This is a genomic window from Pseudomonas sp. GW821-FHT11D10 (assembly GCF_058808435.1).
On the sequence record NZ_JBXARR010000008.1, the window covers coordinates 57,672 to 115,342 of the forward strand.

Here is a 57,671-nt window from a genome sequence, read left to right on the forward strand (position 1 = left end):
GTCAGGCACAGGCGAGCCTGCGCAGCGATCAGGCCGAGCTCGGTTACACCCGGATCTTCGCACCGATGGCCGGCACCGTGGTCGCACTGGACGCGCGCGAAGGCCAGACACTCAACGCCCAACAACAGACGCCACTGATCCTGCGGATCGCCAAACTGTCGCCGATGACGGTCTGGGCTGAGGTTTCCGAGGCCGACATCGGCCACGTCAAACCGGGCATGAGCGCTTATTTCACCACCCTCAGCGGCGGCAACCGGCGCTGGAGCAGCACCGTGCGGCAGATCCTGCCGGTGCCGCCCAAACCGCTGGACCAGACCAGCCAGGGTGGCGGCAGCCCGACCAGCACCACCAAAAGCGGTGCCGGTCGCGTGGTGCTGTACACCGTGCTGCTGGATGTCGACAACGCCGACAACGCGCTGATGGCAGAGATGACCACGCAAGTGTTCTTCGTCTCCAACGAGGCAAAAAACGTCCTCACCGCCCCCATTGCCGCCCTGCATGGCAGCGCAAAACCCGATAGCCAGATCGCCCGGGTCGTGGCGCAGAACGGCGACATCGAGCAGCGCATCGTACGCACCGGCATCAGCGATCGCTTGAAAGTGCAGATCCTCGACGGTCTCAGCGAAGGCGATCACCTGTTGATCGGCCCGGCCGACGGCAACGGAGGCTGAATGCAAACGCCCCTGATCGACCTGCAGGACATCCGCAAATCCTACGGTGGTGGCGACGCGCCCGAAGTTCACGTGCTGCGCGGCATCGACCTGTCGATCCATGCCGGCGAGTTCGTGGCAATTGTCGGCGCGTCCGGCTCCGGCAAATCGACGCTGATGAACATCCTTGGCTGCCTCGACCGCCCCACGTCCGGCGAATACCGGTTTGCCGGGGAAAACGTCGCCGGCCTGGACACCGATGAGCTGGCCTGGCTGCGTCGCGAAGCCTTCGGTTTCGTGTTTCAGGGATACCACCTGATTCCGTCCGGCTCCGCCCAGGAAAACGTCGAGATGCCGGCCATTTATGCCGGCATTCCCGCCGCCGAACGCCATGCACGGGCCGCCGCCCTGCTCGAGCGCCTCGGTCTGGCCTCACGCACCGGCAACCGCCCCCACCAACTCTCCGGTGGCCAGCAACAACGGGTGTCGATTGCCCGCGCCTTGATGAACGGCGGCCATATCATTCTGGCGGACGAACCGACCGGGGCCCTCGACAGCCACAGTGGCAAGGAAGTGATGGCGCTGCTCGACGAGCTGGCGAGCCAGGGTCATGTGGTCATCCTCATCACCCACGACCGTGAAGTGGCGGCTCGGGCCAAGCGCATCATTGAAATCAGCGACGGCCTGATCATTCGCGACAGCGCCGCGCAAGACCCCACCGTGCAGGCCAGCGCCAACCCCGGAGCCTTGCAGGCCGTGGATCTGCGCAAGCGCTTGAGCGAGGGCAGCGAAGCGAGCGGTGCCTGGAAAGGCGAACTGGTCGATGCGGTGCAGGCGGCGTGGCGCGTCATGTGGATCAACCGCTTCCGTACCGCGTTGACGTTGCTGGGCATCATCATCGGCGTGGCGTCGGTGGTGGTCATGCTTGCGGTCGGTGAAGGCAGCAAGCGCCAGGTCATGGCACAGATGGGCGCGTTCGGCTCCAACATCATTTACCTCAGCGGCGCCGCGCCGAACCCACGCACGCCGCCGGGCATCGTCACCCTGGATGAAGTCGCCGCACTGGCCAGCCTGCCGCAGATCACTCGCATCATGCCGGTCAACGGTGCTGAAGCCGGGGTGCGCTTCGGCAACCTCGATCACATGAGTTACATCGGCGGCAACGACACCAATTTCCCGGACATCTTCAACTGGCCGGTGGTCGAGGGCAGCTATTTCACCGAGGCCGATGAGCGCAACGGTGCAGCCGTGGCGGTAATCGGCAAGAAGGTCCGCGACAAGTTGCTCAAGAACGTGAGCAATCCCATCGGCCAATACATCCTGATCGAAAACGTGCCGTTCCAGGTGGTGGGGGTACTCGCCGGCAAAGGCGCCAGTTCCGGCGATCAGGACAGCGACAATCGCATCGCCATCCCCTACTCCGCTGCGAGCGTGCGGCTGTTCGGCACGCACAACCCCGAGTACGTGGTGATCGCCGCCGCTGACGCGCGCAAGGTGCATGAGACCGAAATGGCCATCGAGCAGTTGATGTTGCAGTTGCACAACGGCAAGAAGGATTTCGAACTGACCAACAACGCCGCGATGATTCAGGCCGAAGCCCGCACGCAAAACACCCTGTCGCTGATGCTCGGTTCGATTGCCGCGATTTCGCTGCTGGTCGGCGGCATCGGCGTGATGAACATCATGCTCATGACCGTGCGTGAACGCACTCGCGAAATCGGTATCCGCATGGCCACCGGCGCCCGTCAGCGCGACATCCTGCGTCAGTTCCTGACCGAGGCGGTGATGCTGTCGGTGGTCGGCGGCATTGCCGGCATCGGCCTGGCACTGCTCGTTGGCGGCGTGTTGATACTCAGCGAAGTCGCTGTCGCATTTTCCCTGGTGGCAATCGCCGGCGCCTTCGCCTGCGCACTGATCACCGGGGTCGTTTTCGGCTTCATGCCCGCCCGCAAAGCTGCCCGGCTCGACCCGGTCACGGCCCTCACCAGTGAATGATCGATCTATGAAACCGCAACTGAGCCTGTTGACCCTTTGCCTGATGCTGAGCGCCTGCGGCAGCCCCGCCCCACGCCCGGAAAGCGGCGTGACCGCCCCCGCCGCGTGGCAGTCGCCGACCGGGCAATCGGTGGCGCAGACCAACCAGCAATGGTGGACACACTTCGCCAGCCCGCACCTGAACCAACTGATCGGACAGGCGCAAAACGGCAGTCATGATCTGGCCGCCGCCATTGCCCGCGTACGTCAGGCTCGCGCCAGCACAGTGATCGCAGGCGGTTCGCAATTACCGGAAATAACCGCAGGCCTGAATGCCAACCGCCAAAAACTGCTGCGCGGCAACGGCTACAGCCAACTGGATGCCGACAACAGCAACAAGGCCGTGGACTACTTCGACGCCAACCTCAGCGCCAGTTATGAGATCGACTTCTGGGGCGGTCAGGCCGCCACCCGCGAAAGTGCCCGCCAGGGCCTGCGCGCCAGTGAGTTCGATCAGGCCACCGTGGAGTTGACCCTGCTCAGCGACGTCGCCAACCGCTACACCCAGGCGCTGTCATTGCAGGAACAAAGCCGCATTGCCGCGCTGAACCTGGCCAACGCACAGAGTGTTCTGCAACTGGTGCAGACCCGTTTCAATGCCGGCTCCGCTACCGCGCTGGAACTGGCCCAGCAGAAAAGTCTGGTGGCGGCGCAACAGCGACAACTGCCCACGGTGCAGCAACAGGCCGAGGACGCGCGAATCGGACTTGCGGCGCTGCTCGGACGACCAGTGCAGGAATTGTCACCAAGCCTCGAATCGTTCGATCAACTGCAATGGCCACAAATCGCTGCCGGGCTGCCCAGCGACCTGCTGACCCGCCGCCCGGACATCGCCCGCGCCGAAGCGCAACTGGCAGCCGCCCGGGCAGACGTCACAGTCGCCCGCGCCGCCATGCTGCCCAAGGTCACCCTGAGTGCGCAGCTGGGCTCCGGCGCCAATCGCTTCGACGATGTGATGCGCAGCCCGTTCTACAACCTCACCGCCGGGCTGATTGCACCGATCTTCAATAACGGTCGCCTGTCTGCAGAACGCGACAAGGCGACCGCACGCCAGGAAGAACTGCTGGAAACCTATCGCGGCGCGATCATCAATGGCTTCGCCGACGTCGAAAAGGCCCTGAACAGCATTCAGGGTCTGGATCAGCAGCGGCAATGGCAGACCGAAGAACTGAATCAGGCACAGACCGCGTTCAACCTTTCCCAGAGCCGCTATCAGGCCGGCGCTGAAGATCTGCTGACCGTGCTGGAAACCCAGCGCACGCTGTACGCCGCGCAGGATCTCAACGTGCAACTGCGGCTGGCGCGGATGCAGGCGAGCATTGCGTTGTACAAAGCGTTGGGCGGGGGTTGGGAGACGCGCTGAAAAACAAAAGATCGCAAGCTGCGATCTTTTGCTTCAAACCTTGGCTTTCAAATGACGCGCATACCAGGGCCGTTGCGGCACGCGGCGGAACAGCGCGGCGAGTTTCTTCTCGTCGCCGATGAAGGTGATGCGCAGCGCCAGTTTCATGGTCTCGGGATCCATCTCCACTGACTTGCCCACCTGCAACCCCGGGGTGGTGCTGCAGCCGTGGGTGGTCGGCCCCAGCCACGGGTCCGCGACCTCGTTCCAGCGCCCCGGCGCAAACCACTGCACACCGTTGACCACTTGCCGCGTGACTTCGCCCGGATGGAAACGCTCATGAGCGCGGAACCAGTCCTCGATGCGGTCATCGATCCAGCCATGGAAATGCCAGAACACCGGATTGACGTGGGATGAAAACGGATCGCCGAGGAAGTCGTTTTCCGCCGCAAACCAGCGCGCGGCGAAATCCGCCGGATCCCGGGCAAACGGCACCGGCTGGCCGTTGGACGGATCACGCGGCACCGAGGCCCAGCGCATGTGCAACCAGTCGTGCAGCCCCAACTCCACTTCAGAACCGAACTGGCCCAGCGTGAGTTTGGCCAGATAAGCCGGATCGCGGTATTGCGATTCCCAGACCTGGAAATTGCTTTCATAAGTCTCGGCAGTTTTCAGGTCGCTGACCCACTGGCTGTACTCATTGTCGCCATCGGCCAGCCACGTCGGCGGCAGTGCCGTGCCGTCGTGGTTGTCGAAGTAACGGGCGAAGCCGATCCGGTCGCGGATCAGCTCGGGTTGCGGCAGCGGGAAATACTCCCACGACGGCAGGTCCTGCATCGAACGCGCCGTGCCCAGCATATGCCGGTGCATGAAGAGGAAGTCGACGCCCGAACCGTTGCGGTCCTTGCGATCGCCACGGGCATCGCGCTCCTTGTCGCGCGGGCCGGGTTGCCAGCCGAGACCGCGCAACGCGTTGCGCTTGTCTTCGGCAAGGGTGTGCCATTTGTCCCGCGTGGCGTGCCAGACCTGGTGAAACAACCGATGCTCGGGAGAGATCAGCCACGCCAGCAGCGTCGGGTTCAGCGGCGTGCGCTGCCGGGCTTCGGGGAACAGATGTTTGACAGCAATGAAGCGGTTGTCCTGCATCGGCAGCGCCAACGGCCGATCCAGACGCGACACCCGACCGCTGAGGCTGCCGCTGCCGGCGTTGCCGAAATCGGCCCAGACTTCGTCGAGGACCATTTGCAGTTCGTAGTCGATATGGCCGTTGGCACTGATCAGCCGCCAGCTTAGCTTTGCTGCGTCGCCACCGACCAGATCACCGATTATTCGGTAACGCGGTGTTTCGCCGGAACGCAGACGCTCGGGCGTATCCAGAAAACCGCAGACACCGCGCCCCTTCTGGCCGATGTCGAGAAACACTTGCAGACCGCTTGCCGGCAGCCCTTCGACACCCGCGTCACGGCCCTCGAAACGGATATCCCAAACCCCGCGCAGCTTGTTCGCCAGACGCTGACCGGCCGTGTCGGCCACGTCGAACGACGCCTCGCCGGGGGTGATCGTGGGGTCCGGTCTGGTCCATTCACGATGACCAAAATACGCCGCAGGCACCGCAGCGCCGGTCAGCGCCAGGCCTGCCATGAACCATCGTCGAGAAATCTTCATTGCCCTACCTGTGTCAGCCATGAAGCAGGCTTTATCCAAGCTAGAACGTACGCTGCCCCGACAAATTTAAGGGCGCCCTCGCCACAGGGCGATGCGACTAAATTTCGTTGCCAATCACTCGTTCTTTCCAGATAGCAATGGCCCCTGCGCCAGCACCTCGACGGCGAACCTGACTGAGATGGCAATGACAAAACCACGTTCGAAAAAGGCTCTTTTCATTGGCCTGCCACTGGCCCTGGCGATCAGTGCCGCAGCAGGCTTCGCAGCCTGGGATTACTGGCTCAACGACAACCCCGGCTATCCGGCCAAGGTGATGGACCAGGCCCGCGAGATGCACCAGCACATGCTCTCGTTCGACAGCCACATCACCGTCCTCCAGGACTTCGGCACCCACGGCAATGAAGCCGACAAGGACGGTTCCGGGCAATTCGACCTGATCAAGGCCAATCGCGGGCAACTGTCCGGTGCGGCGCTGACGATTTTCGGCTGGCCGGAGCTGTGGAACGGCGCCAATGCACCGCACAAGCCCACGGCGGGTTTCGTTGAAGAGGCGCGCAACCAGCAGGAAATCCGCTACAAGATCATCTCCGGCATGGTCCGCGACTTCCCCAATCAAGTCGGAATTGCCTACACGCCCGATGATTTCCGGCGTCTGCACGGCGAAGGCAAGTTCGCGATTTTCATCAGCATGCTCAACGCCTACCCATTGGGCCACGACCTGAACCTGCTGGACCTGTGGACGGCGCGCGGCATGCGCATGTTCGGTTTCAGCTACATCGGCAACAACGACTGGGCCGACTCGTCCCGGCCGCTGCCGTTCTTCAATGACTCGCCGGATGCGCTCGACGGCCTCTCCGACCTCGGCAAGCAAGCGGTCAAGCGCCTCAACGATCTGGGCGTGATCATCGACGTGTCGCAGATGTCGACCAAAGCCCTGGAGCAAGTCGCACAACTGAGCCGCACGCCGATGGTCGCCTCGCACTCGGCGCCACGGGCGATGGTCGACATCCCCCGCAACCTCAGCGACAAAGAACTGCAACTGATCAAGAACAGCGGCGGCGTGGTGCAGGTGGTGGGCTTCTCGCAGTACCTGCGCCCGCTGACCCAGACCACCCAGGACAAGCTCAACGAACTGCGCAAGAGCTTCGACCTGCCGCCACTGCCCAACCTCGCCGTGGCGCTGATGCCGGGCGACCCGATCATCGCCGCATGGCCCGAGGCCAAGTTCGGCCAGTACGCCAGCCGCCTCTACGCGATCCTCGACGAAGAACCCAAAGCCACGCTCAAGGATTACGGCGACGCCATCGATTACACCGTGCGCAAGATCGGCATCGACCACGTCGGCATCAGCTCCGACTTCAACGAAGGGGGCGGCGTCAAAGGCTGGGAGAACGTCGGCGACATCCCCAACGTCACCGCCGAACTGATTTCGCGCGGCTACTCCGAAGCCGACATCGCCAAGCTCTGGGGCGGCAACTTCCTGCGGGTCTGGGATCAGGTGCAGAAAGCCGCCCGACCTGCGCTGATTTCACAGCAGGACAAGATCAAGCCATGAGTGATCGTCGTACGTTTCTCAAGCAGGCGGGGATTCTCGCCGCCGGCCTGCCGCTGGCATCGGGCATCGCCCAAGGCGCCAGCACCGCCAGCACCGCGAACGTTGCGCCAGCAGCGCCGGCACAGGACAAGTGGGCGCAACTGCGTACGCTGTTCGAGCAGGATCCGGACTGCCTGCACTTCTCCAACTTCCTGATCACCTCGCACCCCAGACCGGTGCGTGACGCCATCGCCCTGCACCGCGCCGCCCTCGACAAAAACCCGGGGCTGGCAATGGACTGGGACCTGGGCATGATCGAGCAGCGCGAGGAGGAAGTCAGGGTCTGGGCCGGGCGCTATCTGCAAGCCGATGCCAGACAGATCGCCCTGACCGGCAGCACCACCGAAGGCCTGGCGATGATTTACGGCGGCGCCCATGTGCGTGCCGATCAGGAAATCCTCACCACTCAGCACGAACACTACGCCACCCACACCATCCTCGCGCTGCGCACACAGCGTGAAGGCACCAAGGTGCGCAAGATCCGTCTGTTCAAGGATCCGCACACGGCGACCAAGGCCGAAATCCTCGCGGCCATCGACAGCAACATCCGCCCCGAAACCCGTGTACTGGGCATGTGCTGGGTGCATTCGGGCAGCGGCGTGAAACTGCCGATCGCCGACATCGGCGCGTTGGTCGACAAGCACAACAAGGGCCGTTCGGACGATAACCGGATCATCTATCTGGTGGACGGCGTGCACGGCTTCGGCGTCGACGACCTGAGCTTCCCGGCGATGAACTGCGACTTCTTCATCGCCGGCACCCACAAATGGATGTTCGGCCCGCGTGGCACCGGCATCGTCTGCAGCCGTTTCGATCAGGTCAGGTACGTCACGCCGATCATTCCGACCTTCTCCGAAGCCACCGCGTTTTCCACCACCATGACCCCCGGTGGCTATCACGCCTTCGAGCATCGCTGGGCCTTGAACGAAGCGTTCAAATTGCACCTGCAACTGGGCAAGGCCGACGTCCAGGCGCGCATTCACGCCTTGAACAGCTATCTGAAAAAGCGCCTCCAGGAACACCCGCAGATCGAACTGGTCACGCCGCTCAGCCCCGAACTGTCAGCCGGTTTCACCTTCTTCCGGGTCAAGGGCAAGGACTGCGACAAGATCGCCGCCTACCTGATGCAGCACAAGGTGATCGCCGATGCCGTCGACCGCGACGTCGGCCCGGTCATTCGCAGCGCGCCGGGCCTGTTGAACAACGAACAAGAAATCGACCGTTTCATGACCGTGCTCGTCAGCCAGATCTGAGCACCGCGAACTCCTTTAAACCTGTTATCGAGAGAAATGATGAACAGTGAGCTACGTAGTTTTTCCATCAAATCGCTCCCCGCGCTGACCCTGGCCGCCCTGCTCGCCAGCCTGTTGCCGGGGCTGGCGCAGGCGGCTGAACCGCTGCAGCCGGGCAAGGTGTTCAAAGACTGCAAGGACTGCCCGGAAATGGTCGTGCTGCCCACCGGCACGTTCACCATGGGCACCCCGGAAGACGAAGTCGGCCGCGAACCGGACGAAGGCCCGATGCACCCGGTGACGTTCGCCAAACCGCTGGCCATCAGCCGTTTCCAGGTCCTTCGGGGCCAGTGGGACGCCTACCTCAAGGACACCGGTTATCAGATGCCCGACGGCGATGATCGCGAGGGCCGCGCGTGCAAGGCCGGGATTCCGGATTACGCGGGCAGCGACCCGCGCAAGCAGTACACCGACAAACATCCCGCCGTGTGCATGGACTTCGCCGAGGTCAACGCGTACGTGGCGTGGCTCTCGAAAAAGACCGGCAAGCAATACCGTCTGGTCAGTGAATCCCTGCGCGAATACGCGGCGCGTGCCGGCAGTACCGGGCCCTTCCCGTTCCCGTTCGATGAGGGCAAGGAATACAGCATCGCCAAACATGCCAACACCTATGGCGCCGCCGATGGCTACAACTTCACCGCGCCGGCCGGCAGCTTTCCGGCCAACGCCTTCGGGGTTTATGACATGCACGGCAACGTCTACGAATGGACGGCCGACTGCTACAACGAAAACTACGTCGGCGCCCCGAGTGACGGCAGTGCATGGCTGACCGGCGACTGCACCATCCAGCGCATCCGCGGCAATGACTGGGGCGAAGCGCCGGTGTTCTCGCGTTCCGGCAACCGCAACGCGGTCTACCCCAAAGTGCGTGGCGACTGGCTGGGCTTTCGTGTAGCCCGCGACCTCTGATCCACCCGGCGTCGGCTTTCGTGCCGACGCCCTCCCGGTTTTTCTCGAATCATCGCCCCAGCGGCCTTCAAAAGCGGAATCCCCCATGACCACTAAATCCCGTGGCGCCATCAGCGAAGTTCTCAGCCTGCTCAAGCCCTATTGGCTGGTGGTCATGATCTCGATCATGCTCGGCATGGTCGGCGGCCTCAGCGTCACGGCGTTGCTGGCGACCATCAATGACGCCCTGAACGCCAACGGCAGCCCGTCGCTGGGCGTGCTCGCCAGTTTTGCCGGGCTCTGTGCCCTGGCGCTGTTGAGCTCGATCCTGTCCGACATCGGCACCAACCATGTCGGCCAGCACATCATTGCCGGACTGCGAAAATCCCTTGGCGAAAAAGTCCTGCTGGCGCCGATCGAACAGATCGAACGCTTTCGCAGCCATCGCCTGATTCCGGTGCTGACCCATGACGTCGACACCGTCAGTGACTTTGCGTTTTCCTTCGCGCCGCTGGCCATCGCCTTCACCGTCACCCTCGGTTGCCTGGGTTACCTGGCCTACCTCTCGGTGCCGATGTTTGCGCTGCTGTTGGTGGCGATCGTCATCGGCACCGTCGTGCAGTACATCGCCCGGGCCAAAGGCATCAAGGGTTTCGAAGCCGCCCGTGAAGCCGAAGACGAACTGCAAAAGCACTACAGCGCCATCGCGGCCGGCGCCAAGGAACTGCGCATCCATCGCCCGCGCCGTCAGCGCATGTTCAGTCAGCGCATCGAAGGCACCGCCGATTACATCTGCAACACCCACATTCGTTCGATCAACACCTTCGTGGTCGCCAAAACGTTTGGCTCGATGCTGTTCTTCGTGGTGATCGGCCTGGCACTTGCCCTGCAATCCTTCTGGCTGGGCACCGACAAAGCGGTGCTCAGCGGTTTCGTGCTGGTGCTGCTGTACATGAAAGGCCCGCTGGAATACCTGGTGACCACCCTGCCGGTCGTCAGTCGCGCCAACATCGCCTTCAAGCGCATTGCCGATCTGGCGGAGCAGTTCTCCTCCCCGGAACCCCATCTGCTGTTGAGCGACACCGCCAGCGCCAAACCGGTAGTCGAGCATCTGGAACTGCGTGATGTCCACTACGCCTTTGCCGCTGTGGACGACAACAAACCGTTCACGCTCGGCCCGGTCAATCTGTCGATCCGTCAGGGCGAGATTGTGTTCATCGTCGGCGAGAACGGCGGCGGAAAAACCACCCTGATCAAATTGCTGTTGGGGCTGTATGCGCCAAAGGGCGGGGAAATCCTGCTCAACGGCGCACCCGTGGTGGCTGAGAACCGTGACGATTACCGTCAGTTGTTCACCACGATTTTTGCCGACTACTACCTGTTCGACGAACTGGTACAAGGCGATCAACAAGTGCCCGAGGACGCCAACCGCTACCTCGAACGCCTGGAGATTTCGCACAAGGTCAGCATTCGCGATGGCGCGTTCAGCACCACCGACCTGTCCACCGGCCAGCGCAAGCGTCTGGCCCTGCTCAATGCCTGGCTGGAGGAACGTCCGGTGCTGGTGTTCGACGAATGGGCGGCCGATCAGGACCCGGTGTTCCGGCGGATTTTCTACACCGAGCTGCTGCCGGAACTCAAATACCTGGGCAAGACCATCATTGTGATCTCCCACGACGACCGTTATTTCGACGTCGCCGACCAACTGGTACGCATGCAAGGCGGCCAGGTCATCAGCGAAAAAGCCCCGGCAGCCGTCTGCTGAAACGGCCCGCCCCTGTCGAGTGTTAAGAGAAAGCCATGAACGAACTTCTTGATGATGACCTGCTGGCGCTGCTGTTGGCCGATGCCGACGCCGTCGAGCCAGACCCGGTCGCCACCCGCCGCGTGCGCCTGGATCGGGCGCCGCTGTCGTACGCCCAGCAACGTCTGTGGCTGGTGCAGCAACAGGCACCGGCGAATGCTGCCTACAACTTGCCGCGCGCCCTGCGCCTGGACGGCGACCTCGATCCGCAAGCGCTGGAAACCGCGCTCAACGCGGTGATCGACCGCCACGACATCCTGCGTACTGCCTTTCACGAAATCGACGGTGTGCCGACCCAGGTGGTCGAGCGCCAGACACGCCTGAACCTCAAGCGCCAGGACCTGTCCTCACTGGATGAGGACTCCCGTCGCCTGCACCTGGAACAACGCCTGCAAACCCAGGCCCTGCAACCGTTCGACCTGAGCCGCGCACCGCTGATCCGCACCACCCTGGTCAAGACCGCCGAGCGTGAACACGTGTTGTTGCTGAACATGCACCACATCGTGTCTGACGCCTGGTCCAACGCGATCCTCATGCAGGATCTGGCGCGCGCCTATGCGCAGGCCAACGCCGGCCTCGCCCCGGAGCTGAGCGAGTTGCCGATCCAGTACAGCGACTACGCGCAGTGGCAACGCAGCGAGTACCTCGACGGTGTGGCCTGCAAGCGCGCCGACCATTACTGGCGTCAGTATCTGGGCCGTGAACTGCCAGTGCTCGAATTGCCGATCGATCATGCCCGCGCCGAAGGCCAGCAACACCTGGCCGGGCGTCATTCCCTGAGCCTTGAGCCCACAGCGCTGCAAGCCCTCAACCGTTTCTGCCAGAACGAAGGCCTGACCCCGTTCGTGCTGGCGATGGGCGCGTGGCAATTGCTGCTGGCCCGTTACAGTCAGCAACGCGAATTCACCGTCGGCGTGCCTAACGCCAGCCGCAACCGCAGTGACAGCCAGGAACTGGTGGGCTTTTTTGTCAGCAGTCAGGTGTACAAGGCGACGCTCGACGGCCAGCAACCGGTGCGGGACTTCCTGCACGCCTTGCGCGCGCATTCGCTGGCGACACTGGAACACGCCGATTACCCGCTGGAGTTGCTGTTCGATCAACTGCAACGCGGCAGTGCGACCTCGCTCAATCCGCTGTTCCAGGTGCTGTTCAACTGGCGCACAGGCGGCGGCGAACCGGCGTCCGTGGAATGGGGCGGGCTGAACCTGCAATTTCTCGATGCCGGCGAAAGCCAGGCCAAGTTCGACCTGTCGCTGGACGTCGACTTCAGCCCGCAGAGCCTGCAAGCCACCTTCGAATACAGCCGCGACCTCTACACCTCCGACACCATCGAGCGCATGGCCCGGCACTGGCAACAACTGCTGCTGCAACTGATCGCCCGCCCCGATTTGCGCCTGGACGAGTTGCAGTTGCTTGATGCCGAAGAGCATCGGCAGACCCTCGCCGAATGGAACCCGCAGCAGACCCGAATCACCCCGTCGCTGTGCCTGCACCAGTTGATCGAAGCGCAGGTCGCCCGCAAGGGCACCGCCATCGCCCTGACCTTCGGCGCACAACAGGTCAGTTACGCCGAGCTCAACCGTCAGGCCAACCGTCTGGCCCACCGTTTGATCGCCAACGGTGTCGGCCCGGACGTGCTGGTGGGCATCGCCGCCGAGCGCTCGCCGCAGATGCTGATCGGCCTGCTGGCGATTCTCAAGGCCGGCGGCGCCTATGTGCCACTGGATCCGGCCTACCCGGCTGATCGCCTGGCCTACATGATCGAAGACAGCCGCATCGACTGGGTACTGACCCAGTCCCATCTGCGTGAGCAATTGCCTTTGCCGGCCCATGTGCGCTGCGTGCTGCTCGACGACGCCACGAACCTGAGCGACGCCGCCGAGCACAACCCCGACGTGGCCGTGCAGCCGGACAATCTGGCGTACGTGATCTACACCTCCGGCTCGACCGGCAAACCCAAGGGTGCCCTGCTCGCACATCACAACGTGGTGCGCCTGTTCGAAGCCACCAGCGGTTGGTTCGGCTTCGATCAGAACGATGTCTGGAGCCTGTTCCACTCCTATGCCTTCGACTTCTCGGTCTGGGAGATCTTTGGTGCGCTGCTGTATGGCGGTCGCCTGGTGATCGTGCCGCACGCCGTCAGCCGTTCTCCGCAGGACGTCTACACGCTGCTCTGCGAGGAGAAAGTCAGCGTGCTGAACCAGACGCCGTCGGCGTTCAAGCAACTGATGAAAGTCGCCTGTGAACCTGACCAGTCGTTGACCCAGCACCTGCGCTACGTGATTTTCGGCGGTGAGGCGATCGAGGTGAAAAGCCTGCGCCCCTGGTTCGAACGCTTCGGCGATCAGGCCCCGCAACTGATCAACATGTACGGCATCACCGAAACCACCGTTCACGTCACCTACCGGCCGCTGTCACTGGCTGACCTGAGCACCGAGTCCGCCAGCCCCATCGGCGTGCCTATTGCCGACCTGTCCTGGTATCTGCTGGATGAAGGTCTCAACCCGGTCGCCAAAGGCTGTACCGGCGAGCTGTACATCGGTCGTGCCGGGCTGGCCCGGGGTTACCTGAACCGCACCGACCTGACCGCCACGCGCTTTATCCCCGACCCGTTCGACAGCGTTCCGGGTGGGCGTCTGTACCGTACCGGCGACCTGGCGAAATACTGCAACGACGGCAGCATCGAATACGTCGGACGAATTGACCATCAAGTAAAAATCCGCGGCTTCCGCATCGAACTGGGCGAGATCGAGGCGCGACTGCTCGATCAGCCGCAGGTGCAGGATTGCGCGGTGCTGACCCACGACGGCCCGAGCGGCCTGCAGTTGGTGGCCTACGTCATCGCACCGGATTCGACGGAACTGCGCGACACCCTGATCGCCGCTCTGCGGGCGCAATTGCCCGATTACATGGTGCCTGCACACCTGCTGTTCCTTGAGTGCTTCCCGTTGAACGCCAACGGCAAACTCGACCGCAAGGCCCTGCCGGAACCGGATGCCAGCCTCTGGCAACGCAGTTACGTGGCGCCGGGCAATCCCCTGGAAGAAGCGCTGGCCAGTCTTTGGCAGCAATCGTTGAACATCGAGCGCGTCGGGATCACCGACAACTTTTTCGAGTTGGGCGGCCATTCGATTCTCGCGATCCAGTTGATCGCTCAACTGAAGGCGCAGCTCGACATCGAAGTACGTCTGCAAGAGTTGCTGGCCCACCCGACCATCGCCGAACTGTCCGCTTTCGTCGCCCGCCAGCATTTCGCAACCGCGCAGTGCGTGGTCGAACTCAACAACGCACCGGCCGACGCACCGGCACTGTTCTGCCTGCACCCCAGCGGTGGCATCGTGTTCTGCTATCAGCCGCTGGCCAAACGCTTGAACAACCGGGCGAAAGTCTACGGCGTGATGCATCGCGGCTTCGCGCAGCAACACAACGACGCGCAAACCTGGTCAGAGATGATCGCCGACTACAGCCGTGAAATCGTCAACACCCAGCCGCAGGGGCCTTATCACCTGATGGGCTGGTCGCTGGGTGGCCCGCTGGCCATGGACGTGGCCGCGACGCTGGAGTCTCAGGGTCACGATGTGGCGTTTCTGGGGCTGGTCGACGGCACCGTGCCGGCGTCGGCCTTCCCTGCCGACCTGCCACGCTTCCAGCGAACGGACGACGAAGCGCTCGGCGTCACCTCGGAAGAAGTGCTCGACGCCGTGCACTACTTCAATCTGTTGTTCCCGACCCTGGCACCGCGCACCAATGCCTACCTGCAAACGTCGCCGCACGGCAGCGTCAAGGACTTCTATGACTGGGCGGCCGGTCAGGTCGAACCGGGCCAAGGCGACTTGCTGGCCATCGTGCAGAACATCAAGAGTGAAGTCATGAACGCCCAGGCGTTCTCGGTACACGAGCGTCTGGTGGAAGCCTTCGATGCCTTCACCTTCAAGCCACTGCGGGTCAAACCGAGTTGCTGGTGGGCAGTCCCGGAAAAAACCGCAGAAGAACTGGCGTTCAGCCAGGCATTGATTCAGCGTTACAGCCTGTCGGGTGAACTGAACTGCTCGCTGCTGTCACCGCTGGAACACCGCAGCATGATCTTCCAGGATGAATTGCTCGAACCCCTGATCGACACGTTCCTTAGCAGTAATCGAGTGCGCTGAGCGCTCTGCGCCCCCCCCAAAAAACCGTCAATCGTTTATTGACGGTTTTTTTCCGCATGGCTGTCACACAGCGACCAAGCACGCCTAGTAGTAATGTCATCGTGATATCATCACCTGAAGTATTGCTTTTTCACTGTTGGAAATGGATTCATGACGTTACAAGACTGGTCAAATATCGCCACTATCATTGCGGCTCTTGCTGTCATCGGTATTACTTGGCAAGTGTATATAAGCCATCGCCAGGTCAAAGCCGACCATGAGCGGTCCAGGCGAGAAAAATCCGTTGATGTTTTGATGGAATGGGCAAAAAATTTAAAAAAAGAAGGTTCGCTGGCCAGAAAAATAATTGAATGTCTGACTGAAGAACAATGCAGAGAAGTACTCGGCCAGCAGGAACTTCAAATCGGCAGAAAACACGAAGCATTGCTCGTCCAACTTTTCGGCGAAAAACTTAAAGGCCTCGACAAGCCAGAAGAAAACATCACACTTACAGAAGCACAATCCACCGAGCTCAGATGGCACACAATCTCATACTTGAATTCACTAGAGTTCACACTTGTTGCCTGGCAGTATGCTGTAGTTGACAAAGAAATCATTGAATCACAATTCTCCTACTTGTTTCGACCCGCAGATGGTCACGAATTACTTAAACACTTCAGAAAAGCCGCAGGGGGTGAACAGTCCTATCCAGCGATAGAAGTATTTAGTGCTCACATAACGGAAAAGAGAAAAAGAAAACTCATATCCAAAGCAAACATCGCATAAACAAAACACACACCCACAAGCAGAAATAAAATGCATATAGAATCAATGGACTTGATAATCAACCCAGGCTTCATCTGGTCACTATTAGTCTCAATCATTGGTGGAACAATCGGAATACACACCATACAAATATATTGTGCGAAGAAAAACAATAGAGACCTTTCCTCCAAGCTAAACTCAAAGACATATGTTTTATTGCTGCGAGCATTCAGCTTGTGGCCAATCAAGATTTTATCAATAACGTTGGCCATTTGTGCTCCCGTAAGCTTTTCTGTATTGCTAATCGATGTCGCGCTAGCCACTTTCGATTCTGGAACAAGCTTTTCGGAGCTACCCTCTCATCAACACCTTCCTGATTGGGTATTCAGCACATTTCTGGTTTTAAGTACATTACTTCAGTTATTGATTGGGGCAAAAGGTTTTACATTTCCGATCGGCAATGGTTTATCGCTGAGCTTTGATAAGGGGTCTGCGCTGGCCTTTCATATAGATGATAAAAACCCGAACATCATTGCCAAATCTTCAGAAATTGCCTCCGCCATCACTCGCTTACGAGCAGACGGGCACAACAACAAATTCGTAATTAAAAGCTGGGCATGCGTAGCAAGACTACCCATCAAGCTTTCTGGCATTCAAAACATCAGACGCCAATTCGTGGAAACGACGAATGCGACATTATGGCTCTCAAGAAAATACCCAAAAGTCGCAAAACTACTATTACCCAAAAAAAGTAACGGTATTTATGCAGCACTGGCTCGACTATTCAAAAAAACCACATCCAAATTAATAGCTGTTTCTTATATAGCAATAAACGCAAGAAACATACGCCACACATTGAAACACCTTCCCACCCCCAATCTATTACGTTCCACACGTCAATTCATGGATGATCTAAAAATGCAAACCGGTGAGCCCGTAACGTTGATTTCGCCATCACCAGTATCCATTGTAAATTTTTTTAATTTAAGCATCACATTCCCTCACATCCAAAACAAATTTTCGGGGTTTGATGGGGGATTCACGCTAGGGCCTCCATAGATCGAAAAATTCGAGCAATACGTTGTAACTAACAACAGCCTAGGCAATAAAATGTATGGTCAGCCCATCTCCTGCAACCTCATGGGCTGTTTTCGGTAAAGCTGGCTTGCGCTAATGTATCCGGGCTCATTGTGAGCGTTGCGCCACAACGCTCGGCCCTCGATGAGTAGCCGCTCCCGACTGTCCTGAAAAAAACCTCAGCTTCTGAAGCTGATTTTATTGCCAGGTTCTCAGTCGGGCCGTTTGCCGTTTACTGTCATCAGTCAGTGACGTCGCAAAGCCGGTGTTAAAGCTGTACGTTCAAGCGTTCGGATGTGGGTCGTACTGGCCGTCTTTGGCCAGTACCGCCCACACGATTCGCACCAGTTTGTTCGCCAGCGCGCAGGCGACGATATTGGAGTGCCGACGCGTCAGCAGCTCTCGAACCCAAGGCCCCAACGCATCATCCCTACCGTCGATATGCTGCATGATGGCTCGTGCGCCCTGCACCAACAGCCGGCGTATGTGCTTGTCGCCGCGTTTTGTGATCCCCAGCAGCACTGTCTTTCCACCGGTTGAATGCTGTTTCGGTACCAACCCCAACGAAGCCGAGAAATCACGTGCGCTGCGATAGTTCGAGACATCCCCTATATCTGCCAGCAAGGCGCTGGCAGTGATCGGGCCGATGCCAGGGATGCTCTGCAAACGGCTTCCGGCGTCGTCCTCTTTCAACTGTTGCTTGAGGTCGGACTCGATGTCCTTGATCTCTTGGTCCAGTTGTTGAATCTGCCGGTAGAGACACATCACCAAATCCTTGAGGCGCAACGGCACCGAGTGTTGTGGATTTTCGAGCAACGTCGGCACACGGTGCAGCGCAGCGGTTCCAATAGGCAGGCTGATCCCGAACTCCAGCAGAAACACATGAATCTGGTTGATCGCGACGGTGCGATGGCCAATCAGGGAATCTCGGACACGATGCAGCGCTGAAAGCGTTTGTTGCTCTGCGGTTTTGATCGAGCAGAAGCGCATCGCGGGGCGGCTTGCCGCCTCGCAAATCGCTTCGGCATCAATGAAGTCGTTTTTGTTGCCTTTGACGAACGGTTTGACGTACTGCGGGGCGATCAGCTTCACCTCGTGGCCCAAAGTGCCGATCTGTCGAGCCAGCCAGTGAGCGCCGCCGCATGACTCCATCACCACCGTGCAGGCCGGTAGCTGGGCCAAGGTGCTGAGCAATTGGCCGCGATTGGTTTTCTTGCGCAGTACCTGATGACCTTTGGCATCCTGGCCATGCAGGTGGAAACTGTGTTTGCCAATGTCGATACCGAGAAGCGTCATCGTGTTCATGAGAGATCCTCCGCCGAAAACGAGAAAAGCCCTGCAAGCGTAAACCTGCAGGGCTTCTCGGTCAGGCTGACCATCTCATTAAACCCGGCCTGCAATAGCAGACCGGGTTCAGGTATTACTGGTGGATCAGAACTGCGGTTTGTACGTCACGCTGAACATCACGTTACGCGGGTCGCCGTAGTAGCTGTTGCTGTTGATCTGGGCGAAGGCCGGAATGATGTAGCGCTTGTCGAACATGTTGTTCAGGTTGACGGCCAGATTGACCTCGTCGGTGGCCTGGTAGGCAACACGCGAACCCCAGATGGCAAAGCCCGGCAGATCGAAGCTGCGGTCGAAGCTGACCGTGCTGCTCTGGGCATTCACGCCGGCACCGACGCTGACCTTGTTGAAGTCGCCCGGCAGGGTGTAGTCGCCCCACAGGCGAAACATGTGCATCGGCGTACCGGTGGCGAAGCGCTTGCCCTTGAGGTCGGAGTCTTCAAGGAACTTGGTGGTGTTGTAGGTATAGCCGCTGGAAATCTGCATGCCATCGAACAATTCACCGGCGATTTCCGCCTCCAGCCCCTGGCTGCGAACCTTGCCCGACGCCGTCGAGCAGTACCAGCCGTTGCAGGCCTCAGGCCCTTCGATGTCGGTGGTCAGGTCAGACACCGCGCGGTTTTTCTGGATGTAGCGGAACAACGCCAGGGAGGTGTTGAAGCGGCCATCCATCAACTCGCCCTTGATCCCCAACTCGTAGTTGGTGCCTTCGATCGGCTTGAGCGCAGTCTTCTCTTTGGTCAACTGGGTTTGCGGAATGAACACTTCGGCAACACTGCCGTAGGCCGACCACTGTTCGTTCAGCGCATACACCATACCGACGTAAGGTGTCACACGGCCGGTGCTCTTGATCGAGTTCTTCTCGCCGCCTTCCTGCAGTTCGCGGGCGAAGTAGTTGTCCTGGTCAAAAGAGAAGTCATACCAGCTGGTACGCGCACCGAGGATCAGGGTCAGCGGATCGGTCAGGTTGATCTTGTAACTGCCGTAAAGGCCCTTCTGGCGAACATCGTAAGTGCTCACGGCCAGGTTGGCGGCGTCGGCGATCATGTCGAACGACTTCTGCGGACGATTGTGATCGATGTCGAAGATGTCTACGCCCGGGGTGAACTGGCGAGCGTATTTGTCATCGCTGGTGAACTTGGAATAGTTGGCGCCCACGGTCAGGCCTTGCTTGAAGCCGAAGCCTTCAAACTGGCCGTCGAGGTAGATATCGAACGCGCGGTTCTTGTTCGCGAAGTCAGTCGAGTAGTCGGAGAAACGCGGGCCGGTGCTGCCGCCCACTGGAACCACGCCGGCAACGAACTGATAAGTCGCCTCGTTGGACTCGTTCATGGCGATGGCCGAGGCCTTGATTTTCCAGCTGTCGTTGAAGTGGTGTTCAAGGTCGGCGTACACCGCAGTCTGGTCGTTCATCGAACGGTTCCAGGTTGCACCGGTGTAGGTCGAGCGCGGCAGATTGATGTTGCTCGCGTCGGCGTAACGCGGCAGGCCCAGCAGGTATGGACGGCCGTGGCTCTTCTTGTTGCTGAAACCGATGCCGAGCACGGTGTCTTCATCCAGATCGAAGTCCAGGGCGCCGTACACGGTCTGTTCCCAGTTCCAGGCGTAGTCGGTGAACGAGTGGTCTTTTTCATAGTTGACCACCGCACGACCACGGATGGTACCGGCATCGTTCAACGGGCCACCCACGTCAGCCTGGGAGCCATAACGATCCCAGCTGCCTGCCTTGGCGGTGAGGGTCACGGTCGGTTCGGCCTGGCCGCGCTTGCGCACCATGTTGATCGCGCCGCCCGGGCTGTTCGCGCCTTGCAGCAGGCCGGCCGCGCCACGGATCACTTCCATGCGGTCGTAGATCGCCATGTTTTCAGTGATGTAGCTCCCCAGCGCATACACGTTGCGCGGGATCGGCACGCCGTCGTACTGGATCGCTTCGATGTCGAAACCACGGGAGTAAATGAAAATGCCCGGGCCCGGTGACTTCAGCGCTGTCAGGCCGGTGGTGGCCTCCACAGCCTGGGTCAGGTTGCTGATGTTCTGGTCATCCATGCGCTTGCGGGTCAGGACGCTGACCGACTGCGGGATGTCCTTGAGTTTCTGCTGGCCCTTGCCGATGGTCACGGCACCGGTGGTGTAGGAATTGGTGCCTTCGGTGGTGGTGCCCAGCGCGCTGGCGTTGATCGTGGTGGCACCCAGCTCCAGACCCTTGGCGCTGCCACTGCGCACCAGCATCAGGGTGTTGCCTTCCACGGTGAAGCGCACGTCGGTGCCGCGCAGGAGCTGGCCGATGGCCGACTCCGGTGTCATCTTGCCTTTGACCGCAAAGCTCTTGAGGCCCGCCAGATCATCGGCGCTGTAGATGACCTGCATGTTGCTCTGCTCGCCAAACGCCTGCAGCGCCTGTGGCAGGGACTGTGCCGCGATATTGAAGGCTTTGTCCTCGGCCAGAACCTGAGCGCTGAGCGGCAGCAGGCACGCCATGCCCATCCCCGCCAACACAGAGCGCGAGCGCAACGTTCGGGAAATCACCAGGGCCTTGAACAGGGGTTTCAATTCGTGAATTGCGGACATTGTGCTCTCTATTATTGGTCGAAGTGGAAAAGCCTGCGGGCCGCCGAGCGCCCCTCGAAATGCACACCCACGCTCCGGGATCGTTCAATCATGTGAATCGATCGACTGGCCCCTCCCCGGGCAGCAGTCGCCCGCGCAGAGGCGCGGGCCGGTCATGGGTTGCGTAAGAAATCCGTTTGTTGCCGCGTGAAAACCTGACTGAAAAGGCCCTTTTTCGAGTCGTTTCACGCGCTTACGTTAGTAAGACGGTGCAGACCGGAAAAACCGGAATGCGTTTGTTTATCATTTGTGAAAAAAATTAAAAAAAACCGCCGCACTGAGGCGACGGTTTTTCCTGGCCGAACGATTAAACGTCCTGGGCCACCTTGGCGGCTTGCAGCTGGCGGGCCTTTTCGGTCAGCAGGGCTTTTTCCTCGGGACTCATCGATTCAAGACGCACCCGCGCCTGAGCCAGTTTGTCCAGTTGCCCGGGACTCGCTTCCTGACCACGCAACGCTTGCGCAAGACCGGCCACGGTCGGATGGTCGAAGACCACACCCGGGTGGATTTCGCACTGCAACAGCTTGCGAATACCCGCGACCAGTTTGATCACCAGCAACGAATGACCACCGGCGGCGAAAAAGTCGCGTTCGATGCTCAGGCGATCCTGCCCGAGCAACTGCGCCATGCGTCCGGCCAGCAACGTTTCGAGGGCGTCACGTGGCGCGACGTAATCGTCGTCGACGCCATGATCGGCCAATTGCTGCAGGGCCTTGCGGTCGATCTTGCCATTGGCCAACCGTGGCAGGCGTTCGATAAAGCGAATCTGCTGCGGCACCATCACCGCCGGCAGTTGCTGCGCCAGTTGCTCGCGCAGACTGTCCGCCGCCAGCGATTCACGGGCCACGACAAACGCCTGCAAGCCTTGATCAGGACTGTCCCCGGCAATCACCACCGCTTCCTGCACGGATGGCTGACGCAGCAATTGCGCCTCGACTTCCGTCAACTCGATACGGAAGCCGCGCACCTTGATCTGATGATCGCGCCGCCCGTGCAGGACAATCGCGCCTTCAGGCGAGTAGCGCGCAAGATCGCCGGTGCGATACAGGCGTTCGCCGCTGATGAACGGGTTGTCGATCAACAACCCCGCCTCGGCTTCGACATTGACGTAGCCGCGAAACAGCTGCGCACCACCGACATACAGTTCGCCAACGACACCGACCGGCGCCAATTGCTGCTGCGCGTCGAGCACGTACACCTGATTGTTGTCGAGCACCTGGCTCAGCAGACCGGCGCCCTGCCCCGGCGCAACCTTGTGCACCATCACGCCGACCGTGGTTTCGGTCGGGCCGTAGTGGTTGAACACCTGGCAATCGCTGCGCACCTGCGCGATTCGCTGGATCAGCGGTGCGGCAATCGCCTCCCCGCCGAGCACCAGCGTTCGTGGCAAACGCGGGGTGTCGCTGTCGAGCAGCGCGGCCAGATGCGACGGCACGATTTTCAGACAATCGATGGCATGCGCTTGCACATAGCCGGCGAAGGCCTGCGCGTCCTGCATCTGTTCATCGGTGGCCACATGCAGCGCCGCCCCGTTGAACAGCGCGCCGAACAACGTGGTGTTGCCCAGATCCGCCGCCACCGTGGAGGTCAGACCGAAGTGCCGGTGACTGTCCAGCCCCAGTGCCGAACTGACACTCGCGGTGTAGTTGAACAAATGGCGGTGCTCGATCGACACGCCTTTCGGCGTGCCGGTAGAACCTGAAGTGAACAGCACATAGGCGAGATCGCTGCCCTGAGTTTCATGGGCCGGAGCTGACACAGCTTCTGCTGCCAGCAATTGATCGATTGAACGCACCGGCAGCGCGCTGTCGTGCCATGCAGCGATCTGCGTGGCATCGGTCAACAACAGACCGGCACGCGCGTGTTCGAGCATCAGTTGCTGGCGTGCCAGCGGCCATTGGCGATCCAGCGGCAGATACGCTGCGCCCACTCGCCAGATCGCGAGCATCGCCACCACCAGCGCCGCCGAACGCGGCAAGGCCAGCGCGACGACCGAATCACGGCCCACACCCTCGGCGTGCAAGCCCGCCGCCAGCCGCTCGATCTGCGTCTGCAACTGCGCGTAATTCAGGCGGCCGGCCTCATCGGTCAGTGCCGGCGCTTCTGGCGTGGACCGTGCCCATTCGGCAATACGCTGCGGCAGCAAAGGTGTTTCAGCCCACGCACGCGCTGACGGATTGATCGACAGCAAGCGCTGACGCTCGGCCTCGCTCAGCAGGCTGATCGCTCTCAACGGCACGTTTGCGTCGGCCACGAGCTGCCCCAACAGCGTGATGTATTGATCCAGCAGTGCTTGCATGGACGCCGCGCTGTAGCGCTGGGCGGCATATTCAAGCGCAACCGCGCTGGCCACGTTCTCGGCATTCAATTGCACTTGCAGCAGCAACTCGAACACGCCACCGCGCCCGGTCTCCACCGCCTGCGCTGTGTAACGGGTCGCGCCGATCGCCACCGGCTGCGCCTGACGGTGCAACGCAAAACCATAGGCCGGGCGTGCAGCCGCCGGTTGCAGCTCAGGGGCCCAGTATTCCTGCCAGAGCCGATGCTCTTCCAGACGCGCAGCCACTGTCGGCAGCCATTGTGCGAATGACTGATCAGCCTCCACGGGCAGATTCAGCGGCAGTGTTTTCTCGAACACGCCGATCGCGCCAGAGAAATACTCATAGTCTTCGCGACCATCGTGGCGCCATCCCATCAGCACTTCGTCGCGACCGCTCAAGCGCGCCAGCAACAGCCACCAGGTGCTTTGCATCAGCACCGTCACCGGTTGTGCAACGGTCTGCGCCAGATGCTCAAGCCCCGCGACCAATGAAGCGTCGAGTGGCTTGTTGAGGCTCGCCGAATCAGCGCCCGACACCGTGGATTCGCGCGCCGCCAGCCAAGGCGTCGACAGGGTCGCATCAACGCCATTGAGCTGTGCCTGCCAATACGCCCGGGCGGTCGCGGCATCCTCGTCGAGGATCACTTCGCTGCGCCATTCCAGGTACTGACCGAACTCACCCGACTCTTCGTCTTCAGGCCATTCACGCTGTTCATACGCGCGCAGCAACTGCTGATAGACCAGCGTCAGCGCATTGTCATCCAGACTGTGACGGGCCGCGCCCAGCACCAGCGCCCAACGCTGTTCCGGCAACGCATACAACACCGCTTGCGCACCGGCCGATTCGCCGGGCACAAAGGCGCGCTGCGCCCATTCGGTCAATTGCGCCTGAATGTCGGCTTCGCTGGCCGCAGCGTTTTGCACGGTCAGCGGGAAGCGCCCGGCGGCGGCGCCGAACTGGCGCAGACCGTGAAAACCCGGAGCCTTGGCCAACCGGGCCAACAGCATCGGTTGCTGTGCCAGCACCTGGTCGAAGGCCGCTTGCAGGCGCGCCACGTCGAGCTCGCCGGCAATATCGATACGCAAGAAACGTGCGGCGTCGGCCCAGCATGCAGCGCCCGGCAGTTGATCGCAGAGCATCTGCTGCTCGGGGGTCAACGCCTGCCCCACGTCCTGTTGTTCCATCACCACCTCGTTCATGCCTCTGTTCCTTCGGTTGCGCGGACCGGCTCGCCACGGGCGCCTTGCAAGTCGCTGTGGTCGAACATGTCACCCATGGCCACGACAATCTTGCGCGGGCCTTCGAACGGATCGCGGGCATGCGCCACCAGCATGTTGTCGAGCAGAATGGCGTCGCCTTTCTGCCAGTCGAACCGCACGGCGCATGCTTCGTAGAGCTCACCGATGCGCTGCATCACCTCGTCCTCGATCGGCGTGCCGTCCCCGTAGTAAACGTGGCGCGGCATGCGCTCCAGACCGAACATCGACAGCAGGTCTTCACGCACATCCGGCTCCAGCCAGTAGATGTGGTGCAGTTGCACCTGGTTGAAGAACGATTTCGCACCGGTCACCGGGTGGCGAATGATCGCCGGGCCCGGGGTTCGGGTTTGCAGTTCGTCGTTGTCCAGCCAGCGCCATTCGATACCGCCGGCCCGGCAACGGGCCTCGACTTCGGCACGGTCTTCGGTCTTGAAGAAGTGCTGCCACGACACGTCCAGTTTGTCGGTGAAGGTGCGCACATACAGCAGGCCTTTTTCCTCGAACTTGTCGCGCAGGTCCGCCGGCAGTTTTTCGTACATCAAGCGGCAATCCACCACCGGCGTCGCGCCGCCAACCGGTGCCGCCACTTCGCAATAGAACATCTGCTTGCGCGGCCAGCGGTCCTGATGGGAGCTCTCGTTGTGGAACAGAATCATCTTGCGTTCCGGGTACGGCGTGGAGCGGTAGGTGTTCTTGCCGCCCTCTTTCTTCGGCAGGTCGCCGTACTGGCCGTACAGACCGGGCTGGATCGCTTCGGCGAAGGCCTCAAAGCCCTGAATGCCGTCGAGCTCGAAACCGCGGAACAGGATGCCGGCGTGGGTGGCCAGCTTCGCCTCGATCAGCGGCCGGTTGTTCTTGATCCACTCGATCAGGTCCAGTTGCGGCTCGTTCGGTTGCACCAGCAGCGGGAACGGTTGTGGCGCTGCCATCAACGATTCACGCACCGGCGCCGGGCGTGCCTTGGCCACCGGGGCGGCGCCGCGCTTGAGGAATTTGCCCAGTTTGTCGGCCTTGGGTCCGGGGGCAGACGGCCGGGTGGCCGCTGCTAAATTGTCGACTGGCATGCTGATAGCTCCCAATTGAATGTCCTGATCAGCGACGATCTGTTCCAACAGGGCTATCCAGGCCTTGACCAGGTACTGAATGCGCTCATGTCCGAACAAGCTTGTGGCGAATTGCCAATTACCCAGCAATTGCCCTTCTTCTTCGTCAACGAACAATGCCATGTCGAATTTAGAATGGGTCTCCAGCGACGGTAGCGCTTCGACGTTCAAACCGCCCATGGCCTGGGTGCGGCCCGGCAGGTTGTTCATCACGAACAGCACCTGCACCAGCGGGTTCATGCCCTTGTGACGCGGCACGCCTGACGCATCGACGATCATGTCGAACGGCAGGTCCTGGTGCTCCAGCGCTTGCAACAGCGTGTCCTGGGTCTGCGTCAGGAAGCTGCTGAACGAGGCCTCACTCGCAAACCGCGAACGCAGCGGCAGCACGTTGACGAAGAAGCCGATCAAGCGCTCCAGCTCCGCACGCTCACGCCCGGCCACGTCGGCACCGACCAACACATCGGCGCCTTCGCTGACGCGGTGCAGCAATATCTGGAACGACGCCAGCAACGTGCTGTACAGCGTGACACCAGCCCGTGAGGCCAGCGCCCGGACGTCACGACTCAGTTGAGCGCCGAGAGCAAACTGCACCGCGTCGCCGGCGTAGGACGGCGTCGCACCGCGCGGGTTGTCCAGCGGCAGGCTGAGCTGGCCGTTGTAGCCCGCCAGTTGTTCTTTCCAGAACGTCGCCTGTTGTCCGAGCACACCTTGTCGCTCCAGCGCCTGTTGCCACAGGGCAAAGTCCGAATACTGCACGGCCAGGGCCGGCAAGGCATGCGGCTGGCCGGCACTGGCGCGGTCGTAGATTTCCACCAGTTCGTTGATCAGCACGCCCATCGACCAACCGTCGGAAATGATGTGGTGCATCGAATACAGCAACACATGTTCGCTCGGGCTCAAGTGCAGGATGCGTCCGCGCAACAGAGGCGCCTGCTCCATGTCGATCGGCGTGTTGGCGTTGTCGAGGACGGCTTGCGCCACCTGCTCTTCCTGATCGCTGCGCGACAGGCCGGACAGATCGATCAGCGGGAAATCCAGCTCGACCTCATCGACGATCACGGCAATCGGATCGCCCTCATCGTCCTGCACATAAGCGGTACGCAGCACCTCATGCCGACGCACCACTTCGGCGAAACTCGCCAGCAGTCGCGCCACCGACAAGTCACCGCGCAGACGCAACGCCATCGGCATGCCATAGGCGGACGTGCCGCCGGAGAGCTGCTCGGCAATCCACAAGCGGCGCTGCACCAGCGACAACGGCGCGCTGCTCTTGGCACCATGGGCCTTGAGCTCGACCTGACGGGAATCGAACGCCGCCAGCTCCGCTCCGACATTGGCCTGCATGACCGCCGCCAGATCCTTGAGCACCGGCGCACCGAACAGATCGCGCAGGCTCAGCGTCAGACCGGTGACCTTGCGCAAGCGCGAGACGGCCTGGGTCGCCAGCAACGAATGACCGCCGGCCTCGAAGAAGTGCGCGTTGCGCCCGATCTGCTCACGCTCCAGCACGTCCTGCCAGACCTGGGCGATCTGTTGCTCCAGCTGGCCCTGTGGCGCGACGAAATCTTCGCTCGACACCTGACTGTCCGGCAGTGGCAAGGCCTTGCGATCAACCTTGCCGCTCGGCCCGATCGGCAATTGCGTCAGCAGCAGGACATGGCTTGGCTGCATGTAGTCCGGCAGGCTGTCTTTCAGCCCGTCGCGCAGTGTTTGAAGCAACGCTGCATCAGCGTTGCTGGCCAGTGATTCGTCGTGTGGCACGACGTAAGCCAGCAGTTGCTGACCACCCGCCCCCGGCTGCGCCAGCACCAATGCCTGACGCACACCGTCCTGACGCAACAGGCAAGTCTCGATCTCGCCCAGTTCGATGCGGAAACCGCGCACCTTGACCTGATGATCGAGACGCCCGACGTATTCGATCAAACCGTCAGCGTTGACCCGCGCCAGATCGCCGGTGCGATACAGCCGCCCGCCAACCGTGCTGAACGGATCAGGAATGAAGCGATCAGCCGTCAGGTCAGGACGCTGGAAGTAGCCCCGCGCCAACAGTTCGCCACCGACCAGCAATTCGCCCACCACACCTTGCGGCACCGGCTGCCCGGCGCTGTCGAGGATATGGATCGTACGCCCTGCCAGACCATGACCGATCGGCAACGCTGCCGGCAACGGCTGGCCGCCCTGCACGTAGTCAACGCAGTCGAGCACGGTGCTGGTGACTGTCGCTTCAGTCGGGCCATAGGCGTTGATCAGTTGCACCTGCTCAAGCCCTGCACGCCGATACGCCGCGATGCCTTGCGGCGGCATGGCCTCTCCGCCCACCACCATCTGACGCAGACGACCGTAATCGCGCGGGCCATGATCGGCGAAGTCCTGCACCACCACGTTCCAGTACGCCGTTGTCAGGTCGGCGATGCTGATGTCCCAGGCAAGAATTTCCTGATACAGGGTTTCGCTGTCCCACACTTCGTTGCCGCGCAGCACCACCGCCGCGCCACAGATCAGCGCCGGGTAGACCTGCTCGACAAAACTGTCGAAGTTGAACGTGGCAAATTGCAGCACCCGATCACGGGCCGACAGGCCTTTGTAGGCTTCGGACACACGGGTGTGCCGCGCCAGCGTCTGGTGGCTGATGCCCACGCCTTTCGGGCGCCCGGTCGAGCCGGACGTGAACATCACGTAAGCCAGGCTCTGTCCGTGCACGACGGGTGCCGGATTGCTGTCGAGCGACGGCCATGCATCGCCGTCCACGGTCAGCGTGCGCACACCGGCCACCGCGGGCAGCCGCTCCAGCAGGTGTTGCTGGCTGAGCATCAGGCGCAGGCCGCTGTCTTCGATCATCGCCAGCAGCCGGTCGGCCGGATAGCCGGGGTCCAGCGGCACGTAGGCGCCGCCCGCCTTGAGCACGGCCAGCAGGCTGATGATCATGTCCATCGAACGATCAACCGCAATCCCCACCAGCACATCGCTGCCGACGTTGTGTTGCAACAAACCGTGGGCCACGCGGTTGGCGGCCGCATTGAGCTCGGCGTAAGTCAGTTGCCGGTCTTCGAACATCAGGGCAACGGCGCTTGGGGTTTGTGCCACTTGCTGTTCAAACCACTGATGCACGCAATGCTCGCTGGCCGGTGCGTCGATGGCAGTGAGCATCGGCCCGACCGCCAGTGCCAGTTCGCCGAGACAGGTCGACGCCGGTGCCTGCACCATCTGCTGCAACAGGTGATCGAGCTGGTTCGCCAGTTGTTCGACCGAACGCCCGTCGAACTGCTCACGGTCAAAACTCAGGTGCAGCGACAGTTGTGCGTCCAGGCTGACCGCGAGGGTCAGCGGGTAGTTGGTCTGTTCGTGATTGGCCACTTCGCCAAAGCGCAGATCCTGTGGCGCACCTTGTTGCAGCGCCTCGGACACCGGGTAGTTTTCGAACACCAGGATGTTGTCGAACAGCGCTTCACCGCCCTGCCCGGCCCAGCGCTGAATCTCGAACAACGGCGTGTGTTCCTGCTCGCGCAGTGCCAGATTCTGCGCCTGCACCTGTTGCAACCAGGCACTCAACGTTTGTTCGGCACGCGGACTGGCGATCACCGGCAAGGTGTTGATGAACAGGCCGATCTGCTGCTCGACGCCGGCCAGTTGCGCCGGACGCCCGGACACGGTCGCACCGAAGCTGACGGTGTCGAGCCCGGTAAAGCGTTGCAACAGCAGCAGCCAGGCACTTTGCACCAGCGTGTTGAGGGTGACTTTGTGGCCACGGGCAAACTCGTTGAGCTGGCGGGTGCGCACCTCGTCCAGCACATGGAAACGCTCGCCATGGCCCTTGACCGGTTGCACTGCGGCAAACGCGCGCGCCAGTCGGGTCGGCTCTTGCAGGTCGGCCAGTTGCGCGTTCCAGAACGCTTCGCTGACGTGCGCGTCCTGCCGGGCCAGCCACTGAATGTAATCGCGATAACGACCCGCACCGCCAGCCGGTGGCTGACCGCTGTAGCGCTGCAGCACTTCGCCGAGCAACTGCGAATTGCTCCAGCCATCCATCAGGATGTGGTGGCTGGTGTAGATCAGGCGGCAGGCATCGGCAGCGGTACGCACCACTACCAGACGCAACAACGGCGCGGCGCCCAGTTCGAAGCCTTGCTGCTGTTCGGCCAGCGCCAGGGCGGCGATGGCTTGCGGCAGGTCCGCGTGGTCACGCCAGTCGAGCACGCTGAACGGCACGGTCAGGTGCTTGTGGATGACTTGCACCGGACGCTGGAACTCACCGTCCCAGACAAAACTGCTGCGCAGCACATCGTGGGCATCCAGCGCGTCTTGCCACGCCGCACGGAAGCGCTCGATGTCCAGGCCTTGAACGTCGACGCACATCTGATTGATGTAATCGCCGGCCTGTTGTTCGTACAGGGTGTGGAACAACATGCCCTGCTGCATCGGCGACAGTGGATAGATGTCTTCGATCTGTTGCGGTGGCAGTGCCAGCGAATCGAGCTGCACCTGAGTCAGGTGCGCCAGCGGGAAGTCCGACGGCGTTACGCCGTGGCTGTCGGTCTGGCAGCAATGCTCCAGCAATGCCTTCAATTCCAGCGCGTAGGCATCGGCCAGCGCCTGAATGGTCGCGGTGTCGAACATCTGCGAACTGAACGTCCAGCCGACACTCAACTCGCCGCCATACACCTGACCGTTGAGCGTCAGCCAGTTACCCAGCGCCGCCAACGGGCTCTGTTCGGCGCCGGCCGGTTCGTTGGCCGGGCTGAACAGCGCGCCGCCATCGTCAGCGAAACCGGCATCGAACTGACCCAGGTAGTTGAAGGTGATACGCGGCATCGGCAGCGCTTGCAGGGTCTGACGCGCCGCGTCGTCGCCCAGATAACGCAGGGCACCGAAACCGATGCCTTTGGCCGGAATCGCGCGCAGTTGCTCCTTGATTGCCTTGATCGAACCGGCGAGATCACCAGTCGGGGTCAACCGGACCGGGAACAGGCTGGTGAACCAGCCCACGGTGCGACTCAGATCCAGTTCATCGAACAGGTCTTCACGGCCATGGCCTTCGAGCTGAATCAGGGTTGATTCGCTGGCGGTCCAGCGGGAAATGACCCGCGCCAGCGCGGTCAGCAACAGGTCGTTGACCTGGGTGCGATACGCCGCCGGTGCCTGTTGCAGCAGTTGGCGGGTCTGCTCCTTGTCGAGACGGGTTTCGACGCTCGCGGCGTAGCGGTTTTGCAGCACGCCATCCGCGTGATCCAGTGGCAGCTCAACCTTCGCGCCTTGCAGCTGCGCCTGCCAGAAACCCAGCTCCGTTTGCAGTGCCGGGCTGGCGGCGTAGGTTTGCAGACGTTGCGCCCAGGTTTTCGCAGCACTGGTCTTGGCCGGCAGTTTGAGAGCCTGACCGGCCTGAAACTGCTGATACGCCTGTTGCAGGTCTTCCAGCAGAATCCGCCACGACACCCCGTCGACCGCCAGGTGATGGATCACCAGCAGCAAGCGCTGGCTGCCGTCGGCCAGGGTCGCCAACACTGCCCGCAGCAATGGGCCGTATTCCAGGTCGAGGCTGCGCTGCGCCTGTTCGCCCAGTTGTTCCAGCGCGGCATCATCCGCCACCGCGTGTTGCCAGAGCAGCGGTTCGGTGCCCGGAGCACGGTGAGTTGCAGACCACTGACCGTCACGCTGGCTGAACGCCAGTCGCAAGGCATCGTGCTGCACCAGCAGCGCCTGCAACGCTTGTTCGACGTGGGCGGCATCCAGCGTTTCGCGCGGCTTGAGCAACACCGACTGGTTCCAGTGATGCGGCTCGGCCATGGCGCTGTCGAAAAACAATTGCTGGAACGGCAGCAACGGACTATCGCCCGTCACCGGGCCCTGATCAATGCTCGGACCGGCCACACCAACCTTGGCCACGGCCGCCAGACTCTGCACGTTCTGGTGCAGGAACAGATCCTTGGGACTGAAATGAATTCCGGCTTGCCGGGCGCGGCTGACCACCTGAATCGAGATGATCGAGTCCCCGCCCAGCTCGAAGAAGTTGTCGTGAATGCCCACCTGCTCCAGGCCCAGCACGTTCTGCCAGATCGCCACCAGCGCTTGTTCGATCTCACTGGTCGGCGCGCTGTAGGTTTTCTGGCTGACGCTCAGATCGGCTTTCGGCAGGGCTTTGCGTTCGAGTTTGCCGTTGGGGCTGACCGGCATCTTTGCCAGCAACAGCCAGTGTTGCGGGATCATGTATTCCGGCAGGTTCTGGCTCAGGTGTTCCTTGAGACGGCGCTGGAAGGCCTGGCGACGATCTTCGTCCGCCTCAAGCAGGGATTCATCGTTCGGCACCACATAGCCGACCAGCAACGAGCCGTCCTGAGCGATGACTACGGTTTCGCGCACGTCGTCGTGTTCGGCCAGCCGCGCTTCGATTTCACCCAGTTCGATACGCAGGCCACGGATCTTCACCTGATGGTCTATGCGCCCGGCGTACTCGATCACGCCGTCGGCGCGATAGCGCGCCAGGTCACCGGTGCGGTACAGGCGTTGGCCGTCACCGAACGGACTGGTGACAAAGCGCTCGGCGGTCAGCGCCGGACGACGGTGGTAACCACGGGCCAGGCCTTCGCCGCCCAGGTATAGCTCGCCGATCACACCCACCGGCAACGGCGCCAGGCTGTTGTCGAGGATGTAGGTGCTCAGATTCGCGATGGGCTGACCGATCGGCACGCTGTCGCGGCCTTCGTCGCGGCAAGTCCAGTGGGTGACGTCGATGGCCGCTTCGGTCGGGCCATACAAGTTGAACAACCCGGCGTTCGGCAGTTTAGCGAACACCTGCTGCTGCGCATCGACCTGCAACGCTTCACCGCTGCAAACGATCCGCGTCAGGCTGGTGCATTCGGCTACCGCCGGATCCTGCAGGAACGCCTGCAACATCGACGGCACGAAGTGCAGCGTGGTGATGCGTTGCTCGGTGATCACCTGAATCAGTTGCGCCGGATCACGGTGCGCGCCCGGAGCCGCGACCACCAGTGACGAACCGGTCATCAACGGCCAGAAGAATTCCCACACCGACACGTCGAAACTGAACGGGGTCTTTTGCAGCACGCTGTCGTCAGCGGTCAGCTGATAGGCCTGCTGCATCCAGCACAAGCGGTTGACCAGCGCCGAGTGACGGTTGCCAGCGCCTTTCGGTTTGCCGGTCGACCCCGAGGTGTAGATCACGTAAGCGAGGTTTTCCGGATCGATGTTCAGCGCCGGGTTGGCCTCGCTGCGACCGTCGAGCCAGTCACCATCCTGATCCAGCACCAGACTGCGCATCCCGGCCGGAACCGGCAGTTGCGCCAGCAGATGACTTTGGGTCAGCAGCAAGGCAATGCCGCTGTCCTCGAACATGTAGGCCAGACGATCCTGCGGATACTCAGGATCCAGCGGCAGATACGCACCGCCGGCCTTGAGAATCGCCAGCAGCCCGACGACCATTTCCAGCGAGCGCTCGACCGAAATCCCGACAAGCACTTCCGGGCCGACACCGTGTTGGATCAACACCGCAGCCAACTGGTTGGCGCGGGCGTTGAGTTGGGCGTAGGTCAGACGTTGTTCACCAAACACCAGCGCCAAGGCGTCCGGGGTGGCGCGTACCTGGTCTTCGATCAGCGAATGCACACTGCGCGACAGCGGATATTCAGTGACGGTGGCGTTCCAGCCTTCGACAATCAGCTCGCGTTCTGCGCCGTCGAGCAGCACCAGTTCGGCCAGCGGACGCGCCGCGTCAGCCACGACGGCTTTGAGCAGGTTCAGCCAATGCCCGGCGAGGCGCTGGATGCTGCTCGCTTCGAACAGATCGGTGGCATAAGTAAAGGACGCGTCCAGGCCTTCCGGGCTGTCGCCGGTGTCCAGCGCCAGATCGAACTGCGCGGTCCGGTGTTCCCAGCTCAGGCTTTGCAGGTTCAGCCCCGGCAATTGCGCGACGAGATCGGACTCGGCTTCGGTGCGGTGGTTAAACATCGCCTGGAACAACGGGCTGTGGCTCAGATTGCGTTCAGGCTGCAAGGTATCGACCAGTTGCTCGAACGGCAGATCCTGATGCATTTGCGCGGCAATCGCGGTGTGCTTGACCTGCTGCAACAACCGGGCGAAATCCAGCGCCGGATCGAACTCGGCCCGCAGCACCTGGGTGTTGACGAAGAAGCCGATCAGCCGCTCGATTTCCAGACGATTGCGGTTGGCAATCGGCACCCCGACACGGATGTCCGACTGACCGCTGTAGCGGTGCAACAGAGTCTGGAACGAGGCCAGCAGCAACATGAACACGGTCACGCCTTCACGCCGGGCCAGCGCCTTGAGTGCGTCACCCAGCGCCGGTTCGATGGTCACGTTCAGGCGCGCACCGCGGAAGCTCTGCACGGCGGGACGCGGGTGGTCGGCCGGCATTTCCAGCAGCGGTTGTTCGCTGCCCAGTTGAGTTTTCCAGTACGTCAGCTGACGCTCGCGCTCGCCGTTGTCCATCCACTCGCGCTGCCACACCGCGTAATCGGCGTACTGCACCGCCAGCGCCGGCAACTCGGCCGTGCGGCCCTGGCTGAACGCGGCATAACAGGCGATCAGGTCTTCGATCATCACCTGCATCGACCAGCCATCGGAGACGATGTGGTGCAGGGTCAGGACCAACACATGGTCGGTGTCGCTGATGCGCAGCAAGGCCACCCGCAGCAACTCGCCCGCCAACAGGTCGAACGCCTGCTGGGTCTGTTGTTCGACGAAGGTTTTGATCTGCTCATCCGTGGCGTTGGCCAGCGTCTGCTCGTGCAACGCCACCCGCCCGCTTGGCCGGATTACTTGCTGGACGCGCCCGTCGGTATCGACAAACGCCGTGCGCAGGCTTTCGTGGCGCTGGATCAGCGCCTGGAAGCTTTGCTCCAGAGCCGCACGATCGAGTTCACCGCGCAGGCGCAGCGCGGTGGGAATGTTGTAGGCGGCGCTTTGCGGGTCCATCTGCCACAGGAACCACTGACGTTCCTGGGCGTAGGACAGCGCCAGCGGCTGCTCGCGGCCGACCTGTGGAATCGGGGTTTGCGTGGTCTGCTGATCGGCATCGAGGACGCGGACAAACGCTTCCAGGCTGCTGTGTTCGAACAGCGTGCGCAGCGGCACCTGAATATCCAGCGTGCGGCGGATGCGCGAGACCACCTGGGTCACCAGCAGCGAATGCCCGCCCAGCTCGAAGAAGTTGTCGGTCAGGCCGACGCGCTCGAGCTTGAGCACGTCCTGCCAGATCGTCGCGACGTGTTTTTGCAGTTCGGTCTGCGGCGCCACAAAGGTGTTTTGCAGGGTGCTGGCATCAAACTTCGGCAACGCCTTGCGTTCGAGTTTGCCGTTGGGGCTGACCGGCATTTTTTCCAGCCAGACCCAGTGTTGCGGCACCATGAACTCCGGCAGGCTCTGCCCCAGATGCGCCTTGAGCTCGAGGTTTTTCGCGCTGCGCGTGGCGTCATCGGCACTCAACAGGGCTTCGTCGTCGGGCACCACGTACGCCACCAGCAGCGAGCCGTCCTGAGCGATGACCACGGTTTCGCGCACGTCATCGTGCTCAGCCAGACGCGCTTCGATTTCACCCAGTTCGATGCGCAGGCCACGGATTTTCACCTGATGGTCCATGCGCCCGGCGTACTCGATCACGCCGTCGGCGCGATAGCGCGCCAGGTCACCGGTGCGGTACAGGCGTTGGCCGTCACCGAACGGGCTGGTGACAAAGCGCTCGGCGGTCAGCGCCGGACGACGGTGGTAACCACGCGCCAGGCCTTCGCCGCCCAGGTATAGTTCGCCGATCACACCGACCGGCAACGGCGCCAGGCTGTTGTCGAGGATGTAGGTGCTCAGATTCGCAATCGGCTGACCGATCGGCACGCTGTCGCGGCCTTCGTCGCGGCAAGTCCAGTGAGTCACGTCGATCGCAGCTTCGGTCGGGCCGTAGAGGTTGAACAGCCCAGCGTTCGGCAACTTGGCGAACACTTGCTGCTGCGCATCGACCTGCAACGCTTCACCGCTGCACACAATTCGGGTCAGGCTGGTGCACTCGGCCACCGCCGGATCCTGCAGGAACGCCTGCAACATCGACGGCACGAAGTGCAGCGTGGTGATGCGCTGCTCGGTGATGACCTGAATCAGTTGCGCCGGATCACGGTGCGCCCCAGGAGCCGCCACCACCAGTGACGAACCGGTCATCAACGGCCAGAAGAATTCCCACACCGAGACATCGAAACTGAACGGGGTCTTTTGCAGCACGCTGTCTTCAGCCGTCAGCTGATAGGCCTGCTGCATCCAGCACAAGCGGTTGACCAGCGCCGAGTGACGGTTGCCAGCGCCTTTCGGTTTGCCGGTCGACCCCGAGGTGTAGATCACGTAAGCGAGGTTTTCCGGATCGATGTTCAGCGCCGGGTTGGCCTCGCTGCGGCCTTCCAGCCAATCGCCATCCTGATCCAGCACCAGACTGCGCAGCCCGGCCGGGATCGGCAGTTGCGCCAGCAGATGACTTTGGGTCAGCAGCAAGGCAATCCCGCTGTCCTCGAACATGTAGGCCAGACGATCCTGCGGGTACTCAGGATCCAGCGGCAGATACGCACCGCCGGCCTTGAGAATCGCCAGCAGCCCGACGACCATTTCCAGCGAGCGCTCGACCGAAATGCCCACCAGCACTTCCGGGCCGACACCGTTTTCGATCAGCACCGCTGCCAGTTGATTCGCGCGGGCGTTGAGCTGGGCGTAAGTCAGACGTTGTTCACCAAACACCAGCGCCAGAGCGTCCGGCGCGGCGCGCACCTGGTCCTCAATCAGCGAATGCACACTGCGCGACAGCGGATATTCCGTGGTCGTGGCGTTCCAGCCTTCGACAATCACATCGCGTTCTGCGCCGTCGAGCAACACCAGTTCGGCCAGCGAGCAACTCGCGTCGGCCACAACCGCTGCCAGCAGGTTTTGCCAATGCCCGGCCATGCGTTCGATGGTCGCGACGCTGAACAGGTCAGTGGCGAAAGTCAGTTGAGCGCCAAGACCTTGCGGGGTCTCGAAGGTGTCCAGGCTCAGATCGAACTGGGCGGTCTGGCTGGCCATGTTCAGCGGATCGATTTGCAGCCCCGGCAGACGCGCGCCTTGTTGGGACTCGCCGGTCGCGAGGTTCTGGTGGTTGAACATCACCTGGAACAGCGGGCTGTGGCTCAGGCTGCGTTCCGGTTGCAGGGCTTCCACCAACTGTTCGAACGGCAGCTCCTGATGCGCCTGGGCGCCCATCGCCGATTGTTTGACCTGTTGCAGCAGACTGCGAAAACTCGCCTGCGGGTCAATGCGGGCCTTGAGCACCTGGGTGTTGACGAAGAAGCCGATCAGGCGCTCGGTCTCGACCCGGTTGCGGTTGGCGTTGGGTACGCCGACGCTGATTTCGTTCTGGCCGCTGTAACGGTGCAACAAGGCCTGGAACGAGGCCAGCAAGACCATGAACACGGTCATGCCTTCGCGCTGGGCGAGGGTCTTCAGACCGGCGGCCAATTGATTGTCGAGGGTCACGTCGAGCCGCTGGCCACGGAAGCTCTGCACCGACGGCCGAGGAAAATCGGTCGGCAGTTGCAGCACCGAATGGTCGGTGCCCAGTTGTTCCTGCCAGTAAGCCAGTTGCCGCGCGCGCTCGCCCGCCTCCATCCAGTGCCGCTGCCAGATGGCGTAGTCGGCGTACTGGATCGGCAATTCGGCGAGGCTGACGTCGCGCCCCTGTGCATAACCGGAATACAACTGCACCAGCTCTTCGACCATGACCCGCATCGACCAGCCATCGGCCGCAATGTGGTGCACGGTGACAGCCAGCACATGCTCGTCATCCGCCAGATGCAGCAGACTGGCGCGAATCAGCGGGCCGGTCTGCAGATCGAACGGAAGGTGCAACTGTTCGTTGATGTAAGCCTGAATCTGCTGCTCGCGTTGCGCCGGATCCGCCGCGCTATCCAGCGTATCCACCGCAATCGTCAGCGGCAGCTGCGCGTGAATCACCTGCACCGCGCCCTCGTCGTCCTGACCGAAGGTGGTGCGCAGGCTGTCGTGACGGGCGATCACGGCGTTGAACGCACGCTCCAGCGCCGGCACGTCGAGGGTGCCGCGCAACTGCAGTGCGGTCGGGATGTTGTAGGCCGCACTGTGCGGGTCCATCTGCCAGACAAACCATTGCCGGTCCTGAGCGAACGACAACGGGATCGCGGTGAACTCCTCGCGGGTCTGCGGGATCGGCAGGTTCGCGGGGGAAACCCCTTCCTGGAGCATCTTTTCAAGATAGAGCGTGCGCTTTTCCAGGGGCAGACAAATGAACCGCCTGGCAATCTTCAGTGCGACATTCCTATCCATCAAGCCTCCTCCATTTCATCAAGCAGGGATTCCAGCTTGCTCAGTTTCAACATATCGACTTGCTCATCGGCGGCGTCCAGCTGGCTGACGAAATCGCCAAGCGCGGGGTGCTGGAAAATCAATTGCGGTGTCAGCTTCAGGCCCAGTTCCAGTTGCAGGCGCGAAACCACGGTGACGGCCAGCAAGGAGTGGCCGCCCAGTTCGAAGAAATTGTCGTTGAGGCCGATGCGCTCCAGTTGCAGCACGTCCTGCCAGATGGCCGCCACTTGTTGTTGCAGTTCAGTGGACGGCGCGACAAAGGCCTGCTGCGCCTGGCTGGCATCGAACTTGGGCAGCGCCTTGCGTTCGAGTTTGCCGTTCGGGCTGACCGGCATTTTCGCCAGCAGTACCCAGTGCAGCGGAACCATATAGTCAGGAACGTTCCGGGCGAGGTGTTCTTTAAGGCGCTGGAACAGTTCGCTGCGGCTGGCCTCGTCGGCCTCCACCAGACGGGCGTCGTTTGGCACCACATAGCCCACCAGCAACGAACCGTCCTGAGCGATGACTACGGTTTCGCGCACGTCGTCGTGTTCGGCCAGCCGCGCTTCGATTTCACCCAGTTCGATACGCAGGCCACGGATCTTCACCTGATGGTCTATGCGCCCGGCGTACTCGATCACGCCGTCGGCGCGATAGCGCGCCAGGTCACCGGTGCGGTACAGGCGTTGGCCGTCACCGAACGGACTGGTGACAAAGCGCTCGGCGGTCAGCGCCGGACGACGGTGGTAACCACGGGCCAGGCCTTCGCCGCCCAGGTATAGCTCGCCGATCACACCCACCGGCAACGGCGCCAGGCTGTTGTCGAGGATGTAGGTGCTCAGATTCGCGATGGGCTGACCGATCGGCACGCTGTCGCGGCCTTCGTCGCGGCAAGTCCAGTGGGTGACGTCGATGGCCGCTTCGGTCGGGCCATACAAGTTGAACAACCCGGCGTTCGGCAACTTGGCGAATACCTGCTGTTGCGCATCGACCTGCAACGCTTCGCCGCTGCAAACGATCCGCGTCAGGCTGGTGCATTCGGCCACCGCCGGATCCTGCAGGAACGCCTGCAACATCGACGGCACGAAGTGCAGCGTGGTGATGCGTTGCTCGGTGATGACCTGAATCAGTTGCGCCGGATCACGGTGCGCGCCCGGAGCCGCGACCACCAGTGACGAGCCGGTCATCAACGGCCAGAAGAATTCCCACACCGACACGTCGAAGCTGAACGGGGTCTTTTGCAGCACGCTGTCGTCAGCGGTCAGCTGATAGGCCTGTTGCATCCAGCACAAGCGGTTGACCAGCGCCGAGTGGCGGTTGCCCGCGCCTTTCGGTTTGCCGGTGGAGCCCGAGGTGTAGATCACGTAGGCGAGGTTTTCCGGATCGATGTTCAGCGCCGGGTTGGCCTCGCTGCGACCTTCCAGCCAGTCACCGTCCTGATCCAGCACCAGACTGCGAAGCCCCGCCGGAACCGGCAGTTGCGCCAGCAGATGGCTTTGAGTCAGCAGCAAGGCAATGCCGCTGTCCTCGAACATGTAGGCCAGACGATCCTGCGGGTACTCAGGATCGAGCGGCAGATACGCACCGCCGGCCTTGAGAATCGCCAGTAGCCCGACAACCATTTCCAACGAGCGCTCGACCGAGATACCGACCAATACTTCCGGACCGACACCGTGTTCGATCAACACCGCTGCCAGCTGATTGGCGCGGGTGTTGAGTTGGGCGTAGGTCAGGCGCTGCTCGCCAAACACCAGCGCCAAGGCGTCCGGGGTGGCGCGTACCTGTTCCTCGATCAGCGAATGCACACTGCGCGACAGCGGGTACTCGGTGGTCGTGGCGTTCCATTGTTCGACCTGCTGCTGTTGCTCCTCGCAGGAGAGCAATTCCAGTTGGCCCAACGCCAGAGCGCCGCCCTGCATCATCTGCGTCAGCAGGTTGTGCAAGTGCTCACCCAGTCGCGCAATGTCGACTTCGGCAAAATGCGCACGGCCGTAGCTGAAGTGCAGCGACAGGGTGTCGCCCATGCTCACGGCGAGGGTCAACGGGTAGTTGGTCTGCTCGTGGTTGGTGACGTCGGTGAAGCGCAGCCCAGCCGGCGCACCTTGTTGCATGGCCTCCGATACCGGGTAGTTCTCGAACACCAGAATGCTGTCGAACAGGGCATCACCGCCCTTGCCGGCCCAGCGCTGGATCTCGAACAGCGGCGTGTGTTCGTGCTCGCGCAGACTCAGGTTCTGCGTCTGCACGGTGTGCAGCCACTGGCCGACACTCTGCTCGGCGCGCGGGGTGCCAATCACCGGCAGGGTGTTGATGAACAGCCCGATCTGCTGCTCGATGCCTTTGAGATCCGCCGGACGCCCGGCCACCGTCGCACCGAACGCGACCGTGTCCTGACCGCTGTAGCGTTGCAGCAACAGCAGCCACGCCGCTTGCACCAGGGTGTTGAGGGTGACTTTCTGTTCACGGGCGAACTCGGCCAGTTGCCGGGTCGCAGCGGCATTCATGACACGCTGATGATCGGCATACCCGGCGACATCCAGGTCATCGCGGCGGGCGATGGCCTGGGTCAGGCGGGTCGGCTCTTGCAGGTCGGCCAACTGGGTTTTCCAGAAGGACTCGCTGACGCCGCCGTCCTGACGTTGCAGCCAGGCGATGTAGTCGCGATAACGCCCCACCGATTGCGCCAGCGGCTGACCGCTGTAGCGGTGCAGCACTTCGCCCATCAACTGCGAGTTGCCCCAGCCATCCATCAGGATGTGATGGTTGGTGTAGATCAGGTGATAGGTGTCATCGTCGATGCGCACCAGACACAGGCGCAGCAACGGCGCGGCGGTCAGCTCGAAGCCCTGTTTTCGCTCCTGTGCGGCCAGTGCGTCGAGGTCGGCCTGATAGTCACGGCGACCACGCCAGTCCTGCACGCTGAACGGCAGCTCGACCTGCTTGTGCACCACTTGCACCGGGCGCTCGCCCTGCCACAGGAAACCGCTGCGCAGCACATCATGCGCCTGCAACGCCGCCTGCCAGGCAGCACGGAAGCGCTCGACATCCAGACCCTGCACATCAGCGCGAGTCTGGTTGATGTAATCGCCCGCCTCTTCTTCGTACAGCGTGTGGAACAGCATGCCTTGCTGCATCGGCGACAGCGGGTAGATGTCTTCGATCAGCGATGACGGCAGTGGCAACCCATCGAGTTGTGCCTGGCTCAACGGCGCCAACGGGAAGTCCGATGGCGTCACACCGTGCACGCCGTCGCGGCAGCAATGTTCGATCAGCGCCGCCAGTTCCTGGGCGTAATCATCGGCCAAGGCCTGCACGGTGCCGCGCTCGAACATGCGCTCACTGAAGGTCCAGCCGAGGCTGAATTCGCCGCCGTAAATGCCGCCGTTGAGGGTCAACGGGCTGCTGAGCAAGGCGTCCAGGCTCTGCTCCGCACCGCGTGCTTCACCGGACGGCGTGAACAAGGCCGCCTGCCCCGCGTCGAAGCTGCTGTCGAACTGCCCCAGGTAGTTGAAGGTGATCGCCGGTTGCGGCAAGGCACGCAGGGTTTCGCGCACCGCGTCGCTGCCCAGATAACGCAACACACCGAAACCGATGCCTTTGTTCGGGATGGCGCGCAGTTGTTCCTTGACCGCTTTGAGCGATGCGCCGAGCTCGGCGCCGGCAGTCAGCTTGACCGGGAACAGGCTGGTGAACCAGCCGACACTGCGGCTCAGATCGATGTCGGCGAACAGGTCTTCGCGGCCATGGCCTTCGAGCTGAATCAGCGTCGAATTCTCACCGGTCCAACGGCTGATCACCCGTGCCAGTGCCGTCAGCAACAGGTCATTGACCTGGGTGCGATAGGCCGCTGGCGCGTCTTGCAGCAGTTGGCGGGTCAGCTCCGCGCCGAGGCGGGTCTGCACCGTGTGTTCATGACGGCTCTGCAAGCTGCCGTCGGCGTGATCCACCGGCAACTGGCTGGATACGTTTTTCAGCTGTTCGAGCCAGTAAGGTTGCTCGGCCAGCAGCGCTTCACTGCTCGAATAAGCGTGCAGGCGCTCGGCCCAGGTTTTGAACGCGCTGGTCCGGGCCGGCAGTTTCACCGGCTGAGCGCTGCTGATTTGCTGGTAAAGCCCTTGCAGGTCTTCCAGCAGAACACGCCACGAAACGCCGTCGACCACCAGGTGATGAATCACCAGCAACAGCCGCTGAGTGCCGTCCGCCAGGGTCGCCAGTACGGCGCGCAACAACGGCCCACCGAGGGCGAGGCTGCGCTGCGCGTCAAGGCCCAGCACCTCAAGTTCTGCGGCGTCTGCGACCTGGGTTTGCCACAGCAGATCCTCCGGCTGCTCGCCGACTGCCAGGTGTTGCGCGACCCATTGGCCATCGACAGACGCAAACGACAAGCGCAGTGCATCGTGGTGTTCGATCAACGCGTCGAGGGCCGCCTTCAGATGCCCAGCGTCCAGAGTCTGCGAGGTGTTGAGCAGCACCGACTGGTTCCAGTGATGCGGCTCGGCCACGTCTTCTTCGAAGAACTGCAACTGCGCCGGCAGCAACAGCGACGCACCGGTGACCGGCGACTGGTCGATGACAAATCCGCCCTCGCCGACCCGCGCGACACTGGCCAGACCTTGAATGGTCTGGTGCTGGAACAGGTCTTTCGGACTGAAATGAATACCCGCCTGACGGGCGCGGCTGACCACTTGAATCGAGACGATCGAATCACCGCCCAGTTCGAAGAAGTTGTCGGTCACACCGATTTGCGCCAGGCCCAGCACCGCTTGCCAGATGTCCACCAGCGTTTGCTCGGCGGCATTGGTAGCGGCCAGGTAATCCTGCTGCGCCTGCGCCGCATCGGGTTTCGGCAAGGCGTGGCGATCAAGTTTGCCGTTGGGCGACATTGGCATTTTTGCCAGGAACAACAAGTGCGTCGGCACCATGTAGTCCGGCAGGGTCTGCTGAAGCTGCTCGCGCAATGCACGGCGCAGTTCGCTTTGCCGCTCGCTGTCGGCCATGACCGGTTCGGCGTCGGTCGGCACCACGTAGGCCACCAGTTGCTGACCGCTTGGCCCGGCCACCGCCATCACCAGCGTTTCGCGCACGGTCCGGGCATCCAGCAGACGCGCTTCGATTTCACCCAGTTCGATACGGAAACCGCGAATCTTCACCTGATGGTCGACACGACCGATGTACTCGATCACCCCGTCGGCCCGGAACCGCGCCAGGTCTCCGGTACGATACAGACGTGCCCCCGGCTGCACCGAGAACGGGTCCGGCATGAAGCGCTCGGCGCTCAGGTCCGGACGGTTGAAGTAACCACGTGCGAGCAATTCGCCGCCGATCATCAGCTCACCCACCGCGCCCACCGGCACTGGTTGGCCGGCAATGTCCAGCAGGTAGATGGAACGGCCCGGCAACGCCGAACCGATCGGCAAGGTCGATGGCGTCGGCTCGGCACCCGTCACGTAGTCGCCGCAATCCAGCGACGTGGCGGTCACGGTGGCTTCGGTCGGGCCGTAGGTGTTGAGCAAACGAACGTGGGCCAGACCGGCCTTGTTCCACGCGGCCATGCCTTCGGGCGGCATTGCTTCACCACCGGCATGCACCTGACGCAACACGCCATAGTCACGCGGGCCGATTTCGGCGAAGTCCTTGGCCAGCATGCCCCAATAGGCGGTGGTCAGGTCGATCACGCTGATGCGCTTGTCGAGCATCTCGCGGTACAGGGTTTCGCTGTCCCAGATCTCGGTGCCGCGCAGCACCACCGAAGCACCGGTGATCAGCGCCGGGTACAGCTGCTCGACGAAACCGTCGAAGTTGAACGTCGAGAATTGCAGCACGCAGTCCTGCGCGGTCAACGCCATCAGGTCCACGGTCACATAGGCGTGCTTGGTCAGCGACGCCTGATTGATCCCCACGCCTTTCGGACGTCCAGTCGAGCCCGAGGTGAACATCACGTAGGCGAGGTTATCGGCCAGGGTCAGGTTCGGCAGATCCGCGCTTTCGAGCTGCTCTGGTTGACGATCGACGCACAGCACCTCGACGCCTGCGACCTGCGGCAGACGCTCAAGCAGATGGCTCTGGCTCAGCAAAAGGAGCAGGCCGCTGTCTTCGATCATGCAGGCCAGGCGATCACTCGGGTATTGCGGGTCCAGCGGTACATACGCGCCACCGGCCTTGAGCACCGCCAGCAGGCTGATGATCATCTCCAGCGAACGCTCGACAGCGATCCCCACCAACACGTCAGGACCGACGCCGCGCTGACGCAAGGTGTGCGCCAGACGGTTGGCCTGCTGGTTGAGTTCGGCGTACGTCAGACGCTGATCGGCAAAGTACAGCGCGACCTGTTCCGGCGCGCGTTGCACTTGCTGTTCGAACAATTGATGCACGTGCAGCGCAGTTGGGTAATGTCCGGCGCAATAGCCCCAATCGTTGAGTGCCAGCTCCCGTGCAGCCGCATCGAGCAGTTGCAGGTCGCCCAGGCAACGTTGATCGGAACCGGCGGCCATCTGCATCAGCACGTGATTCAACTGAGCGCCCAGCTGCTCGACGGTGGCGTCGGCAAAGTGCTCGCGGTCAAAGCTGTAATGCACTTCCAGCGTGCCTTCCAGGCTTACGCCCAGGGTCAGCGGGTAGTTGGTCTGTTCGTGGTTGGCCACCGGACCGAAGCGCAGACCTTGCGGTGCGCCCTGCTCCAGCGCCTGGGCAATCGGGTAGTTTTCGAACACCAGAATGTTGTCGAACAGCGCTTCGCCGCCCTGCCCGGCCCAGCGCTGGATATCGAACAGCGCGGTATGTTCGAACTCGCGCAGCGCCAGGTTTTGCGCCTGCACCGCTTGCAGCCAGCTGCCGAGCGATTGCTCGGGCCGTGGGCTGGCGATCACCGGCAAGGTGTTGATGAACAGACCGATCTGTTGCTCGATTCCCGGCAAGTCCGCCGGACGCCCCGCCACGGTGGCGCCGAACGCGACGCTGGCCTTGCCGGTGTAGCGTTGCAGCACCAGCAGCCATGCGGCCTGGACGAGGGTGTTGACGGTGACTTTGGAAGCACGGGCGAACTCACCCAGGCGAGCGGTCTGCTCGCTGTCCAGCACGCGATAATGGTCGCCGTAGCCTTGCACCGCCGGTGCATCTTTCGGCCGGGCAATGGCGTGAGCCAGGCGCGTCGGCTCGTCCAGCGTGCGCAACGCCGGCAGCCAGAACGCCTCGCTCGCTGCTGCGTCCTGACGCTGCAACCAGCCGATGTAATCGCCGTAGCGACCTGCATGTGCAGTACTGAACTTGCCGCTGTAGCGCTGCAGCACTTCGCCGAGCAACTGCGAATTGCTCCAGCCATCCATCAGGATGTGGTGGTTGGTGTAGATCAAGTGATGACGCTGGTCATCGATACGCACGATCACCAGACGCAGCAGGGTCGACGCGTTCAGGTCGAGGCTCTGACGCTCGGCGTCGGCCAGGGTCTGCAACGCGTCTTCCCGATGCGGCTGCGCGCGCCAGTCGTGCAGGCTGTAAGGCATTTGCGCGTGCTTGCTGACCACTTGCACCGGCGCATCCAGCTCGCCCTGCCAGACGAACCGCGTACGCAGAATGTCGTGCGCATCGACGGCGGCCTGCCAGGCCTGATGGAAACGCTCGGGGTCGAGGCCTTCGACGTCCAGGCGCATCTGGTTGATGTAGTTGCCGGTGGATTCTTCATACACCGCGTGGAACAACATGCCCTGCTGCATCGGCGACAGCGGATAAACGTCTTCGATCAGCTGCGGCGCCAGCGGCAAGCCGTCCAGTTGAGCCTGGCTCAAGCGCGCCAGCGGGAAGTCCGACGGCGTGACACCGTGATGATCGGCCTGGCAGCAATGCGCGATCAGCGCTTGCAGCTCCCGGGCGTAATCATCGGCCAGACGCTGAATCGTTGCCTCATCGAACATCTCGTGGCTGAACGTCCAGCCCAGGTTCAGTTCGCCGCCATACACCTGGCCATTGAGTGCCAACTGGTTGGCCAGCGGCGCATTGGCATCCAGTTCATCGCCCGCCGCTTCGCTGGAGGGCACGAACAGCGCGCCGTCGGCGGCGTCGAAGCTGCCGTCGAACTGGCCCAGGTAGTTGAAGGTCAGGCGCGGAACCGGCAGCTGTGCGAGAGAGGCGCGATCAGCCTCCTCGCCCAGATACGCCAGCGCACCGAAACCGATGCCTTTGTTGGGGATCGCGCGCAGTTGTTCCTTGATCTGTTTCAGCGACGCACCCAGCTCTGCAACCGGCGTCAGTTTTGCCGGGTACACGGTGGTGAACCAGCCCACGGTGCGGGTCAGGTCAATGTTGTCGAACAACTCTTCACGGCCATGGCCTTCGAGTTGAATCAACGCACTGTCGGCGCCGGTCCAGCGCACCATCACGCGGGCCAGTGCGGTCAGCAGCAAGTCATTGACCTTGGTGCGATAGGCCGCCGGAGCGTCCTGCAGCAACTGACGGGTCTGGGCCTTGTCCAGACGGGTGCGCACGGTCAGCGCATGACGGTTTTGCAGACCACCGTCGGCGTTGTCCAGCGGCAGCGCGACATCGGCGCCTTGAAGCTGCTCCTGCCAGTACGCCAGCTCGGAACGCAGCTCGCTGCTGCGGGCGTAGGTTTGCAGGTGCTCGGCCCAGGCCTTGGCGGCGCTGGTTTTGGCCGGCAATTGCAGGGGCTCGCCCGCTGCGATCTGCCGGTAAGCGCTTTGCAGATCATCGAACAGAATCCGCCACGACACGCCGTCCACCACCAGGTGATGGATCGCCAGCAACAACCGCTGACTGCCGTCGTCGAGGTTCGCCAGCACCGCACGCAGCAGCGGCCCGGCTTGCAGATCGAGGCTGCGTTGCGCCTCGTTGGCCACCGCTTCCAGCGCGGCGGCATCGGCCAAATCGACCGTCCACAGGAGAGCATCGTTGCGGCTGTCCATGCCACGGTACTCGGCGTGCCAGCCATTGGCCTGCTCGACGAAACTCAGGCGCAAACCATCGTGGTGCGCGACCAGCGATTCCAGCGCCTGCTCCAGTGCCGCTGCTTGCAACGGCTGAGTCGGCTTGAGCATCACCGCCTGGTTCCAGTGCTGACGCTCAGGGATGTTCTGTTCGAAGAAGGCCTGTTGCACCGCCAGCAACGGCAGCGCGCCGGTCACCGGGCCCTGATCGATGGCTTGCGCCTGCTCGCCCACCTTGGCCACCGCCGCCAGTGCGGCAATGGTCTGGTGCTGGAACAGATCTTTCGGGGTGAAGCGGATCCCGGCCTGCCGCGCACGGCTGACCACCTGGATCGAGATGATCGAATCACCACCGAGTTCGAAGAAGTTGTCGCTGACACCCACCTGCTGAAGTTTCAGCACCTCCTGCCAGATGGTCGCCAGTTGCTGCTCCAGCACGGTTTGCGGCGCGACGTAGGCTTGTTGCAGTTGGCTGACATCCGGTTTAGGCAGGTTCTTGCGGTCGAGTTTGCCGTTCGGCGTCAGCGGCATGCGCTCCAGACGCAGCACGTAGGCCGGCACCATGTGCGCCGGCAGTGTGGCTTTGAGCTGCTCACGCAGGTCTTCGGCGAAATCCTCGCGGGCCGAATCACCGACCACGTAGGCCACCAGACGCTTGCCGCTGCCGGCGCTGCCTTCCTGCGCCACGACTACCGCTTCCCGCACGCCGTCGAGGGCTTGCAGGCAGGCTTCGATTTCCCCCAGTTCGATCCGGAAACCACGGATCTTCACCTGATTGTCGATGCGATCCAGGTAGTCGAAGGTGCCGTCGACGCGCTGGCGCACCAGGTCGCCGGTGCGGTACAGCAAACCACCGGTGTGGCTGAACGGATCCGCGACGAAACGCTCGGCCGTCAGCCCCGGACGGTTGAGATAACCACGCGCCAGGCCCGTGCCGCCGAGGTACAACTCGCCGGCCATGCCTTGCGGCAGCAGGTTCAGATCGGCGTCGAGCACATAGGCGCTACGGTCGCCGATGCGGCTGCCGATCGGCGCGTAGGCCGCACCGCACGGCACTTCGCGGCCAGCCTTCCAGATCAGCGGCGTGACCACGGTTTCGGTCGGCCCGTAACCGTTGATGATGTAGTCCGGATCGAGGGCGCGTTTGACCCGTTCGAAACTGGCGCTCGGCACCGCGTCACCGCCGAAGCAGTAAATGCGCACCTTGGGTGGATGGCCCTCGCGCTCGGCGTGTTCGGCCAGTTGTTGCAAGTACACCGGCGGGAACGCGACCACGGTCACGCCGTGTTCGCGCATCGCGTTGTACGTCTGCTCCGGGGTCCACAGCGTGTCGTCGCGGATCAGCAGCGAGGCACCGTGGGTCAGGCTGGTCAGCCAGCGCTCGTGGGCACCGTCAAAGGCGAACGACATGAAGTGGAATTCGCAGTCGCTGTCACGCATTTCATAACGTTGGCCGATGGCCTGGCAGTGCATCGCCAACGGGCCGTGGGCAACGCTGACACCCTTCGGATTGCCGGTGGAACCGGAGGTGTAGATCACGTAGGCGAGGTTGTCCGGATCGAGCTGCACCTGCGGCGCCTTGATCGGCCACTCGTGCAGGTCGAGGCGGTCCAGTTCCAGCACCGGTACCGATTCGGCGACCGGCAGTTGCGCCGACACCGACGAATCGCTGATCAGCAGCGCCAGCCCCGAATCCTCGATCAGGTACGCCAGACGCTCGCGCGGATAGCTGGTGTCCAGCGGCACATAGGCACCGCCCGCCTTGAGCACGGCCAGCAAGGCAACGATCACCGCTTCGCTGCGCGGCAAGGCGACGCCGACCCGGGTTTCGGCACCGACACCGCGTGCAATCAGCGCGTGGGCCAGTTGGTTGGCACGTTGATCGATCTCGCCATAACTGAAGTGCTGACCGTTGAAAATCACCGCGGTGCGCTGCGGACGCTCGGCGGCCAGGGTGCTGATCCGCTGGTGCACAGCGATGTCCACCGGGTACGGCTGCGGGTGGTTATCGGCTTGTTGGCGGGCGTGTTCGCCGGCGTCGGCCAAGGCGATTTCACCGAGGCTGCGCTCGGCCGACACGGCAAACTGCTCAAGCAATTGCAGCAGGTGCGCGCTGATGCCTTCGATGGCAGCGCGGGCGAAATGGCCACGGTCGAAGCTGTAGTGCAGCGCCAGTTGTTCACCGAGCGTGACGGCGACGCTCAACGCATAGTGGGTCTGTTCCAGGTTGGCGACTTCGCCGAACACCACGCCCTGATCGGCGCCTTGCTTCAGGGCCTGGGCAATCGGGTAGTTTTCGAACACCAGAATGTTGTCGAACAGCGCTTCACCGCCCTGCCCGGCCCAACGCTGAATGTCCGCCAGCGGCGTGTGCTCGAAATCGCGCAGGCCGAGGTTCTGCCCCTGCACGGCTTGCAGCCAGTGGCCCACGCTTTGATCGGGACGCGGCGCACCGATCACTGGCAAGGTGTTGATGAACAGTCCAACTTGCTGCTCGATGCCCGGCAAGTCCGCCGGACGCCCGGCGACCGTGGCCCCGAACGCCACGGCTTCGTGACCGGTGTAGCGTTGCAGCAACAGCAGCCACGCGGCCTGGATCAAGGTGTTGACGGTGATTTTCTGCTGACGGGCGAAGGTTTCCAGCACACGGGTTTGCCCCACGTCGAGGGTCTGGAAGTGATCGCCGTGACCGCTCTGGCTGTCGCTGGTCGAGGCCACGCGGGCCAGACGGGTCGGCTCTTGCAGGGCGGCCAGTTGCTCGCCCCAGAAGTTTTCGCTGAGTCGAGCGTCCTGACGTTGCAGCCAGGCGATGTAGTCGCGGTAGCGTCCGCCGGCATTCGCCGGAATCTGCCCGCTGTAGCGCTGCAGCACTTCGCCGAGCAACTGCGAGTTGCTCCAGCCGTCCATCAGGATGTGGTGATGGGTGTAGATCAGGTGCCACTGCTCGGCGCCGGTCTGCACCAGCACCAGACGCAGCAGCGGCGCGCAGGTCAGGTCGAAGCCTTGTTGGCGTTCGGCATCAGCCAGCGCCGCGAGGGCTTGTGGCTGATCGTCACGGGAGCGCCAGTCCAGCGAGGTGAACGGCAACTGCACCTGTTTGTGGACGATTTGCACCGGCTCGGCCAGCTCGCCCTGCCAGACAAACCCGCTGCGCAGGATGTCCTGGGCATCGACGGTGGCCTGCCACGCATCGCGGAAACGTTGCGGGTCGATGCCTTGAACGTCGACGCGCATCTGGTTGATGTACTCGCCCGCCGCTTGCTCGTACAGGGTATGGAACAGCAGCCCCTGCTGCATCGGCGACAGCGGATAGAGATCGTCCAGCTCACCGGCCGGCACCGGCAGCGCATCGAGTTGCGCCTGCGTCACGCACGCCAGCGGGAAGTCCGACGGTGTCGCTTGCGGCGCTTCGAGCGCGCAGCAATGGTCGATCAGGGCATTGAGTTCATGGGCGTATTGATCCGCCAATTGCTGGACGGTCGCCGTGTCGAACATCTCACGGCTGAAGCCCCAGTTCAGCGCCAGCTCGCCGCCGTATACCTGGCCTTCAACGGTCAGCCAGTTGGCCAGCGGCGCCGATGGATCCTGCGCCGCACCGCTACCTTCACCGGACGGTACAAACAGTGCCGCCTCATCGAACTGACGGTCGAACTGACCGAGGTAGTTGAAGGTGATGCGCGGTTTGACGTCGCTGTTCAGCGACGCTGCCGTTTGCGCGTCCGCCAGATAACGCAGTGCGCCGTAGCTCAGGCCTTTGTCCGGCACGGCACGCAGTTGTTCCTTGATGGCTTTGATCGAAGCGCCCAGGTGGTCCGCCGGGCAAAGATTGACCGGGAACAGGCTGGTGAACCAGCCAAGGGTGCGGGTCAGGTCGACGTCATCGAACAGGTCTTCGCGACCGTGACCTTCCAGTTGAATCAGGGTGCTGGCCTGGCCGCTCCAGCGACACACCACGCGGGCCAGCGCGGTCAGCAGCAAGTCGTTGACCTGGGTGCGATAGGCCGCCGGCGCCTGTTGCAGCAGTTTGCGGGTCTGCTCGGCGCTGAGTTTGAGCTCGACCTTGTCTTCGAAACGGTTTTCCAGTGCGCCGTCAGGACGCTCGCAAGGCAGTTCGGCACGCGGTGCGTCACGCAGCTGCGCCTGCCAGTAATCCAGGCTTTCAGCGAAGGTCGGCAGGTGCCCTTGCAGGCGTGCGACCCACTGCTGATACGAACTGGTCTTGCCCGGCAAGGCGCTGGCCGCGCCGCTCAGGGCTTGGGTGTAAGCGGCTTGCAGGTCTTCCAGCAACACGCGCCACGACACGCCGTCGATCACCAGGTGATGCGCGACCAGCAGCAGACGCTGGCCACCATCGGCCAGATCCACCAGCATCGCGCGCAGCAAAGGGCCGTTGCTCAGGTCCAGACTGCGCTGGGCCTCGTCGCACAAGGCCTTGAGGTCTTCCAGCGATTGTGCGTTGCGTTGCCACAACACCGACTCGCCGGTTGGCGCGGCATACGCCTGCTGCCAGCCCTCGGCAGTCGATTCGTAGCGCAGGCGCAGCGCGTCGTGATGGTTGAGCAACTGGCTCAGCGCACGATCCAGCGCGCCAGCGTCCACAGGCTGTTGCGCCGTCAGCAACAGCGACTGGTTCCAGTGCTGACGCTGAGGGATGTCCTGTTCGAAGAACCACTGCTGCACCGGCGCCAGCGCCACGGCGCCCACGGCCGGACCCTGATCGATCAGGGTCTGTTGGCCCTGACGGGCGACTTGCGCCAGGCTGCGGATGGTCTGGTGCTGGAACAGTTCTTTGGGGCTCAGCACGATCCCGGCCTGACGGGCGCGGCTGACCACCTGCATCGACACGATGGAGTCGCCGCCCAGTTCGAAGAAGTTGTCTTCGAGGCCGACGTTTTCAATCGACAACACGTCCTGCCAGATTGCCGCCAGGGCTTTTTCCAGGGTGCTGCGTGGCGCCACGTGTTCGCGTTGTTGCTGGCTGCCATCGACGGCCGGCAACGCCTTGCGATCGAGTTTGCCGTTCGGCGTCAGCGGCAATTGCTCGAGGAACAGCAGGTACGCCGGCACCATGTAGTCCGGCAAATGTTGGCGCAGTGCCGCTTTCAGGGTTTCGCGCAGGCTCGCCTGAGCATCGGCATCCGCCGCCAGCACGGCCGCGTCGGTCGGCACGATGTAGGCCACCAATTGCTGGCCGCTGGCGCCTTCCTGAGCCAGCACCGCCAGCTCGCGCACCGCGTCCTGCTGCAATAGTCGCGCTTCGATTTCGCCGAGCTCGATGCGGAAACCGCGCACCTTCACCTGGTGGTCGATCCGGCCGACGTATTGCAGCGCGCCATCGGTCTGATAACGGGTCAGGTCGCCGGTGCGGTACAGCCGCTCGCCGTTGTTGGCGAATGGATTGGGCACGTACTTCTCGGCGGTCATCGCCGCGCGGCCCAGATAGCCACGGGTAATACCGGCACCCGCCAGATACAGCTCGGCCGCCGCGCCTTGCGGCACCGGTTGCAGATCGGCGTCCAGCAGGTAGCTGGCGGTGCCGGTCAGTGGTCGACCGATGCTCGGCGTACCGCCCGCCGCACGACGGGTCCAGGTCGAATACGTAGTGTCTTCCGACGGGCCGTACAGGTCGTAGACGTGTTCGACGCTGGCCTGTTGATACAGCGCCTCGACCAGGCTTTGCTTCAGCGGCTCACCCGCGAGGTTGATGATGCGCACGCTCGACGGGATCGCACCGTCGCGCTGCAAGGCATTGATCGCCGAAGGCACGGTGTTGATCAAACGAACCTGATCGCGTGCCGGCAGTTGCGGCAGTTCCAGGGCGTTACGCGCGATGATCACCGAGCCGCCGTTGGCGAGGGTGACAAACAGCTCCCACACGGAAAGGTCGAAGCACACCGACGTCGACGCCAGCACACCTTGGATGTCATCACGGCTGTAGACCGTGCGCGACCAGTCGATCAGGGCCTGCACGTTGCGGTGCGCGATGGCCACGCCTTTCGGTTTACCGGTGGAGCCGGAGGTGTAGATCACGTAGGCGAGGTTGTCCGGCGTCACCGCCGTGACGGGTGCACTTGACGGATACGCCGCCAGTTCTGCGGCCATCCGGTCCAGCAACAGCACCTGAGTGTCGGCGCTGACGGAGAGCGTCTCGGCCACATCGTGCTCGGTCAGCAGCACCAAAGCACGACTGTCTTCAAGCATGTAGGCGACGCGGTCGGCCGGGTAATCCGGGTCCAGCGGCACGTAGGCGCCGCCGGCCTTGAGCACCGCCAGCAATGCCACCAGCAAGCTGTCGGAACGCTGCATGGCAACGCCGACCCGGACTTCCGGGCCAACGCCGCATTCGACCAGTTTGTGCGCCAGCGCATTGGCCCGCGCATCGATCTCGGCGTAGGTGAAGGCTTGCTCGCCGAAGGTCACAGCCAGCGCGTCCGGCTGGGCGGCAACCTGTTGCTCGATCAAGCGATGGATGCTCGACGCCTCGGCAGTGGCGGCCTGCGCGCTGTTCCAGTCGAACACCATGCGTTGGTATTCGGCCGCTTCCAGCAACGGCAGATCGCTGATGCGCTGGTTGCTGTTCTGCACCATGCCACGCAGCAGGTTCAGCCAGTGCTGCGCCATGCGCGCGATGGTCTGCGGCTCGAACAGATCGTTGGCGTAGGTCAGCGCGGCGTGCAGCCTGCCTCCCTTCTCGTAGGTGTCCAGAGTCAGATCGAATTGCGTGGTGCGACCCTGCCATTCGATGACGCCCAGTTCCAGCCCGGAAGCGGTGCTCACCGTGCTGATGTCGGCGACTTGCGGCTGATGGTTGTACATCACCTGAAACAGCGGCGTGTGGCTGAGGCTGCGTTCCAGTTTCAGCGCTTCGACCAGCCGCTCGAACGGCAAGTCCTGATGAGCCTGAGCGCCAAGCGCGGTCTCTTTGACGGCACGCAGCAGATCGCCGACGCGGGTCTGCCCGTCCAGTTCGGTACGCAATACCTGGGTGTTGACGAAGAAGCCGATCAGGCCTTCGATTTCCCCCCGGTTACGGTTGGCGATCGGCACGCCGACGCGGATGTCCGACTGCCCGGTGTAGCGATGCAGCAGCACGTTGAAGGCGCCGAGCAGCAACATGAACAAGGTGATGTTGTGCTGCTGGGCGCTGCTGCGCAGTTGTTCTGCCAATGCACCGTCGATGGCGAATTCATAGCGCGTGCCGCGATAGCTCGGCATTGCCGGGCGCGGGTGATCGGTTGGCAGCTCCAGCACCGGGTGCTCATCGCCCAGTTGCGCCTGCCAGTATTCCAGTTGCCGTGCCTGTTCACCCGCTTCCAGCCAGCGGCGCTGCCACAGTGCGTAGTCGCTGTACTGGATCGGCAACGGCGCCAGTTGCGGCGACTGGCCGGCTTCATGGGCGTCATAGCAACGGATGAATTCGTCGATCAGCACGTTCATCGACCAGCCATCGGAAACGATGTGGTGCAGGGTCAACAGCAGCACGTGCTCCTGTTCATCGAGCTTGAGCAACTTGACCCGCAGCAGCGGGCCGACAGCCAGATCGAACGGCTGCAAGGATTGTTGCTGAGCGGCGTCGGCCACCGCGACTTCGCGCTCGGACGCAGCGAGGTGGCTGAAATCCACGTGTTCAATAACCAGCGGTGCTTCGGCCGGCACTTGCAGCAGGCTGTCGTCGGCCTGTCGCTGGAACACCGTGCGCAGGGTTTCGTGACGCGCCACCAGGCTGGCAAACGCCGCGTCGAGGGCGGCCAGGCTCAGGCGGCCCGTCAGGCGCACCGCGCCGGGCAAGTTGTAGGCGCCGCTGTGCGGGTCCAGTTGCCAGAGAAACCACATGCGCTGTTGCGCGTAGGACAACGCCTGCCGATCATCGGCCTCGACCCCTTGAGGAATCGGAAAACGGGCGAAATCCACGCCCTCCTTGTGCAGGGCCGCGAGGAACATCTGGCGCTTTTCCAGGGGCAACCCGATAAACCGGCGAGCAAGTTTCAAGGAGTCTTCAGCATTCATTTCTTGGTATCCGAATCAGTAGGCTGGCAGCACAAAGGCACGTCGTCCCTATAAAACGAATGCAAAGCGGAAAAATTAGCGATTGAGAAGAACTATCAGAAGGGAGGCGCAGCGGGGATTTGCGGGCGATAAAAAACCCTGCGGGAGCAAGCCTGCTCGCTCCTCACAGGGTTCCGGACAGTGATGAATCCGGATTAGACGGCGGCCATCAATCCATGTCGACGATGATGCACGTCGAGTTGATCCTTGATCACCCGCAACACTTTGGCTTCGTGTTCATGAATGAAGAAGTGTCCCCCGGCCAGCATGTCCACCGAGAAGCTGCCACGGGTTTCCTTGCTCCAGCCGATCAACTGTTCAGTGGTGGCCTTGTCGGCCTTGCCGCCGAGCACATGCACCGGGCAGTTGAGCAGCGGCCGCTGCATTGGCTGGAATCTGCCGCAAAGCAGGAAATCGGCGCGCAAAATCGGCAGCGTCAGGCTCATCAACTCCTCATTGGCCAGCACTTCTTCGCTGGTGCCGTTGAGGGTGCGCAGTTGATCGATCAGCTCGGCGTCGGTCTTCGGCTCGGCAAAGCCGCGGTCGTAGTCGGCCCGCAACGTCGGCGCCGCGGTGCCCGAAGCGAACAACGCCACCGGCTCCGGGCAGCCCAATGCGCGCAATGCGTGAGCGATTTCGCAGGCCAGCAAGGCGCCCAGGCTATGGCCGAACAGTGCGTAAGGGGCCTTGAGTGTCGGGCGCAGCTCCCTGGCCAGTTGCATGGCCAGCGTACGCATGTCGGTGTGCAGCGGTTCGCCGAACCGGGCGCCGCGCCCCGGCAACTCTACCGGTTGCAATTGCAGCCACTGCGGCAGCTTCGGCCGCCAGCGGCTGTAGACCATGGCACTGGCGCCGGAGTACGGCAGGCACAGCAGGGTCAACTTGGTCACCACGTTTCCCTCGAAAAAAGTCTCTTCAAGGGGTACGGATTGCTGCCCCGGCAAATTAGTCGGCAGTTCGTAAATTTCCGGCACAAATACTCGTTAACCGTTCAGACCAAAAATACAACGAGGATTCACCGTGGACCTGCAGACCATTCTGGGCAAGCTGTTCGCCAATGCCGGCGCGGTCGGTATCGAAGGCGTTTTCCAATTCGTATTGGGTTCACAGGCATTCTGGTCCGAAGTCAGCGCGAGCAGCCGAACCGAGGCCGGTCGCCATGCCAGCCCCGATGTGACCATCGAGGTTGCGGAGCAGGATTTCCTCGGGATCATGGCTGGCATCGCCAACGTCGAGGAGCTGTTTGCCAGCGGTCGCCTGAAGATCAGCGGCAACATGGGCCTGGCGACGATGCTGCCGCAGATCATCGACCACGCTCGCCGGGGTGCGGCGCCGGTGGAAAAGGTCGACATGAACAAGCGCTATCCGACGCCACCGCGTTTCAGCGAAAAACTCACCGCCAGCCTGCCAGCGCAAACCGTCGTAGAGCGCAGACCGCGCAGCGAGTTGTCGCTGATCGAATTCGAGAGCCGCTACCTGCCCAACGGCGTTCCGGTGGTGATCAGCAATGCCTTGCACGACTGGCCGCTGTTCAGGCTCAGCCGCGAAGAATCGCTGGTGCATTTCGCCGAACTGCAAGGCATCACCCGCCACGGCGATTACGTGAAAAAGACGTTCTCGACCGAGCGGGATTTCCGCTCCACGTCGATGGCCGATTTCATCGCCTCGCTGGACAGCCCGGCGGTCAAAGGTGCGGACGGAGAGCCACCGGCCTACATGGGCAACAACATTCTGCCGGCAGCGTTGATGCAGCAGATTCAGTACCCGCCCTACTTCGACGCTTCGCTGTTCATCCCGCCGCGCATCTGGATCGGCCCCAAAGGCACGTTGACCCCGTTGCACCGCGACGACACCGACAACCTGTTCGCCCAGGTCTGGGGCCAAAAGAAGTTCACCCTCGCCGCGCCGCATCATCGTGAAGCGCTGGGCACCTGGTCCACCGCACCCGAGGGTGGCCTGGACGGCTGCGACTTCAACCCGGACGCGCCGGACTACGAGCGCTTCCCCAACGCCCGCGACGTAACCTTCCTGCGGGTGACGCTGGAGGCCGGGGATCTGTTGTTCCTGCCCGAAGGCTGGTTCCATCAGGTGGAGTCGGTGTCGACTTCGCTGTCGGTCAACTTCTGGGTGAACTCGGGCCGGGGCTGGTAACCGGCATTATTTGAGGTGACGAAAGCTCTGCACCGCCGAGCCCAGCACCACCGCTCCGGCGGCAATCGCCAGCCAAAAGCCGCTGCGCGCGCCGAACGCATCCACCAGTGCGCCGGAACCGGCGGCGCCGATGGCCACGCCGATGCTCAAACCCGTCACCAGCCAGGTCAGGCCTTCGGTGAGTTTGGCCGGTGGCACGATGCGCTCGATCAACGCCATCGCCACAATCAGGGTCGGCGAGAAGAACAGCCCGGCAATGAACACCGCGACGGCCAACCCGAAAATGTTGCTCGCCAGCAACAACGGCAG

At 62.3% G+C, this 57,671-nt stretch carries 19 protein-coding genes (2 of these 19 cut by a window edge); 11 read left to right on the plus strand and 8 right to left on the minus strand.

Annotated elements, in window-relative coordinates; genetic code table 11:
- The 3 genes in view from AC1RT4_RS21975 to AC1RT4_RS21985 are tightly spaced (at most 7 nt apart) and all read left to right on the plus strand, a layout consistent with a single transcriptional unit that may run on beyond the window.
- Positions 1-671, plus strand: partial view of an efflux RND transporter periplasmic adaptor subunit gene (locus AC1RT4_RS21975; RefSeq protein ID WP_493087827.1) — the 3' portion only. 502 nt of this gene lie to the left of the window's left edge; only the last 671 of its 1,173 coding nucleotides appear in the window; the start codon falls outside the window, past its left edge; the stop codon is at positions 669-671.
- Positions 672-2,645 (plus strand): MacB family efflux pump subunit, encoded by a 1,974-nt coding sequence (locus tag AC1RT4_RS21980; protein ID WP_493087829.1) that lies wholly within the window; start codon positions 672-674, stop codon positions 2,643-2,645.
- A 7-nt stretch (positions 2,646-2,652) separates the two neighbouring features.
- Entirely contained in the window at positions 2,653-4,047 is a 1,395-nt protein-coding gene (locus AC1RT4_RS21985; protein WP_493087831.1) for an efflux transporter outer membrane subunit, read from the plus strand.
- A gap of 33 nt (positions 4,048-4,080) precedes the next feature.
- Here AC1RT4_RS21985 and pvdP read toward each other — a convergent pair whose 3' ends face one another.
- Positions 4,081-5,691: a pyoverdine maturation tyrosinase PvdP gene (pvdP, locus tag AC1RT4_RS21990; protein ID WP_493087832.1), complete on the minus strand. Its 1,611-nt coding sequence runs from the start codon at positions 5,689-5,691 to the stop codon at positions 4,081-4,083.
- Between the two features lie 184 nt (positions 5,692-5,875).
- Between pvdP and pvdM the strand changes: the two genes are divergently transcribed.
- The 7 genes from pvdM to AC1RT4_RS22025 all read left to right on the plus strand — a co-directional run bounded on the left by pvdM (position 5,876) and on the right by AC1RT4_RS22025 (position 17,220).
- Positions 5,876-7,246: a pyoverdine-tailoring dipeptidase-like protein PvdM gene (gene pvdM, locus AC1RT4_RS21995; protein ID WP_493087834.1), complete on the plus strand. Its 1,371-nt coding sequence runs from the start codon at positions 5,876-5,878 to the stop codon at positions 7,244-7,246.
- Positions 7,243-8,538 (plus strand): pyoverdine-tailoring periplasmic protein PvdN, encoded by a 1,296-nt coding sequence (gene pvdN, locus AC1RT4_RS22000; RefSeq protein WP_493087836.1) that lies wholly within the window; start codon positions 7,243-7,245, stop codon positions 8,536-8,538. The genes pvdM and pvdN overlap by 4 nt, the downstream gene beginning before the upstream one ends.
- A gap of 39 nt (positions 8,539-8,577) precedes the next feature.
- Complete coding sequence (gene pvdO / locus AC1RT4_RS22005; RefSeq protein WP_493087838.1) at positions 8,578-9,486, plus strand: dihydropyoverdine dehydrogenase; 909 nt, start codon at positions 8,578-8,580, stop codon at positions 9,484-9,486.
- An 85-nt stretch (positions 9,487-9,571) separates the two neighbouring features.
- Positions 9,572-11,230: a cyclic peptide export ABC transporter gene (locus AC1RT4_RS22010; protein ID WP_493087840.1), complete on the plus strand. Its 1,659-nt coding sequence runs from the start codon at positions 9,572-9,574 to the stop codon at positions 11,228-11,230.
- A gap of 35 nt (positions 11,231-11,265) precedes the next feature.
- On the plus strand, positions 11,266-15,417 hold the full coding sequence (locus AC1RT4_RS22015) for an amino acid adenylation domain-containing protein (protein WP_493087842.1): 4,152 nt from the start codon (positions 11,266-11,268) through the stop codon (positions 15,415-15,417).
- Between the two features lie 150 nt (positions 15,418-15,567).
- Positions 15,568-16,182 carry a hypothetical protein gene (locus AC1RT4_RS22020; protein ID WP_493087844.1) on the plus strand — a complete coding sequence of 205 codons (615 nt, stop codon included), beginning with the start codon at positions 15,568-15,570 and terminating at the stop codon, positions 16,180-16,182.
- Positions 16,183-16,212: 30 nt separating this feature from the next.
- Complete coding sequence (locus tag AC1RT4_RS22025) at positions 16,213-17,220, plus strand: hypothetical protein (protein WP_493087846.1); 1,008 nt, start codon at positions 16,213-16,215, stop codon at positions 17,218-17,220.
- A gap of 300 nt (positions 17,221-17,520) precedes the next feature.
- Here the strand turns inward: AC1RT4_RS22025 and AC1RT4_RS22030 are convergent, their stop codons facing one another.
- The 6 genes from AC1RT4_RS22030 to AC1RT4_RS22055 form a co-directional block, all read right to left on the minus strand.
- Positions 17,521-18,543: an IS110 family RNA-guided transposase gene (locus AC1RT4_RS22030; protein WP_493087848.1), complete on the minus strand. Its 1,023-nt coding sequence runs from the start codon at positions 18,541-18,543 to the stop codon at positions 17,521-17,523.
- 126 nt (positions 18,544-18,669) lie between these two features.
- On the minus strand, positions 18,670-21,150 hold the full coding sequence (locus AC1RT4_RS22035; RefSeq protein ID WP_493087850.1) for a TonB-dependent siderophore receptor: 2,481 nt from the start codon (positions 21,148-21,150) through the stop codon (positions 18,670-18,672).
- A 346-nt stretch (positions 21,151-21,496) separates the two neighbouring features.
- Positions 21,497-24,709, minus strand: coding sequence for a non-ribosomal peptide synthetase (locus AC1RT4_RS22040; RefSeq protein WP_493087852.1), 3,213 nt, complete (start codon positions 24,707-24,709; stop codon positions 21,497-21,499).
- A complete protein-coding gene (locus AC1RT4_RS22045) occupies positions 24,706-38,211 on the minus strand; it encodes a non-ribosomal peptide synthase/polyketide synthase (protein ID WP_493087853.1) in 13,506 nt (4,501 codons plus the stop codon). The genes AC1RT4_RS22040 and AC1RT4_RS22045 overlap by 4 nt, the downstream gene beginning before the upstream one ends.
- Complete coding sequence (locus AC1RT4_RS22050) at positions 38,211-55,172, minus strand: non-ribosomal peptide synthase/polyketide synthase (protein WP_493087855.1); 16,962 nt, start codon at positions 55,170-55,172, stop codon at positions 38,211-38,213. The genes AC1RT4_RS22045 and AC1RT4_RS22050 overlap by 1 nt, the downstream gene beginning before the upstream one ends.
- Before the next feature lie 194 nt (positions 55,173-55,366).
- Positions 55,367-56,104: a thioesterase II family protein gene (locus AC1RT4_RS22055; protein WP_493087857.1), complete on the minus strand. Its 738-nt coding sequence runs from the start codon at positions 56,102-56,104 to the stop codon at positions 55,367-55,369.
- Between the two features lie 127 nt (positions 56,105-56,231).
- Between AC1RT4_RS22055 and AC1RT4_RS22060 the strand changes: the two genes are divergently transcribed.
- Positions 56,232-57,362: a cupin-like domain-containing protein gene (locus tag AC1RT4_RS22060; protein WP_493087859.1), complete on the plus strand. Its 1,131-nt coding sequence runs from the start codon at positions 56,232-56,234 to the stop codon at positions 57,360-57,362.
- A gap of 6 nt (positions 57,363-57,368) precedes the next feature.
- Here the strand turns inward: AC1RT4_RS22060 and AC1RT4_RS22065 are convergent, their stop codons facing one another.
- Positions 57,369-57,671, minus strand: partial view of an MFS transporter gene (locus AC1RT4_RS22065; protein ID WP_007956351.1) — the 3' end only. Its footprint extends 870 nt past the window's final position; 303 of the gene's 1,173 nt are visible here — the last part of the coding sequence; the start codon falls outside the window, past its right edge; the stop codon is at positions 57,369-57,371.

Bases quoted from the DNA above. Each gene is read 5' to 3' on its own strand.
- AC1RT4_RS21980 (WP_493087829.1), top strand. From the start codon at position 672: ATGCAAACGCCCCTGATCGACCTGCAGGACATCCGCAAATCCTACGGT.
- AC1RT4_RS21985 (WP_493087831.1), top strand. From the start codon at position 2,653: ATGAAACCGCAACTGAGCCTGTTGACCCTTTGCCTGATGCTGAGCGCC.
- pvdP (WP_493087832.1), bottom strand. From the start codon at position 5,691: ATGAAGATTTCTCGACGATGGTTCATGGCAGGCCTGGCGCTGACCGGC.
- pvdM (WP_493087834.1), top strand. From the start codon at position 5,876: ATGACAAAACCACGTTCGAAAAAGGCTCTTTTCATTGGCCTGCCACTG.
- pvdN (WP_493087836.1), top strand. From the start codon at position 7,243: ATGAGTGATCGTCGTACGTTTCTCAAGCAGGCGGGGATTCTCGCCGCC.
- pvdO (WP_493087838.1), top strand. From the start codon at position 8,578: ATGAACAGTGAGCTACGTAGTTTTTCCATCAAATCGCTCCCCGCGCTG.
- AC1RT4_RS22010 (WP_493087840.1), top strand. From the start codon at position 9,572: ATGACCACTAAATCCCGTGGCGCCATCAGCGAAGTTCTCAGCCTGCTC.
- AC1RT4_RS22015 (WP_493087842.1), top strand. From the start codon at position 11,266: ATGAACGAACTTCTTGATGATGACCTGCTGGCGCTGCTGTTGGCCGAT.
- AC1RT4_RS22020 (WP_493087844.1), top strand. From the start codon at position 15,568: ATGACGTTACAAGACTGGTCAAATATCGCCACTATCATTGCGGCTCTT.
- AC1RT4_RS22025 (WP_493087846.1), top strand. From the start codon at position 16,213: ATGCATATAGAATCAATGGACTTGATAATCAACCCAGGCTTCATCTGG.
- AC1RT4_RS22030 (WP_493087848.1), bottom strand. From the start codon at position 18,543: ATGAACACGATGACGCTTCTCGGTATCGACATTGGCAAACACAGTTTC.
- AC1RT4_RS22035 (WP_493087850.1), bottom strand. From the start codon at position 21,150: ATGTCCGCAATTCACGAATTGAAACCCCTGTTCAAGGCCCTGGTGATT.
- AC1RT4_RS22040 (WP_493087852.1), bottom strand. From the start codon at position 24,709: ATGAACGAGGTGGTGATGGAACAACAGGACGTGGGGCAGGCGTTGACC.
- AC1RT4_RS22045 (WP_493087853.1), bottom strand. From the start codon at position 38,211: ATGGATAGGAATGTCGCACTGAAGATTGCCAGGCGGTTCATTTGTCTG.
- AC1RT4_RS22050 (WP_493087855.1), bottom strand. From the start codon at position 55,172: ATGAATGCTGAAGACTCCTTGAAACTTGCTCGCCGGTTTATCGGGTTG.